The organism is Butyrivibrio sp., from assembly GCF_017433805.1.
Taxonomy (GTDB): domain Bacteria; phylum Bacillota; class Clostridia; order Lachnospirales; family Lachnospiraceae; genus Butyrivibrio.
Map to the genome: position 1 here is coordinate 115343 of NZ_JAFRGN010000011.1, position 57671 is coordinate 173013.

A 57671-nucleotide genomic window follows, 5' to 3' on the forward strand; every position below is an offset into this window, starting at 1 on the left:
TCACTTCCATCTGAGCCCGCCACCAGGCTTCGCTTTACCCCCTCTGTTCCAGCCAGAAAGAGATCAAGGTTTCTGGAAGGCACATTTAATACCTTTTTGTGGAACATTGGATCTATATAGTCAGGTCCGCACTTAAAGGCTGCAACCTTATTACCTCTTTTCTTGAGCAGGTGCATCAGGGCGCAGGTAATAAGTGTCTTGCCACTTCCACTGCAAGGCGCACATATCAGCACTCTTGGAATTTTCTTAGTGTTATTATCCGCCATTACTCACCCGCCAAAAGATACGATGAACACTGGATTTATAGCATCTGCCAAATGGTAGCTGCCCTTTTTGTTATATCTTGTTACAGAAACCTGAGTAACCTCTGCATCTCCAAGTCCCATAGCCTTAACAAGCTCTGTTACTTCAGAAAGTGTCTCAAGTGTTACGCAGTTTAGCACAACCCTCACCTTAGGGTTTATCCTTACCACTGTCTCGATTATCCCCTTTAACTTCCTGCCACTTCCGCCAATAAAGACGTGGCTTGGAATTACACCATCACTCAGAGTATCAGGTGCTTCCCCAGAAATTATGGTCATATTTGAAAGTCCATATTTATCACGGTTTTTTTCAAGAAGCTCGATGGCATCTGCCTCTTTTTCATAGGAATAGACTTCTATTTCAGGATGTAAAAGAGCTGTTTCAAGGGATATAGAACCTGTACCAGCTCCAATATCAAAAAATACCGAGTCCGGTGTAAGCTCAAGTCTCCTGATGGTCAGTGCTCTGATCTCTTCCTTGGTCATAGGGACATTGCCCCTTATGATCTCATCATCCCTAAGGGTTTGAACTGCCTTTGACTTATTCGCCTTAGCATTTTCTATATATAGAAGCACCTTGGCACCGTCTTTTATAGCCTCGTCGCCGCTAATTTCGATCACTTTTTCTGTATCAGAGCCAAGATCACATCCGGCTATTATCCTGATTTCTTTCTCTATTGCACAGATCTCACTGCATATCCTCTTGGCATCCGCAGCATCAGAAGGAAGGACTATAAGCTTCTCGTATCGCCTTACATAACCTGAAACATTGCATTCTCTGCCATGAGCACTGATCACACGAACATCTTCAAGCCTTAGGCCAAGCCTGTTTGCCAAAAGAGCTGCCGAAGATATTCCAGACATCTTAATAACCTTATATCCAGCCTCTTTAAACCTGTCAGCTGCTTTGTTTGCACCACTTGAAAGAGACACATCCCCAGAGTAGACAACTACTGGGCTAACATATTCTCTATGTTCCTTTAGATATTCTATTATCCTTCCGGCATCATAAAATGGATGAAGACTAGCCGTTACCCCTGTCACTCTGTTTACCACGGACTCAGCTCCAAAGATAATATCTGCTGCCTGTAACGCTCTTTCTACTTCCAGTGTTCTATAGTTTTTATTTCCAGGACCAATTCCCGCAAGGACAACCACCGGCTCTTTTTTTGTACCAGCCGCCGTAAATTCGATCACTTCTGCATTATCCTGATTTAGGCAAATATCTGTTTCACTGACAGCATCAGCCTTCAGATGGTAGTCACTGACAAGTTTCTCCAACACCTGCCTCATTCCAAGATGATTTGTTTCATCTACAAGTCTTTCAGGATTTCTTACAACAACCGCCTTTATGTCGCATTCACCTGCTGCCTCAAGCTTCTCGTAGTAACCTCCGTTCCTGCCGCTCTCTTTTGTCAGTATTACTTTTGCACTACACTCATTTATGAGAGCCTTGTTCATTTCTGTAGAAAAAGGTCCCTGCATGGCAATAATATGCTTACCCGTAATACCAGCCTTCTCGCAAAGACTGATGCTCTCTACACTTGGAAGAACTCTTACATAGATTCTCTCAATATCACTTATCTTGGAAACAATCTCCGCAAGGTCCTTACTTCCAGTCATAAGCAGGATATTTCCCTCGATTTTATCCAGCGTTTCTCCTGCCTCAGCCATATTACCAACATATACAATGTCATCAGCACTTTTTTCTGTAACATCACTCCCAGTAGCACCTGCAAATCTGTCATCACCGGTATCTCTGGACAATCTCAGATACTCAACCCCAGCCTCTTTACAGGCCATCTTAATATCCTCTGAAGCTTTGATAGCAAATGGATGTGTGGCATCAACTACCACAAGGTATTCGTCGCTTTTCAAAAGCTTCACAATCTGAGCACTGGAAAGACGGCCCGTGCGGATACTACATTCTCCGCTGCCAGCCTCGATTCTTTTACCATATTCTGTTGCCACACTTACTTCATGAGGAACTCCGGACTCTCGCAGGATATCTGCCAAGACACGCCCTTCTGTAGTCCCTCCAAAGATAAGAACTTTATCTCTCACTCTTGTATCCTCTTGGTGTTACCATATGTCCATCTATTACTGTAGTACTGGAGTTACCTATAAACACAGTACAGAACATGTCAGCCTGCGCGGTAAGTAAATCCTCCAGTGTCATTACTCTGTAGCCTTCACCTTCTCTTGCAATATTGCTGGCAATACCACATATCCTGCTGCCATCTATTGTTTCAAGCAGCACTTCTGCAGCTCTTTTAAGATAACCGCTTCTACTCTTGCTCTCTGGGTTATAGAGAACTATCACCATATCAGCTGCCGCTGCTGCGCGAAGTCTCTTTTCAATAGTCTCTATTGGGGTTAACCTGTCGCTTAAGCTGATAAGACAGAAATCATGAATAAGAGGTGCTCCAAGAAGTGCACCACCACTTATTGCTGCTGTCACTCCTGGAATAACCTCAACTTCTACGCCATTAAATTCCTTCTCAAGCTCAAAAGCAAGTCCTGCAAGGCCGTATACTCCCGCATCTCCGCTGCAGACAAGAGCTACTGTTTCTCCTCCTGCTGACTTTTCAAGAGCCATTCGCACTCTCTTTTCCTCACCCATCATTGGTGTACTAAGGTACTCCTTGTCTGGAAAATGAGGTCTTACAAGATCGCAGTACACAGTGTAACCAGCGATCACAGTGCTCTCTTCCATAGCCTTCACGGCTCTTATTGTCATATTCTCATAGCTTCCAGGGCCGATTCCGACCACATAAAGTTTTCCCATTTTATTTCCTCAAATCTATTATTCCTGCAGAAAAGGTGATTCCATCCTTGGCTTTTTTTCTGGATAGAAAACTCTTAGCACCATAAGCTGCAACTGCTCTCTCACATACGTTATCGCTGCCAGTAACCTTTTTCACATAGTCAGAAGCTGTAAAATCCCCTTCCTGAGCCATAAGCGTGTCACTGCCAAAGGTAGCGAACTCACATCCAAGTTCTTTACACAATTCCACAAGTCCCGCTTCAGCTTTTTTGATATCCGCGGAAGCGATAGCTCTTACTGCCCTTGCATCAATGCCTAACTCATCAAGCTTCTGCAAAAGAACTGTCTTTAACTCACTACAACTCTTTCCCTTTCTGCATCCCATTCCCACTACAATGCATTTGGGAATAAGGTAAAGAGCCGACTCCTCTATGGTCGCAGGCGAAATGATAAGCTTAGCCTCGCCCTTAGAAGTTCTTTTTATATTGCCTGGAATGCCCGAAAGCCCCAGATATTCTTCAAACCTTTCATCGATATAATAGGAACTCTCGCCAGTCCTTAACAGCTCTGCCGTGTAGTTCTTGGCCTTCTTCATATCTGATATAACAAGGTCATTCTGAGCAGCATAAACATCTACTGCAAACTCCCCCTCAACGTCAGTTGCTGTAGTTTGAACACATACAGCCCCTGTCAAAAGAGCTATCTCTTTTCCTGCATCAACAGCACCACCAAGGTGCCCTGACAGGATTGGGATAACGTACTCACCCTTTTCATCCATGACAAGCACAGCTGGATCCGTTGTCTTATCTTTAATAAATGGAGCTATTGTCCTGACAGCAATTCCGCAGGCTCCGATGAACACAAGGACATTTCCCTTTGCAAATTTATCCCTGCACCAGTCACGTAGCGAAGCTACAGATCCACTCTCTGCCACCTCTCCGCTCACAGAAAGAGCAAGGAAAAGCTTTTTCATCAGTTCTTTTCCCTTGTCTGTAAAACATATTATTTTGTATTTACCAATACTTACCTGCTCCATAGGGTTAATGTCCCCTCAATTTTCTGATACATAGCATCATCAAGACCATACAGTTCCTGAATCATTGAATTTTCTATAACTTCCGCGGGAGTCTTCACAAGCACATGGCCGTCATCGTAGACGAGAAGCAGCCTGTCTGCAACTCCAAGTGCCAGCTCTATCTCGTGAAGAGACATGATGACAGTTACTTCTGATGCTGCCATCTGTCTTACAACCTCCATAAGCTCAAGTCTGTGCTTGATATCCATGTATGAGGTTGGTTCATCCATCACCAGAACTCGCGGCGATTGACATATCGCTCTTGCTATAAGTGTCCTCTGCTTCTGGCCATCACTAAGAGACTCATAGGAAGTATCTGCAAGCTTATCCACCTTCATGGTCTCCATGGACCTGTGAGCAATCTCTTCATCTTCCCTGCCATATCTTCCAAAACCGCCTGAAAAAGGGAGCCTTCCTGACATGACAATATCCTTACAGGTCATAAGCTGAGGCCTGATGCGTTCAGTGGTGACTATAGAGAGCTCTTTTGCTATTTCCTTGGCAGATAGCTGTGATAAATCTCTTTTTCCAAGAAAAATATTTCCGCCCTTTATCCCAAGGGTTCCGTTTATGCTCTTTAAAAGAGTGGATTTTCCACCACCGTTTGGTCCTATGAGGCAGATTATCTCGCCTTTTTGTATGTCGATACTGGCGTCTCTTACTACGACTCTTTGGCCATAGCCCGCTGAAACCTTCTCAAGCTTCATTTCTACTATGTCTCCTGATAATCATGTATATAACGATGGGTGCGCCAAATAGCGACGTCACCGCAGATATATTAAGCTCTGTTGGTGCAAACATCTGCCTTGCCAGTAGGTCACTGAACAGGCAGAATACTGATCCTGCAAGAAACGATGCAGGAATCAGCACTATTGGCTTGGAGGTTACAAGAAGCTCTCTCATAAGAAATGGTACTGCAATTCCGATAAAAGAAATCGGGCCGACAAAAGCTGTTACGCATGCGGACAGTACGCTTGATAAGAGTATTACCGCCATTCTCGATGCCTTAACATTTATTCCAACGCTCCTTGCGTAGGTTTCAGATAGTCTCAGCGCATCCAGTGGCTTACTAAGAAGCATCACAAGGATCACTGAAACACCTACTATCACAAAGCCGTATCTTACACTTCCCATATCAATTCCAGAAAAGCTTCCCTGAGACCAGCTATGGAGATTGACGATATCAGAATCATCTGCAAAGGCTATGAGAAAGTCTGTAACAGCACTGCAGATATATCCCACCATAATGCCTGCTGCCAATAGAACCGCCATATTCTGTACTACTCTCGAAATCAGTATTATAAAAAAAGTAGTGATGATCGCTCCAATAAAAGCCGCAAGTACGAGAAGCAGGCTTGAGCTGCGCCCCGTGCTTCCTACAATAAATATGAGTGCCAGTGCAACCATCATCTTGGCTCCTGAGGAAATTCCCAAAATATAAGGGCCAGCTATAGGATTTGAAAAGTATGTCTGTAAAAGAAATCCTGAAACAGCAAGGCCACCGCCTAAAACAAATGCCATCAGCGCTCTTGGAAGTCTTATATCCATGACGATAGTGCTACTCGCCAGATCGCCGCTTCGCCCAAACACAATACCTAGCACCTGAGCTGGGGATATATCAACATTTCCGATGCATACGTTAAGTGTGAAAGCCAGAAGCGACAGTATGACCAGCGCTGTAAATATCACTATTCTTCTAATCTTTCTAGTTTCTTCCATTACTTATCCCCATGGGCTTTTCGGTATTCTGTCTCAAAATCCTTGTCATATAGCTTGGATTTCTCGTAATTTCCAGCCTCGACCACATCTCCAACAATAATAAGAGCTGTTTTACTAATACCCTCTTTTTCAGCCATTTGAGCTGCATCCCTAAGGGTACAGACTATTTTCTTCTCATCAGGCCAGGTTGCCTTATACACGATGGCGCAAGGCGTCTCTGCTGGTCTTCCAGCTTCCATAAGCTTATTTGCAAGTCCCTCTATATTTCCTGCTGACAGGAAGAAAACCATGGTTGAGTCATGGCTTGCCAGCGCCTCAACTGATTCTTTTTCCGGAACCTTGGTTCTTCCTTCCATTCTTGTTATGATCACGCTCTGGCTGACTCCAGGAAGTGTATATTCCAAATTAAGAGCTGCTGCCGCTCCGCAAAAAGAGCTGACTCCAGGCGTGTCATCAAATTCTATGCCAAGACGGTTAAGCTCATCCATCTGCTCCCTGATGGCGCCATAAATACTTGGATCTCCCGTGTGAAGTCTCACAACAGTCTTCCCTTCCGCATCGGCCTTTTTCATAATATCTATAACTTCATCCAGATTAAGATAGGCGCTGTTATGTATCTCGCACCCCTCTTTTGCATACTGTAGTAACTCTGGATTAACCAAAGATCCTGCATATATCAGAACGTCGCACTTTTCTATAAGATCACGCCCTCTGATTGTGATAAGATCAGGAGCCCCCGGCCCCGCTCCAACAAAATGTACCATTTTATATACCTCTCAAAAACTCTTCAGCTCCTGTTGTAGTCACAAGCTTAGTGTAGTCATTGGAAAAGACAACAGTTTCCACTGTCAATTCTCCATCGCCCCACTCTTCCATGTAACTCTTGATCCTGACAGCAAGCTCATCAAAAACCCTATCTTTATAGCCCGCTTCCGTTATCAGCCTTACAGCCTCATCAGTCATTACACATTCCATGAGTTTAGTGCATAACTCACCAACATCGCTTTCACTAGCTGCAGCCCATCTCACAAGTTCGCACAGAATTTCCATTCTGTGATCACCGTAAGCTGAATGAGTATTTTTTATTCCGCCTGCAACCTTAACAAGCTTGCCTAGGTGTCCGCAAAAGAGCATCTTCTTAAAGCCAGCTTTCTTTGCAAGCCTTACAGTTTCATATACAAAATTAGAACACATGATAGCTTTTTTCTCATCAAAGCCATATTCAACCTGAAGGAACTTAAGTCCATAGTTACCTGGAGCTACCAGTAGCACCTCTGCACCTTCTGCCGCTCTGACACTTATCTCAGTCTTAATGGTGGCAACAATTGCTTCATCACTCATAGGCTCAACAATTCCCGTTGTACCAAGAATTGATATACCACCCACGATTCCAAGCTTTGGATTAAAGGTTTTGGTCGCAACCTCTTTTCCTTCCGGCGCACTTATTACTACTCTTACACTCTTATCTTCCATTCCGTGATCACGTAGAACTTCTATAATATTCTCCCTGATCATCTTTCTCGGAACAGAATTGATGGCAGCCTCTCCAACCGGCTGGTCAAGCCCTGGCTTGGTAACCCGTCCGATACCTTCGCCGCCATCTATCTCTACTCCATTCCCATCCTCACTACAAGAAACCTCAGCATATATCCTCATTCCACTGGTCACATCAGGATCATCTCCGCCATCCTTAATAACAGCGCAGCTCACTGATGTATCTGACCTTTTTATATCTATAAGCTCTGCCAGAAAAGTAGGTCCCTTCGGAGTGACTATACTGACAGAGAAGATATCTTTTTTATCAAGGAGCATCACAAGTGCGGCTTTCGCAGCTGCAGCCGCGCAGCTTCCAGTCGTAAATCCGCATCTTAACTTCTGACCACCTTTTTCTATATAAATGTTATTGTCCATAGCTTACATGTTTACCAAAAGAGAATTGCAGATAGCCGCTGCAACGCCGCTTCCGCCCTTTCGTCCCACATTTACTATATAGGGAACATCCATTTCCATAATGAGCTTCTTGGCTTCCACCACATTTACAAAGCCAACAGGAACACCAATGATAAGTTCTGGCTTATAGCCTGTCTCATCATATAACTCACGAAGCCTTATAAGAGCTGTCGGTGCGTTTCCAACAGCAAAGATCAAAGGTTTATCTATTGTCTTTGTAGCGACTTCCATACTCACATAGGCTCTTGTAACCTTCTGCTCGCTAGCAAGTCTTGCCACTTCGCTATCAGCCATAAAGCAGTGAGCTTCTCCTCCAAATTTCTGGAGTATGGCTTTTTTAATGCCTGCCAGTGCCATGTTGGTATCGGTTACTATATGTGCTCCCCTTCTGATGGCATCCTTGGCTTTATCTATAGCTCCATCAGAAAATGCAAGGGTATCAGCATATTCAAAATCCGCCGTGGTGTGAATAACTCTGACAACGGTTGGTTCCACATCCGCTGGCACAACCTTACCCATTTCTGATAGTTCCTGTCTTATGATCCTGAAGCTCTCACCCTCTATTTCTGATGGCAATATGCGCTTAATTTCCATATTTCTCCTATCACAGGCCAATAGCCTTATAAATAAGCTTCCAGTCAAGGTTCTCCCTTAAGGTGTCTGCCAGCTTATTTAATTCTCTTTCCTGAACATCACTCTTACTTTCAAGCTCAAAGCTATGTGCACTTATTCCTTTTCTCTCAGTGATGATCTGCAAAATCCTCTCTGCAAAATCCTTGTTGTCAAAAATTCCATGGACATAGGATCCCAGAATATTGTCTTTTGTAACAACATATCTGCTGCTATGGTCGTCATGGCGTACACTCTTTCCCATGTGAATCTCGTAGCCCTTGATACTACAACCATTTAGAGAAGCATATATTCCATCCGCTCCCTCGATAGTTCCTGCTACCTGCTTAAGAGTCTTCTCACTTCCAAATGAAGTGCTGACATGAAGAAGTCCAAGTCCTTCTTCGCTTCCCTTTTTCTCAGCTCCGACCTCGTCATCAATAGTCATACCCAGCATCTGAAAACCGCCGCAGATTCCTATTACCATGGCTCCGGCACTTCCACGCCCCTGTATTTCCTTATAAAGGCCTGTCTCCTTAAGCCACTTCACATCACCCATTGTATTCTTGGTTCCTGGGATAATGATAAGGTCAGCTTCTCTTAGCGCTTCTCTGGAATCCGTAAAGATAACCTCAACGCCTTCAGCCTTATCAAACACCGTAAAGTCCGTGTAATTACTGATGTACGGAAGACGGATCACTGCTATCTTAACAATACTGCCAGCATCAAAGCCGGACTTTAGCTTAAGCTTATCAGAAACGCTGTCCTCCTCATCAAGCTGAAGTTTCACATATGGTACAACTCCCGCAAAAGGAATGTCACAATATGCCTTGAACATATCAAGACCAGGTTCCAAAAGAGATACGTCACCCCTGAACTTATTGATGATAAGTCCCTTAATCCTGTCTCGCTCATTTTGAGGCATCAGACTTACTGTTCCAAGGAGCTGCGCAAAAACGCCGCCGGGATCTATATTTCCAGCAAGTAATACCGGTGCATCAAGAAGCTCTGCCAGACCCATATTTACTATGTCGTTTTCCCTAAGGTTTATCTCAACAGGACTTCCGGCCCCTTCAATTACTATTACATCAGACTCATCAGCCAGTCGCTCATAAGATCTGAGAATATCAGGTATAAAATCCTTCTTGATCTTAAAGTAATCTGCAGCCCTCATGTTGCTCACAGGCTCCCCGCCTACGATAACCTGAGAAGTAGTATCTCCCATAGGTTTAAGGAGTATCGGGTTCATATCCGCATTTGGCTCAAGGTATGACGCAAAGGCCTGCAACGCCTGGGCTCTTCCTATCTCTTTTCCCTCGATCGTCACGTAGGAATTAAGTGCCATATTCTGAGATTTAAAGGGCGCAACCCTGTATCCATCCTGACTTAAGGCCCTGAGTATTCCCGCCGTCAAAATGCTCTTTCCGGCTCCGGACATGGTGCCCTGTATCATGAGATTTTTAGCCAAATCAAGTCTCCTTGTTTCTATCTGATAAATGCAGTTAATTAAGTCCGTGGAAAAAGAGTGTCTCTTTTTCCTCTCTGCTAATAACTGCGTTTAAGTTCTCTATTATTGTTCCTGTCTTGTTGGCAAACTGATAAAGAGATTTATCTGTATACCAGACTTTCCCATTTTGAACAGCTGATAAACTTCCAAAGAGCTTATCTATAGCCAAGAGCTCATCAAGAGTTTGCGGTGCATCCTGTATAGTTCCGTTGTAGATAAGGATGTCCGCATCAAGAGCGTAGGCATAGAACGCCTCGATGCTTATCGTCATCTGCGTTGATGAACTGTCACTATCAGTTTCTTCTGGTGAAAGATATATTCCGCCTGCCTCAGTTATCATCTTGGCCAGGTAGTCGTTACTTTTCCTTGTTACTATCTGGTGGTTTGAATTAACTGCAAATATGGCAACCTTCTTTTCTTGCAGGTTACCGGTATCTATAGCGTCCACAAGGCTCTTTTGTTGGTCAAAAAAGCTACCGGCCTGCTTCTCTCTATCCGTAAGAATTCCATATATCTTAATCCACTCAAGTCTTCCGAGCGGCTCATTTTCATAACTAGACCTGTCTATAAAAACAGGTATTCCTAAATCTTCAAGCCTCTCAAGCACCTTGGGAGAATGAAGTATCATCATATTTTCTATAGCAAGATGAATGTCTTTATCAACCATCATCTCGTAGTCCGGCGCACTGTACTTGCCGCCATATATAAGTGTTCCCTGATCCATAGCTTCTATTGCAGAATCTATATACCAGTTGTCTCTGTCAGTACCTGACAAAGTTATACTGCCCACCGCATCAAGACTGTCGAAGTGACACATTGCTCCGGATGCAGCCAGATACACATTTAAAACAGGCTTCCTTATCACTGTGATATCTGATGGCAGATTTTCGGGTGTTTCCGTATTCTCCGGCATAACCAGATATGTTCTTCCATCATCCACCGCTATGACTGTTACATCACATTCATATCTATGAACCTTATAGCAGCCTGCGTATGCATTCTCATCTGTAGAAATATAGGTAAGTCCTGGAATAGATGGAGCCGCCATCTCTTTTCCCGCAGATGTCTGACTTGCGTCTTCAATATTCTCTCCAGAATCATTTATTGCTTCCTGACTTCCTGCCTCTTTTTCGCCTTCGCCAGTACTATCCAGCGAGAACACCAATGTATAATCAATCAAATGTGGCGTACTCATAGCTGTAGTGTCAGCCTGAACCGCCATTTCCTTATCGAGTCTGATAGGAATGATAAACTCAGAATTACCCTCTGTATTAACAGGCTTATAGGTCTTACCATCCACAACCATGTAGTCATAGTTGGGACTACTCCATGTAATATCCGCTGTTAATTTGCCGTTTTCTACCATGACCTTGCAGGGGCTTTCAATATATGCCCTGCCACTTCCGCCCGTAAGTGTAACAGATGCGGCATATTCCCCATCTGGAATTCTGCCGCATCCCCACAAGCAAACAAGCATGGTCAAAATCAATATGATCTGCTTAATCTTCTTATTACTTAAGTACACTTCCTGTATGCTCCACATATAACTTCTGAACATCTTCAATTCTGCCAAGTCCGGAAATCTGGCATTCTACGCTGTCAAAAGAACCATCTGCAAGGAATCCACTCTTCCATGAATCCTCGTCATCACCAGCCATATCGTTGTTAGCGTGGTCACCTGCAACAACCATAAGAGGTCTGAGAATTACGTTCTTGTAACCAGCTTCTTTTACCTTATTAATAACTTCTGAAAGCTCTGTCTCTTCAGGCTCACCCTCAACAGTTCCAATAAACACATTCTCATAACCAAGCTCGTCCATCTGAGTCTGCATCTGTGAATATGTAACCTTAGCTGTATGTGATGTTCCATGTCCCATGAAAACAAATGCTGTGCTTGCATCCTTAGCAGCATCAAGACTGTCAAAGCCTGCTTCCTTAACTGCAGCTGCTGTAATAGCCTTAGCTACTGCTTCTTTATCCTCGTTAATAACACTTGCATCTTTTCCTACTTCTCCAAGAAGTGGCTCAGCAATTGCAACGTTCTCAATTTTGTCTTCGTAGTCTTTTAATGTTTCAACAAGTTCGTCATACTCAGCACCATGCATGAGATGTGTTGGCTGAATAACAAGTGTGCTGACACCGTTATCTATTGCTCTCTGAAGGGCCTGATCTACGTTATCGATCTTCTCTCCATCTCTTGCCATTACATGGTTGATGATGATCTGTGCAGTAAAGGCTCTTCTTACAGACCAGTCAGGATAAGCCTTGGCAATTGCCTTCTCAATTCCGCCGATGTCCTCAGCTCTGCTGTCGTTAAAAGAAGTACCAAAGCTTACTACAAGAATCTCCTTATCTCCGATCTCATCTCCATTTAAAGGATCATCCTTGGAAGCATCACCTGTATCTCTGCCAAAGTAATCTGGATCAGCATCATCGCCCTCAACCAGCTCTTTCTGCTCATCTGTAAGAGCATCCCAGCCAGCCTTGGCAGCTGCGCACTGAGCCTCTGTATCTTCTGTCCAATTCTGAACATAGATCTGATCGATCAGCTCAGCTACCTCATCAGCAGCTTCCTTGTCAGTATCTGTCTCATGAGGCTTAACCTCTGAAACCATTACCTTGTGGTTATACCATTTTTCTTTTGTTCCTATAAGAGCAAGGTCAAATTCCTCATCAATAACAGGAACTGGAACATCGAAACCGTGAACCTCTTCTGTTGTACCATCTTCATAAGTAACCTTATCTACTGTTGGCTCAAGAAGTACTGCACCTTCCTTCTGGGCATCTTCTGCTGTTCCTGGGAAAAGATTTACAATGCTCTTGGAAGGCAGCGTAATATGAATTGTCATCTCGCCATTCTCAACTGTAAGAGTTCCCATATCATCCAGCATTTCATTAATATGGAACATATTGCTGTCTGTTGTAAATTTGGCATCATATACGCCGTCCTCAAGTACCTGAGCGTTTGCCTCTTCATTAGCTGTGCTCACATTTTCCTCCGCTGTCACTTCACTGACTTCCTCTGTAGCATTCTCGTTTGTTGCAACAGGCGCTGTCTGACCACAGCCTACACACAGCGCAAAAGCCATGGAGCATGCCAGAACCATTGTTAACAGTTTCTTCTTCATAATATTCCTCCTGTAAAATAAAAAAATGAGAACTCCGATAGAAGCATAAACTTCTGATCACGAGTTCTCATCTGTAGTCAATATCCTTAATAGCACACTATTAATAGCAAAAGACATATATCTTTTGCTAAATGGCTTCGTACAGTCAATTCCTCGTGACCTGGGAGTTATGATAAATTGAATCATACACCTTAGTACAGCGACAGGCAGGTCTCCCGACTGATCGTACAATATCTCAATAAGAGACATTCACCATTCTTCCCTTCCCAGGGCATTCAACACCCCAGTGGTTATGAAGAACAACTGGCACATGGCCTTACGAATTACGGTGACGAGATCGCGCAGGACTTGCACCTGCTTCCCTTTTCACCTGCACAGCAGCGCTAAACTGCCTGCAGACACCTTCCGCTTTATTCAATTATAAAGTCATAATAGCACATTCGCTCTGATAAACATAGTTTGTTAACAAAAATATCACAGAAATCAAGGTAAAATGTAGCATAGTTGCATAAATGACACTCGTTATGATAAAATTAGGCCTTGAGGGTGAAACTATATATCGAGAGGTTAATATGGGAAAAGTAGCAAAGCCTAAAAAGCACAGACATAAAAGGCATTATACTTTTATGATAATCTCGGGGGATTCAGACGGCAGTACAAAACGCCTACACTTAAATCATTTCAAGACTCAATTACTGGCATATACATGCTTTGCAATAGCTCTGGCTATTGTTTGCTACATTATTTATACTGCAATAACGATTGATACTCTGAGAAACATTGAAGTGCAGCAGAAAGAACAGCTTGAGCAGCTCATTACTGACAATGATCAGCTTACAGCTGCCAATGAGAAACTTCAAACAGAAAACGAGCAGCTCTCCGCTGCTATCAATAAGAGAATAGAAGACGAACAGGTAGTTGCTGAAGAAGCAGAAGCTCTTGCAATTCCATCCGGTTTCCCTTTATCTGGAACAGCTTCTATGACTAACGCAGTAGATGATACCAATTCTACTACTGTCACTACTCTCACTGATGATAACAAGGATACAGCTACTGGCAATCCTATTGTGGTATTTACCGCTGGAGAAGGCAGTAATGTCATAGCATCCGGATCCGGAACAGTTACAAGCGTTACAACCGATGCCAAGTTTGGCAATGTTATAACTATAGATCATGGGAACGGCTACGTTTCTATATATAGAAATTCTGGTAATCCACTGGTTTCAGAAGGTGATTCAATCGACAGGGGAGATATCCTCTTTGTAGTCGGTGAGGATAACACTTCCCTTGGATATCAGATTCAACAGGATGAGAACTTTATTAATCCAGAAACACTAATTGAGATTAACGGATAAACGGAGGGAAAGTATATGTTTGGAAGCAAAAAAGATACAACGCTTGATCCGTCTCTGGAACAGGTAGGAACCATCATCGGACCAGGTGCTGTAATCGAAGGACCTCTTACAACTAAAGATTCTGCCAGAATCGACGGAACTGTAAAGGGTAATGTAACCATAAGTGGCGCACTCATCGTTGGTCAGGAAGCCAAGATCGTAGGAACTGTTTCCTGTCTCAATGCTTATATTGCAGGCGAAATAAACGGTAATGTTTCTTCACCTCAGGGCAAGGTTGAGATCAGTGATACTGGTAAGGTTATCGGCGATGTAACCTGTAAGGGTATCATCATTGATGAGAACGCTGTATTCCAGGGCAAATGTGAAATGACTAACCTTGATAAGAATTCAGCCAAGGTAGCCAAGGAAAGAGCTGCAGCAGACAAAGCTGCTGAGGAAAACAAAGCTGCTGAGAACAAGACAGAAGAAAACGCTGATAAAAAGGATTCAGATAAGAAATAAAGATAAGCGCAATAAAGCCGAATGCATTGATGCATTCGGCTTTTATTACAAAGTATTATATTCACAGAAATCAATAATATATCCGTGGGCTATCTGCCCTACCCAAATCAATCCTGCATTCTCTCGAATACAAGCTCATATCCGTCGTCACCATAGTTAAGTGAACGATTAACTCTACTGATAGTAGCAGTAGAAGCGCCAGTCTTCTCAGCAATCTCAAGATAAGTCTTGTGGTCTCTGAGCATAGAAGCAACCTCAAATCTCTGTGAAAGAGAAAGAAGTTCATTTACAGTACAAAGATCTTCGAAAAAGCTATAGCACTCCTCTTTGTTCTGGAGGCAAAGTATCGCATTAAACAGGTGATCAACTGCATCTGTCCTAATCTTTTTGTTCATATTGTAAGTCTCCTTAAATCATATTTTACTCAATTACTATACTATATTTCGTCAATAATACTTTCATGCTTAAATATTTTATCACTCTGAACTAGTAAAGTAAAGAACTCTATTCTGTATTTCGAAATATTACCGAACAATGTTCAATATTTGCGTAAAACTTCCACTTCAAAACAATAAATTGCCTTTACTTTTGTTTTTTTATGTGTTAGCATTAATATGTTGTCGTGGACAACAGAACGATTATTTTTTTATTTTTAGTGGAGGTATTACAATGAACAAAGGTACTGTTAAGTGGTTCAACAACCAGAAGGGTTACGGCTTCATCTCTGACGAGGCTGGAAATGATGTATTCGTACATTATTCAGGACTCAACATGGAAGGTTTCAAGTCTCTCGAAGAGGGCGCTTCTGTAGAGTATGATGTAATCCAGGGCGAAAAGGGACCTCAGGCCGTAAACGTAAACAAGCTTTGATTCACAAGTGAGTTAAAGGCTAATTAATCAGACTACATAGTGCCTTATTCTAATATAGATATATATTTTGAATTCGCAAGATTGTAACAATGATTAATCAACAAAATCCATCTGGTTTTACCAGATGGATTTTTTGAGCTAATCCGCAAATTTTCGAAATCACATAGAATAATCTTTTAGATTCTATACATTCTGTTATTCACAGCATTTTATAACGTCATCCATTCTAAGCTTTCCACCGAATATATCCAGTGCACTTCCTACAGTGACGTCTATCTTACCTTTTCCAAGCTTCCTTAGCTTATCAATATCTTCAAGAGAATGAACACCACCGGCGTAGGTAATTGGCATTTTGCCCCAGTCACCGAGGATTCTCGCGACATTCTCTTCTATTCCATTCTGCTTACCTTCAACGTCAGCAGCATGAACCAGAATCTCATCGCAGTACTCAGATAACTTTTCCAGATTCTCAGCAGAAAGCTCTACATCTGTCATCTGCTGCCATCTGTCAGTAACCACCATATACCTGCCATTCTCATCGGCCTTACAGGACAGATCAAGAACTATCTTTTCCTTGCCTACAGCCTTAACCAGCTTTTTAAGATTCGTCATACTGATCTTACCATTCTTGAATACAAAAGAGGTTACGATCACATGTGAAGCACCTGCATCAAGGAACTCTTTTGCATTATCTGCATTTATGCCACCGCCAATCTGAAGAAGTCCAGGAGTAGCAGAAAGCGCCATCATAGCCTGCTTTTTGGTTATGTCATAATATGGACTCTCTACAGGATTGAGCATTATAACGTGACCACCGTTCAATCCCCTCTCCCTGTACATTCTGGCATAAAAATCAGCACCCTTAGCAGATGCAAAGTTCTCTTTTGCCTGATCACCTGCATCTACAAGGCTGCTGCCTATTATCTGTTTAACTTTTCCGTTGTGAACATCAATACAAGGTCTGAACCTCATGCCAGTACATCTGCCATGTCATACATGCCAGCACCCTTACCTGCCAGGTACTTGGCTGCTTGGATGGCACCCTTTCCAAAGATTGCCCGTGAATAAGCTCTGTGAGAAAGTGTTACAACTTCGTCGTGTCCAGCAAAGATAACGTCATGGTCACCTACGATTGTTCCGCCCCTAACTGCAGAGATTCCGATTTCCTTCTGACGTCTCTTTTCTCTTCTCTGGCTTCTGTCATAAGTATATTCATACTTCTCATCAAAAGCATCGTTTATAGCATCTGCAAGAGCAATAGCTGTTCCGCTTGGTGCATCAAGCTTCTGATTGTGATGTTTTTCTACTATTTCAATATCAAATCCAGCCTCTGCAAAAAGAGGTGCTACTTCCTTAAGAACTTTGAGAAGTGCATTAACACCAACTGACATATTTGCAGATCTAAGAACCGCCACCTTAGTAGATGCCTCTTTTACCTTAGCAAGCTGATCCTCTGAAAGGCCTGTTGAACACAATACAACTGGAGTATTCTTGTTGGCAGCATAGTCAAGAAGTCCCTCAACTGCAGAAGCATTAGAGAAATCAACGATAACATCAGCTTCTACATTACAATCTGAAAGGCTCTTAAAAACTGGAAAATCGTAGTTGTTCTCACCAAAGGCATCAACACCTGCTACTACTTCGATGTCAGCATCCTCTTTAACCAGATCAATAATTACATGTCCCATACGGCCATTGCAGCCGTGCATAATCATTTTTGTCATAGCCATTGTGCTCCTTCCCATTATGTGCAAGTCTATTATTTAATAAGTCCGAACTTCTTCATCTCATCTCTTAAAACTTCCTGGTGAGCTGGCTCCATCTCTGTAAGAGGAAGACGAAGAGGGCCTGCCTGGATACCGATCATCTTGAGTGCGCTCTTAACTGGGATAGGATTAACCTCTGAGAAAAGAGCTTTCACAAGGGGAATCGCCTTGAACTGAAGCTCCCTTGCTGCTGCATAGTCGCCATCAAGGCACTTCTGACAGATCTCGTGAGTCTGCTGTGGAGCAACATTTGAAAGAACTGAGATAACACCAAGTCCGCCAAGTGACATGATTGGAACGATCTCATCGTCATTTCCTGAGTACAGATCAATGCATCCTTCTGCAAGCTGCATCATTCTGGATGTCTGAGCAATATTTCCTGTAGCATCCTTGATACCTACGATATTCTTCTTGTCACGGCAAAGTCTTACTGCTGTCTCTGGAAGGATATTGCAGCCTGTTCTGCTAGGAACATTGTAAAGAATGATAGGAATGTTAATAGCATCTGCAATAGCGCCAAAGTGAGCATAAAGACCTTCCTGTGTTGCCTTATTGTAATATGGAGTTACAGAAAGTACGCCGTCTGCGCCGTATTCTTCAGCAAGCTTGGAGAGTTCAATTGCTGTCTGTGTGCAATTAGAGCCTGTTCCTGCAATTACAGGAATTCTCTTGTTAACCTTGTCGATACAGAACTTAACAACTTCCATGTGCTCTTTCTCTGACATGGTTGCTGCCTCACCTGTAGTACCACACACGATGATAGCGTCTGTTCCATTCTCAATCTGGAACTCTATGAGTCTTGCAAACTCCTCATAATTAACATCACCGTTTTCCTTGAATGGAGTTGCGATTGCTACTCCTGCTCCCTTAAATATTGCCATGATATCCTCCTTAATAATTCAGACCTTCAAATGAAGAGTCGCTTGCGACGCTTCTGCGCACGAGCGGATTGCGTAAGCAATAATATCATTTCCGCGAGTTGCGCAATTCTTTTTTTATTCGACAGAATAAAAAAGGCTCAACAGATTAATCTGATGAGCCGCAAATACTATTCCATTCCCAATTGAATACAAAATAAGAATGAACTTGATAGCGCCCCATCTTGCGATGACAGTCATATAGCTCTTAACTATATGCCCAAGCATCTGGTCTTCAGGAAACCAAACCTTTCGGCATATTCACCTTCCATCCTGCTTCTCCTGTGCCTGACACATCCGCAGAATTACTCATTGAATACGCAACCTCTATCTAAAGTCTTATGTTGTTTTTTAAATAGTACAACCAGTGTCAAGTTTTTGTCAATACAATTGCACGTTTTCCTATGAAGTGAGCAATTTGTGTGTTTAGCTTTACTCAGCACCTGAAATAGTAACATTCTCAAGTCTTACTACTGCAGGAACTACTGCGTTGTTATACTGTCTGAGTTCCTTGGAGAAACCAACATTCTGGAAAAGCTCATTGACATTACCAGAGACAGAGCCTCCACTTACAACTGTAACCTCGTCTCCATCATGAAGATAAGCAAGACGGATTTCGCCAGCAATATCTCCAGTAATAGGATTAACTGAGAAATCAGAGAACTCAACTGGCTCAAGATACTTGCCGCATCTAAGCTCAGCCTCTGTCTTACTGCCACCCTCAGTCACGAAGTTTCCTGCATTATAGGAATCCTTAACACCGAGGTAGTAACGGAACTGTACATCTCCCCAGAAATTCTCGGTAATGTTGTCTTTGATAATGTACATATCGCGTGCTATAGCACCTTCTGAGTCCACAGCTCTGTTGTTAGCTGAATTAGGAAGCTCTTTTACCGCCTTGATTGTGAGCTTATCGCCTTTAACATCCTTAATAGCAGGCTGACCAGCCTCCCAATCTGAGTAACCCATGTACTTGTAGGCAGCGTGCATGTGAGTAGCCGCCCATGTGAAGAGCTGCTTAGAATCCTCTGTCGATAAAAGAACTGTAGCCTTGCCGAGATTAGGAGTAGGAACAGTATGAAGTCTGTCCTTACCAAACTTAAGAGTATCCGAAATATCTTTTACCAAAGAAGCCTTGTCACAGGTTCCAGCCTTGTACATTCTATAGAGCTCGATCTCGTGCTCATCATTTCTGGCATTGACTACTACCTCTACCATGGAATTAGGATAAGTAATAGTCACATCGATACCCTCAGAGTTAACAAATCTTCTCTTGCATCTCTCTGCAAATATTTCGTAGGAGTTGATGTCTTCTCCTGAAGTCTCAGGGACCTCCTGCATAGCTTCGATGAACTCCTGAGCCATCTTCTGAACATCGTATTCCTTGTTCTCAACCTGAGCCTGTTCCTTGTTCAGTTCGTAATATGGGTTAGGTGCAAAGGTAGCTCTTTCACAGAGAGCATCGATGATCTTCTTAGCTTCCTCTACAGATGCTGTTGGAGCAATCTCCTCTGAAGCTCTTCCAACTAATTTGCCGTCCTCAAGCTTACGATATACCTCAACTGTAATGTGCTCTACGTCACGGACTCTGTTCTGATCGAGCTGGTGCTTAATAAAGTAGAACTCCCAGCCCTCTGTTACTATATCTTCTACACTCCAGAAATCTGCACTGGACTGTTTTAATAATTCTATTATTTTATCTGTCATATTAACCCCCAGTATCAACCAAGTCTTGCCACACACTTAAGGTATGGACCGCCATCAACAGTCTTAACCCATTCCTTGTGGCCCTTACCACACTGTCCGGCACCAAATGGTACATAGTCTGTACTAGCCATTGAAATTGAGTTCAAAAGATCTGGCACATAACCTGTAAGAACTACAGGTGCTACTACCTTTCCAGTCAGTTTGCCATCAATGATCTCATAGCCTCTTGCAATGATGCACTGAATACCCCAATGCTTGGGATCTTCCATTCCTGAGAAGAATCCGGACAAAAGATATCCCTTCTTGATAGAAGCAATCATCTCTTCCTTAGTGCTATTGCCGCTGTCGAACATAGTGTTTGTCATTCTGGTGTAAACCTTATGCTCGAAGTTCTGTCTTTTACCATTTCCTGTAGCTACTGTGCCAAGTCTGAGCGCTGCAAGAGCATCGCATACGCCAGTCTTAAGAATTCCCTTGTCGATCTCAATTACATCTCCTGCAAGAGTTCCCTCATCATCAAAGGCATAGCTTGATGTGTTCTTGCATACCTTAGCTCCCTCGTGCATTGTAACAAGGTCAGAGCCTACGCGTTTGCCAATATATTCCTGTCCGAGAGCTCTCTTTTTAACAAACATATCCATCTCAACGCCATGGCCAAATGCCTCGTGAGCGATAAGTCCCGAAACCTCTGGAGTTGTGATAACCTCGTACTCACCTGGAATAATTCTCTCAGCTCCAAGATTAGCCTGGACACTCTCAAGTCCCTTCTCAAGAAGCTCCTCAAGTCCATCGAATATAGCTGGACCTTCTCTGTCAGAGAGAGACTCGTAGGCATACTCTGTCTTGTCACCTCTTGCAGTAAGCATGAGAACTGAACCAGTTGACTGTACATAGCTCTGTCTGAGGTCTCTGTTTGCTGTAAGGAACATCTTGCAGACATGAGTTGACTCTCCTGAAACTGTGCAGTCGATGATTTCCTCTGAAAGAGACTTGCCCTTATCGCTAAAGCTCTTAAGCTTATTCATAAGTGCATCAAGATCAGTCTCCTCCGGAAGATCTGTTGTATCCATCTCTACAAAGAGCTGTTCTGGCTCATCTGAAAGCTTGCCAGTGTCATAAACCTTAGTGTTTGTAGCCTTGAGAACAGCAAGCTGCTTATCAAGAACCTCCTTGATCTTAGTTGCCTTCTCTCCCACATTGTCAGTGTCAAACAGGTTAAAAGCATATTCGCTGTAAAGCCCATCCTTGTATACTCTGACAACATTTCCTCTTTCTACCATGAGGGTATCACCGTAGATGCTCTTAACTCTCTGAGATGCACTAATGCTAAATCCCACTGAATCTGTAGAAAGAACGCTTACATAGTCGTAGCTCTTTCCCAGCTCAGCAATCAGCTCCTTAAGGCCTGGAGCTATAGATGTTAAGTATTCTGAAAACTTCGCCTTCATATTTTCCCCTTTCCAACATAACTTTTCATTCGTTTACCGATTTAAACCACCAAAGTAATCGAACTTCTACATTATATAATGCGCCAGCATGCTAAACAAGGGAAAACGCTCTCAGAATCTACATATTTTCTGTGATTTTTTATCTTAATTTAATTTTCCCATTATAAAAAGATATTGAATAACAAAATATCGCGTGCTATAATGCCATAGTTTGAAAAGTAATGGTGTTTTTTCTATATTAAGGAGACAAAAGATTTATGAAGCAGACTAGAAATGATGTAAGAAACGTAGCTATTATTGCGCACGTTGACCATGGTAAAACAACTCTTGTAGATGGCCTTCTGAGACAGAGCGGTGTTTTCCGTGCAGGCCAGGAAGTTGTTGAGCGTGTAATGGATTCCGGCGATATCGAAAAAGAGCGTGGAATCACCATCATGTCTAAGAATACAGCTATCACATATAAGGATATCAAGATCAACGTCATCGATACTCCAGGCCACGCTGATTTCGGTGGTGAGGTTGAGCGAGTTCTCAAGATGGTTAATGGCGTTATTCTTGTAGTTGACGCATTCGAAGGCCCTATGCCACAGACCAAGTTCGTTCTTGGTAAGGCAATGGATCTTGGACTTCCAGTTATCGTTTGTGTTAACAAGATTGACAGACCAGAGGCCAGACCTAAGGAAGTTATTGATGAAGTTCTCGAGCTTCTCATGGATCTTGGAGCAGATGACAATCAGCTTGATTGCCCATTCGTATTTGCCTCAGCCAAGGCTGGAACATCATCTCTTTCTATCGAAGAGCAGGGCACAGATATGAAGCCTCTTCTCGATACAATCATCAACTACATTCCAGCTCCTGTTGGAGATCCTGAGTCAAGCACACAGGTACTCATCAGCACAATCGACTACAACGAGTACGTTGGACGTATCGGTGTAGGTAAGGTTGATAACGGTGTTGTTAAGGTTAACCAGGAGGTTGTTGTTGTTAACCACCACGAGCCTGAGAGACGTATTAAGACCAAGATCAGCAAACTCTATGAGTATGATGGACTTGGAAGAGTTGAAGTTCAGGAAGCCAAGATTGGTTCTATCGTTGCTATTTCTGGTATCGAAGATCTCAAGATCGGTGACACACTTTGCTCAGTTGATAATCAGGTTGCTATTCCTTTCCAGAAGATTTCTGAGCCTACAATATCAATGAACTTCATTGTTAACGACTCTCCTCTTGCTGGTCAGGAAGGTAAGTATGTAACAAGCCGTCACCTTCGTGACAGATTATATAGAGAGCTCAACACAGACGTATCACTTCGTGTTGAGGATACAGATACAACAGAGACCTTCAAGGTATCAGGACGTGGTGAGCTTCACCTCTCAGTTCTTATTGAGACAATGCGTCGTGAAGGCTTTGAGTTCGCAGTCAGCAAGGCTGAGGTTATCTACCACACAGATGAAGCTGGCCACAAGCTTGAGCCTATGGAGAAGTGCTACATCGATGTTCCTGATGAGTTCTCAGGTTCAGTTATCCAGAAGCTCGGTGAGAGAAAAGGTGAGCTTGTAAACATGGGTGCTGGTAACGGCGGTTATACTCGTCTTGAGTTCAACATCCCATCACGTGGACTTATCGGTTACAGAGGTGAGTTCATGACAGATACAAAGGGTAACGGTATCATCAATACTATTTTTGACGGATATGCTCCATACAAGGGAGATATGAACTACCGTAAGACTGGTTCTGTTATCGCATTCGAGACTGGTGAAGCTACAGCTTATGGTCTTTTCAATGCTCAGGACCGTGGTACACTCTTCATTAAGACTGGCGACAAGGTTTACTCAGGAATGGTAATCGGAACCAGTGGTAAGAGTGAGGACGTTGAGGTTAACGTATGTAAGACCAAGCACCTCACAAACACAAGAACATCATCATCAGATGAAGCTCTTAGACTTGTTCCACCTAGAGTAATGTCACTTGAGCAGTGTATCGAATTCATCGACACAGACGAGCTCCTTGAGGTAACACCTACAAGCCTTCGTATTCGTAAGAGAATTCTTGATCCTACACTTAGAAAGCGCGCAAGCTTTAAGAAATAATATAGTAAAAGAGAGCCTTGGCTCTCTTTTTTCATTTAGTAATTTCAGCGCTCAACTATTACTATTATCATACGCATATTAAGTATTAGGCCATTCTCGGCTAAAAATCAATTCTCACAATATATAATACCCCTTGTCGCCCTCGGCGATTTCAATCTGGCCCTCACATTTCTGGATGAGGCCATCGCAGATGCGCTGTTTGTCGGCGTCGCGAACACAGATATCAAACTGAACATCTGCTTCGTAGCGGGAGTCGGCAATAGTGATCTCATTCTGAGACAAATAATATTGAACATTGTTGATCATGTTGTAGCCAACCTTGAGCGTCAACTTCTGAGATAAAACCTTCTCTCCTATCTGGCAGTTGGCTAGACCTGCCTGAGCTGACTGGGTATATGCTCTCACAAGTCCGCCAGTTCCCAACAGCACTCCGCCAAAATATCTTGTTACGATGATCAGCGTATTGGTAAGACCTGCGCCATTAATAACTTCAAGGATAGGCTTCCCAGCTGTGCCTGAAGGTTCTCCATTATCACTGCACTTGGATATCTCGCTGTTAACTCCTATCACATAAGCATAGCAGTTGTGCCTTGCATCCCAATATTTCTTGGAAATCTCAGCAATCCTCGCTTCTGCTTCCTGCTGATTCTCAACAGCATATACATTGGCAATGAATCTGGATTTCTTTTCCACAATCTCGCCAGTTCCATTTGAAATTAATACTTTATAAGATTCTCTTTCACTCATAGAAGCTATTATAGCACAATCCCAAGTTGCCATTCACAACAAAAGCGCCCGCCCACATAACAGAACAAAGCGAAGTTCAATGAAGATTTTTTCGTCTGTGTAAGTGAGGTATATTCATGAGACTTCGGAAAGCGGCAATAAGAATTCTGCCACGGGTCAACATGTTTGAGCACCTATGGCAGCCTTTTACCTCCCGCCATTTTCCCTTGCTCGTCACTGACAAATGCAGATTTTCTCAGATGTTTCCGCAGCTTTTCTTTTAATACGCATGCTCAACTGCAACTCGCAGGACGGAAACAAGATAGATAACCGAAAATGCCATTACGGTGCGTAGCACCTAATAAAAAAGGAGAAATCAATCTTTCATGCTAGCATGAAGAAGTTGATTTCTCCTTTTTATTAACGCTCGCTTTGCGAGCAATGGCATTTTCTTGAATATACGGCTACAACCGTCCTGCTTCAGACAACGTTTCGCATGCGCGGGAAAAGCTGCTATGGAAACATTAGAAAATCGCATTTGCCATCTCAGACTCGCCTTGGAAAATTGGCTGGGGCGGCAGCGGCTGCTGTGGGTGCGAGTTTTGACCCGTAGAATTCTTAGCCGCTTTACGAAGACCATGAATATCCGAAACTGGAGGCGACGAAAAAATCTTTATGAACGAGCTGAAGTTCTGTTATGTGGGCGGGCGCAACGATATGAATGGCAGCCATATTTTCCATTTCCTTCTAGGCGTGCTATAATAAGATGTTATATCATGCAAAGATGGGTTACTAGGGCATGAACCAGGTGATCCATTTCGACAGCACATTATTACAGCGAGGGATACATATGAATTATGGAAAAAGAGGTATCGTTGAACAGGCAAGAGCCCTGAACTCCGGTACTAATAAGTGGGGCAAAAAGATAAGTCTTTTTGGCTTCTATATTATATTAGCGATGATCATCGGAGGAGTGATCATCGGAGCCAGCGCCGGAATCGGTGTTTTCAATGGAATCCGTGATACAGCTCCAGATATTGGTAACATCAGCGTTACACCAAAAGGATTTTCAACCTTTGTATATGATACAGACGGCAATCAGATAGCCAAGCTGGTTTCAACTGATTCCAACCGTATTCCTGTAACCTGGGATATGATCCCTGATCATCTTGCCAAGGCCTTCGTAGCTATCGAGGACGAGAGATTCTACGAGCACAACGGAATTGATATTCAGGGTATCATCAGAGCTGGTGTTGTAGGTATTACATCCGGTAATTTCTCACAGGGTGCCAGTACCATTACACAGCAGCTTCTTAAGAACAACGTATTCTCAGGATGGACAGACGAGAGTAAGATTCAGCAGGTTAAACGTAAGATTCAGGAGCAGTACCTTGCAGTTCAGCTCGAAAAGAGCATGAGTAAAGAGGACATCCTCCTCAACTACCTCAACACCATCAACCTCGGTCAGAGTACGCTTGGTGTACAGGCAGCTTCTCTTCGTTACTTTAACAAGTCCTGTAGTGAGCTCAACATTTCAGAGGCAGCTGTTATTGCTGCTATTACTCAGAACCCAAGCCGTTTCAATCCTATTACTCATCCAGACAAAAACGCTGAGAGACGTATGAAGGTTCTCAAGAACATGCTTAAGCACGAGTTCATCACTCAGATTGAGTATGATGCAGCCATGACTGATGATGTTTATTCCAGAATCCAGAACGTCAACCAGGAAACAGGCGGTGATACAACCATCAACTCCTACTTTGTTGACGCCCTTACCAATGATATTCTTGATGACCTCATCGAGGCTGGCTACAACGAGACTCAGGCTTACACACTTCTTTATAGTGGTGGTCTTAAGATTTATTCAACACAGGATCCTGATATTCAGGCAATCTGTGATGATGTTTTCCAGAACGAGGAGAACTATCCATCTGGAACAAAGTGGCTCCTTACTTATGAGCTTTCAGTTCAGTCAGCAGATGGAACTGTAACAAATCACAGTAGTGAGATGTTCCAGGCATACTACAAACAGAGTATTACAGGCTTCAACATGCTCTATTCCTCACAGGAAGCCGCAGAAGAAGCTATTGAGAATTATAAGGCAGCTGTTATGAAAGAGGGCGATACTGTCCTTGGTGAGAAATATAACCTTGTTCCACAGCCTCAGGTATCAATTACCGTCGAGGAGCAGAGTACAGGTTATGTTGTTGCCATGGTCGGTGGCCGTGGTCAGAAGACAGCCAGCAGAACCCTTAACAGAGCAACAGACTCTTATCGTCAGCCTGGTTCAACCTTCAAGGTTCTTTCAACCTACGCTCCTGGCATCGACAGCGCAGGCCTTACACTTGCTACAGTATTTAATGATGCTCCATTTGCTTACGACAACGGAACACTTGTTAAGAACTGGTGGGGATCTGAATACAGAGGACTCAACACCGTTAGAACTGCTATCAAGGATTCCATGAACGTAATCGCTGTTGAGGCATTTACACTCATTACACCTCAGCTCGGCTATGATTACCTCAAGAACTTTGGATTTACGACTATCACTGACGGAACAACAATCAATGGCAAGGTATATTCTGACATTCAGCAGTCAACCGCTCTAGGTGGTCTGACCTATGGTGTCAAGAACATTGAGCTTAACGCAGCTTATGCATCAATTGCTAACGGCGGTGTATATGTAGAGCCTAAGCTCTATACCAAGGTTGTTGATCATGATGGAAATGTTATTTTGGACAACACAGAAGCCAAGTCCAAGAGAGTATTAAAAGAAACTACTGCATTCCTTCTCACAAGCGCAATGCAGGATGTTGTAACAGCTGGTACTGCTACTTCCGTTAACTTCGGAACAACAGCAATCGCTGGTAAAACAGGTACTACAACAGATTATAAGGATGTATGGTTTGCCGGATACACCAACTACTATACAGCTACAACATGGACAGGTTATGACAATAATGTCAGCATGAAGGACTCAGCAGAAAAGAACCTCTCCAAGACCATGTGGAAAAAGGTTATGGCAAGAATTCACGAGAATCTTCCTGCTTCTAACTTCTCAATGCCTTCAGGAATAGTTGTTGCTACTGTCTGCTCAAGATCAGGCAAACAGCCTATTGAAGGTTTGTGTAACGGAACTCTTATGCAAGAGTATTTTGAAGAGGGAACTGTTCCTTCTGAAAGTTGTGATGTTCACTATTCAGGCACAATGTGCGCTATCGATGGATGCCCTGCAACAGAACTTTGTCCATTTAAAGCTGCCGGCGTATTTGAACTCACTCCAGAGGTTCCAGCTGCTCTTCAGTCAGGCTTTGTCAACTACACACCTACTAACTCAGCATACACAACAGTTACTGACGAAGAAGGTAACCAGACACGAGTTCTGAATACTTGTCACCATACAGTTGAGTTCATGACTCAGCCTGGAATAGAGGGAATCATCGCTGCTGAACAGGCCGCTGCTGTTGCCGCAGCACAGGCTGCTCAGGCCGCTGCAGAAGCTGCTGCCGCTGAAGCCGCTGCCGCAGCAGGTGGAGATGCAGCTGCACAAGCTGCTCCAGCTCAGTCAACAGAATCAGTAGTAAACGAAGTTCCTGCCGATGTTTCTGCCGGCAACTAAGGAATCATAGATAAAAGCAATAATATAGGGCTTAGAGAAATGGAAATATCCCAGTCTCTAAGCCCTTTTTAATTCTATGATCAGCTACACTCTCTATATAATATGCTTCTGTCTTAAACTCCAAAACAATCAAATTCCGGAATAAAACTTTCCTTGGCTGTCTCTCCAACCTGCATAAAGCCATTTACGACTCCAATTTGGGCCGCATAATCTATCAGGCTGACATAGTCCCTATCAGATACTCTCCGGTCAATTTCGGGGTATTCTGACAGTTCTCCGTTGGGGGTGTACTGATTCATCAAACTGATAAAAATTCCATCCCCATATCTCTCATAGAGATAACGAACAATCATCTTGGCCTGAATCAGCATTCCAGGCATCAAAAGATGCCTTACAACTACGCCCTTCTTCATAATATCAAGCCCATCAGCCGTATCCTTCTTAGTCCCTTTATCCGTAGATAATTCCAAACATTTCTCTGGCTCGAACTCGCACACAGGGCACTGCCTTACCATCTCATCTATAGCTCTTTTGGCAGCATCCACATATCCATGTGCCTTACTGAATCTAACCGCATCCTCTTCCCTGATATATTTGAAATCAGGAAGATAAATGTCAATGAGCCCATCCAGACTCTTTACTGTCTCCAGCTCCAGATACGATGATGTATTAAAAAGAAATGGGATCTTAATTCCCCTGTTTCTGGCCTTTTCTATGGCAACTCTGATAGTAGGGACGAACATATCTCCCGTCACCAGATTTATGTTATTAGCTCCCTTATCCTCCAGTTCAAAAAAGATATCCACAAGCCTGTCTACAGTAATATACTTGCCCACCTGGCCTCTACTGATGGCCCTGTTCTGGCAAAAGACACAGCCCATGTTGCAACCAGAAAAAAAGACTGTCCCAGAACCATTAGTTCCAGAAATACATGGTTCTTCCCATTGATGAAGCGCAGCCCTGCTCACATGCAGATCACTCTTTTCCCTACAAAAGCCCATGGTGGTAGTCCGGTCAACTCCGCATTTCCTGGGGCACAGCTGGCAATTCCTATATTCCAGTAAATAATCTTCACCTTGCTTCACAATAAAACTTTACTCCAAATCTCTGATATCATTCACTGTCTGCATTAACAGTTCCTTTAATGTTATGCCTTCTCACATAGTACAGATAATAGATCAGGAAAAGAACTGTCGTAGTTCCCCAGGTAATTGGATAGCTCATTTCCACCGTCTCTATAGTCCTGTGAAGTGGGAACACTGTCAAAATCCACGTCACTCTCAAAAGGCAAATACCACTTAATGTGATAAGCATAGGAAGAAGCGCTGAGCCCATTCCTCTGAGCACTCCAGAGAACACTTCTACTCCGATATAAAGACAGTAGAAAGGCGCCAGGAATTTGATCATCTGGATTCCAATCTGAATAACATTACTGTCATTTACAAAGATGTATAAGAATCCCTCTCCCCAGAAGTAGAGCACAGTGCTGAGAGGAATAGTTATTGAAGCCGCTATTATAAACGCCTGCCTTGCACTGCTGCGAACGCGGTCATATTTTCCGGCGCCATAATTCTGGCCAGCAAAGGTAGTTACTGCTGTTCCCAGCGATCCTATAGTCATCCAGAAAAGAACGTCTATCTTACCGTAAGCAGCCCAGGCGGCCGTAGCATCTTTACCGAACTCGTTTATCGAAGCCTGGATCAGGATGTTGGACAGGGTATACATTGTAGTCTGTACGCCTGCAGGAAAGCCTATTCTGATAATCCTGGAGAGCATTCCAGTATCCATTCTGATTTCTCTAAGGATCAGTTTATAGGAATCATCACTTCGCATCAGAATAATCACAACTATAACCGCACTTATAACCTGGCAGATAACAGTAGCTATAGCAACGCCCATAACGCCCTGGTTGATGCCCATTTTGCCTAGTCCCATCCAGATTACAAAAAAGATATCCAAAAAGATATTTACAAAGCAACTGACTATAAGAACATAGAGCGGTCTCTTGGAGTCGCCTATAGCTCTTAATATACCTGCTCCCATGTTGTAGACCAGATTGGCTATCATCCCTATGAAATATATCCTCAAATAGATCGTAGAGGCCTCTATTACCTCGGTAGGTGTCTTCATGGCATGGATGATCCAGCTCGACATCCAAATGCCAATAATGGTTATCAGAGCGCCACCAGCGATGGACATGGCTATAGCAGTGTGAACAGCCTTATTGACCTCATCTTTCCTTCCAGCGCCATAGAACTGCGCTATAACAACGGTAGCACCTGATGAAAGCCCCATAAAAAAGCCCACAAAAAGATTGACTACCATCGCTGCAGATCCACCAACAGCTGCAAGAGCATCACTGCCCACAGCTTTACCTACGATAATAGCATCTACTGTATTATAGAACTGCTGAAAAAAAGCACCCAAAAGAAGCGCCCAGAAATATCCCAGCATATTCTTCCATATAGATCCTTCTATTATCTTATTGTTTTGCATTTGAACTTCATTTCCCATTCTTTAATTAGTTTTCTCTTCTCTCTATGTACCTTATCATTTACTATTAGTTTTGCGATTCTCATAGCTTGGTGGATAGCCCCATATTTTTTTATATACATGAGACAAATGATCACTTCCGGCAAACCCAACTCTTGCCGCAATCTCTTCATTAGAATAATATCCTGTCTGTAGTAGTTTTTGGGCTTCTTCACACCTGACCTGAACAAGATAACGATATATGGTACTTCCCGTTTCCTTTTTGAAGAGCCTGTTCAAATGATCATAATTATATCCAAACTTATCCCCTAACCCCTCCGAATCAAAATCATCCATGTAATGCCTTTTAATATACCTTTCAAGCTCCTTTGCTGTAAGAAGGTAACCCTTAGAATTATATTTTTGGCCATGCTCCTGATTCCTGGCATCCTCTGAAATTTCCAGCATTATCATATGCAAAAGAGCTGATGCCTTCTGCCTTTTTAGAAAACCTCCTTCAACGCTGATATCATGAACTCTATCACAAAGCTCTCGGCAGATCTTTATAGTTTCATCATTTGAAATCCTATGTATCTTGGGAAAAAGCACTTCTCCCTGATTTAACAGGTAATTTTTGTCCACTTCCATATACCTGTTGCCTGCATACCCAGGAAGAAAGTGAAAATAGCAAAAAGTATACGATGACGTCCTGATGCCCACATGAGTTCTGGTAGGATCGAGTAAAATACAGTCATTTTCCTCTAAATGATACTCTATTCCCTCCTCATCCAAAAAAAGCTCCCCTGAAGTAATCACGTAGAGAATATATTCATGATACTTTCTTTTGAAATGAACATAGGGAGGACGCTGACCACAGCTATCAAGCGCCGATACCTGAGGCAAGGCGTTAGTGTTTAGTACATAATAAATCTCTCCCATTCCATGTCCCTCATTTTTATCACTATCAATCATTTTCTCTCACGTAAAATAAGATGTTTTCCAAAATATAAATCGCTTATAGACATAATTATATCACTATGCATCATCTTAAATATTCAAAATTTTATACGATATATGTGTTAAAAAACTTGAATACGTCAACCAAGGAGCATAAAAAAATGAGAGATATGACTAAGGGTAATATTACTCAAAATATCATTTTTTTCGCAATACCATTATTTATAGCCAGTATTTTTCAGCAGTTATATTCAATAGTGGATACAATAATTGTCTCAAGAACTCTCGGTTCAGACGCTCTGGCCGGAGTTGGCGCAACAGGTCAACCTACTTTTTTATTACTCTGCATAGCCCTTGGAATGGGAAATGGCGGAGGGCTTATTATTTCGCAATGCTTTGGCAGCAAAAACTTCGAGAAATTAAAGCGCGTCATAATCTCTATGGCTTACAGCATGCTTGCACTTGCGCTTACGATGTCAGCATTAGGCTTAGTTTTTTTAGAAAAAATGCTTCTTTTCTTAAATGTACCAAATGATATACTACCATATTCTATATCCTATATCAGAATCATTTTTGTTTTTTCAACTGGCACCGTATTGTTTAATTATGCATCATCTATCTTACGTAGCACAGGAGATTCCAAGACTCCTTTATATGCCCTGATTGCTGCATCTTTTATAAATACTGGGCTTGATCTTTTCTTTATTATTGTGCTCCATTTAGGGGTCTCCGGTGCCGCCTTTGCTACAGTTATCTCGCAGTACGTTTCAGGATTAATATGTCTTTTTGTATTATATAAAAACAGAAAGCTTCTTGGGTTTACCCAAAAAGCAAAGCTCCTTCCAGAATTAGAAATCTGCATACTTATAGCAAAGACTTCACTCCCTTCTGTATTACAGTCGTGCATGATAACCCTCGGAGGAATCAGCGTCCAAAGACTCATCAACTCCTTTGGCGCAGATACCATGGCAGGATATGTTGCTGCATCTAAGGTCGATTCCCTTGCTATACAGGTAATTCTTTCTGTTGGAAATGCCCTATGCGTATTTACCGGACAGAACATGGGAAAACCAGATTATGAACGGATAAAGAAAGCATTGCTTAGGTCGATGTTCATCATGGTGACAAGTGCAGCCATTATTGCTATCTGCGCATATTATTACAGATTCTCAATAATAAACATATTCATCGATACAAACGCAAATAAAAACGCAGCCAAGACAGGTGCAGAGTATCTTTCAATTGTCTGCATAGCCTATCTTATCTGCGCTATAATGCAAAGCTATCAAAATGTAATACGCGGAGCCGGCGATGTTAATACTTGTATGATTGCAGGTATTGCTGAGCTTAGTGGGAAAATTCTCTTTGCCTACATAACCGTTCCATTCCTTGGTCCCACAGGCATATGGATATCAACTCCATTTTCCTGGGCCTGTGGCTGCCTTGTTCCCACAATCAGATACTACTCCGGCAAGTGGAAACATAGTCTTTTAACTTAATACTAGTTTTTCATTCCTGTTAAAACAATTCCTTCTACAAAGCTCTTTTGCCCGAATATATATATAACTATACCCGGCAAAATTGTCATAAAGGTAGCAGCCATTGCCATTGGCCAGTTGGTTCCAAAAGATCCGGTAAAATTCGTAAGAGCGATTGCAAAAGTAAACTTACTCATGCTGTTAATGTATATAATCTGTTGAAGCATATCATTCCAGATCTGAATAAAAAGCATCATTCCAACCACTACAACCGCTGGTTTTATGGCCGGAACAAGTATGGTCCATAAAATGCGCATACGGCTTGCTCCATCAATTGAAGCCGCTTCATCAAGATCTCTTGGAATAGTCATAAGAAACTGTCTTATCAAAAAGATATTAAAGAAACCGCCACCAGTTAAATATGGTAAAATTAGTGGCCAATAGGTGTCCCCAAGGCCAAATATCTTAGTCCACATTATATAAAGCGGAATAAGCGTTACCATTCCTGGCAAAAGAATTGTGCTTACACATATTTTGAATATTAAATTTTTCCCCCTGAATCTGAGTCTTGCAAAGGCATATCCGCAAAAAATAGCTGTTACCACGCCAAATGTAACTGCAGGAATAATTATGAGAAATGTATTATAAAAGTACGTCCAGTATTTAAACGTTTCCAAAGTTTTTTCGTAATTAGACCACAGCCATTCAGAAGGAATAAATGCCGGTGGATATGCATTAACCTGTGCTACACTCATAAGCGATGATCTAAAGATCCACCAGATTGGAAGCAGCGTGAGAAATGCAAAAAACATAGCAATTATCGTAACTATTGCTTTTTGAAATAGTTGTCTTTTTTCTTTTCCAGTCATAATCATCTCTCCAGGAAACCTTAGTTTTCATCGCTAAAAATACTATCTTTTTGTGTAATAAATAAAATCGCTGTAAAAATTCCCACTAGCACAAAGAATATTACTGAATATGCAGCGGCATAGCCAAGCTTGGTTTTTTCAAATCCATACATATAAATTACATAAGACAAAAACATAGACTTCTTGGCAGGGCCACCATTTGTAAGAGCTAGCGCCGGATTTACAACCTGCAAGTGCGTTATCAGCGCAGTCAGAACATTATAAAATATAATAGGTTTGATACATGGAATCGTAATATTCCAAAATCTCTGCCATGAGTTTGCTCCATCAATCTGCGCAGCCTCCATATAAACTGTCGGCACATTTTGAAGCCCCGCAAGAAAAATAACTATCAGGTTTCCGCTTGCCCAAACTGCTATCAGAACAAGTGACGGGATTACCTGGCTAGGACTATCGAGAAATCTCTGAGGCGGGATTCCTAGCATTCTAAAGATAAAATTAAAGAGTCCATAATTCTGCTCATATAGTCACTGCCATCCCTTGAAAACACCTATAGCTGGGAGCAGATATGGTATAAAGAAAATAGAACGGAAAATGGTTCTTCCAAATATTTTCGAGTTAAGTAAAAGGGCAATTATAAGAGAATAAACGACTGCGCTTATAACGGCATAAAATGCATATTGCAGCGTTGCTTTTACCGCGCTGACAAAATACACATCCTTGGTAAATATACGCGCATAATTATCTATTCCTACAAATTCAGGAGTTGATAGACCATTGTAATTAAAAAGACTCAGAGCAAAAACCGCTATAGTAGGAAGATAGCTTATAAATGTAATTCCCATAAACGCAGGAATAAGGCAAAGATATGCGCATCTTTCTTCACTTTTGTTGTAAGCAGATCTGGTATTCTTTCTCTTTACCTTTTCGCTGTTCTTAGCCATCTTTCTCTTTTCCCCAATCTCATATAAGCTTGCAGCGTCCATCGTGATCCCCCCTTGGATAATCCTGCGGGGATTCCCCCCGCAGGACTCCATAATTAGTTATTGCTTGAGAATATATCATTCAACTCTTCATAATACTCATCAATAGCTTCCTGCATTGTCTGATCCCCTGACCAAACAGCTGAAAAAGCAGAATCAAGTGTCGCATTGAATTCATCTGTTGCATTTACATAATACCATGCTGTTGACTGTGAATTATTCTTGGCATATTCAACTACAGCATTCTTGTACATTTCATACTCAGGATAGTTAGGATTCTTGATCCATTTATCAGTATACTCAGCATCTGTATACCACTTATCCAGAATAGGCATCCATGTTCCAGCCTCTATAAGTGACCAGCTGTTTTCTTCCTGATAATACCACTTAAGCCATGTCATAGCTTCTTCAGGATGCTCGGTTGTTGCAAACACAACATTTGGGCCTCCTGTGCAGATTGTTACTTTCTCTTTCATGTATGGAAGAACTCCTACACCATATCTAAAGTCAGCAGATGGGCCAAGGAAGGTACCAACATTCCAGGTACCATCTGTTGCCATAACAACCTTCTTGGATCCAAGTGATGATTCAAGTGCATTTGCTGCGCTTGTTACTGGAGGTGCACAGTGATAAACCTCTGACAGGTCAGCTATTTTCTGAAGTGCTTCAACTGTAGCTGCATCATTGATCGTACATGCAGAACCATCGGCACTAAAGTATCCACCGCCATTACTCTTTGCCCACACTTCAAGCTGCCATGGGAGAGTGTTAACAGTACATCCATAAATATCAACATTTGATGGATCAAAATCGGGACTAAGCGCATTATTTCCGTTGATATCAACTGTAAGTGTCTGTGCGACCTTTACAAATGTATCCCAATCCCATGCATCATCAGCACTTGCAGGAGGTGTAAATTCAGAAATATCAAGTCCCTGAGCTGTACATACCTCTTCAAGAAGATCTATATTGTACCAAAGGTTCAGTACTTCATTGGCTGCAGAATATGCTACAGGTGTTCCCTGATACTTAAATGTAATAGAATCAAGTGGCTTAGAATCGCCTTCCCCGTACATCGAACTGATATCTGCAAGAAGACCATTCTCTGCAAATTTAAGAACTCCTGCTTCACTCATGATAGCTGTATCAGGAAGCTCTCCTGCAGTTGCCATAGCATTAAGCTTGGTAACATAGATATCATGATCAATTTTGATAACTTCAACTTCAATCTCATCCTGTGACTGGTTAAACTTATCTGCTACTGCCTGTGTAGCTGCTGTTTCTGTCTCATTTCCCCACTGTGCGTAGGTAATATGAACTTTCTCTGATTTTGCCTCCTCAGTTGACGAAGCAGTTGGTGTAGAAGCGGACTCAATAGTAGATGTAGTACTCTGTCCTTCTTCCATCACACTAGTTTCGCTAGTCGCGCCGCATCCTGACAATAGTATAACTGTCGTAGTAACCATTGTTAACGCTGCGCTGAACAATCTTTTCTTTTGCATCCCCTTAAATCCTCCTTTTTATGCTTACATTTTTAGTTACACTAAAACATTTTGCCAAACCTTCATTTCGCCTATGCCCCTGTTGTTCCAAAATGCATATGGGACCGCTTTTATCTTTACCGGTTTCTTCTCAAAAAGAGCCTCTCCATATAGCACATCATCTTTTACCTTTGGTGTGTCGACTCTTGCTCCTTCATAGCAGAAAATCGGCACTTCTCCCGGAAAACGATCAAGCGGCTTCATTTCTTCAAATACAGTATCAGCATTTACATATAATTCAGTCAGATTTTTCCCATTGTCTATTTCCTCAAGGCAGTAGACCATCGGACCATTTACCATTGCAACCTTCCCTACATCAGCCCGTACTCTCGAATTTGCCGCTAACAGCTTGGGATGGTTATTCAAGTAAAGAGTAATTTCATGCATCCCACTTGGGATATCTAATACCGCATAATTATTAAGCTCTTCCAAGGATACTTTTTTTCCATCAAGCTTAAGCTCTGGATTATTAGCATAACCTGGAATTCTTATCTTAAGCTTTATTCCCTCCTTTCCTTCACTCCTAATGTATACCTCTCCTTTTTGTAAAAGAGCTGACGAAAGCTCCAATTTCATATCTGACCCATTTATCGCTAGCTCTATGTTTGACGATATAAATTGATTTATTATAATCTCTTCATCATCCATCGCATATATGTACTGTCCCAATGAGGCCAATGTTCTTGCCAGGTTCGGAGGACAGCAGGCTACGCTAAACCATTTTTGTCTCTCTGGCTTTACATGATTCATGTATGTATCTTTGGTACAAAACTCAGGAATCATTTCCAGCGGATTTACATAAAAGTATCTATCCCCATCCAGATTCATAGCTGCAAGTATTGTGTTATACAGCGCCCTCTCCACAGTGTCATAATATAAAGCATTGCCCTTAAGAGCTGCCATTCTTTGACCAAACATCATCACCCCAACGGATGCACAAGTTTCACAATAATTTGTAGCATTTGGCAGGTCATAATCAGTCGTAAAACACTCCAAAAATCCACTGCTTCCAATTCCGCCTGTTATATACATTCTACGATTAACCATGCTATTCCAAAGTGCATCACAGGCTTTTTCCATTTCCATATCTTCTTCAATCATCGCCAGATCTGCCATGGCACTATACAGGTAAGTTGCTCTAACTGCGTGTCCCTCAGCATCGGACTGCTCGACCGGAGGCTTATCCGCCTGAGCATAAATCATCGAGTAATTACTAAACTCAGGAAAAAACTGCGGTTTTTTTCTGGAAGCAATTTCTCCTTGCAGATAATTGGGCTCCTGCCCTCTTTGTCTTACAAAATAATCTGCCTGCTTTTTATATTTATCATCACCTGTTAAATAATACAGTTTAACTAGGGCTAGTTCTATTTCCTCATGCCCAGGAACTCCGTGAATTTGACCATTTTCATTACCAAAAATTCTGCATATGAGATTCGCATTTTTAATTACCACATTAAGGAATCTGTCCTTTCCAGTTGCCTGATAATAAGCAACTGCCGCTTCTATCATATGTCCAGAGGTATATAATTCGTGTCCTTCAACAAGATTTGTCCATTTTCCTTCAGGATTGTTGATCTGAAAAAAGGTGTTAAGGTACCCATCATCATCCTGGGCTTTTTCAAGTATTTCTACCACCTCATCAATATTCTTTTCAAATTCTTTTCTAACGCCACTAGCAATACAATATGAAGCTGATTCAATCCATTTGTAGAGATCAGTGTCCTGAAATACAACCCCTATTCTTTCACCATTTTCTAGACCGGCAGCAATCTTAAAATTCCGCAAACATCCTGTAGGCTCCATATCCTCCACTTCATCGTTGAGGATTTTCCATTGATGTTCCAACATCACATCTCCAACTTTCTTGATGTAATGGCCAAACAAGGGGTCAGTAATTGTAATATGCTGAAGCTTAATTGGTCGAATATCTCTTCCCATGTAAATCCCCTTTACCTTTTTTCATGAACCACATTCATGGGTTAACGTTTTCCTTTCTCTTATAACATCCAAATATCCCCAATAATATACGAGCATCGTTTATTTTTCTTAAGGTAAACGTTTACCTTAAATAAATTCTATAGCTCGACTATTTTTCTGTAAATAGCTATTTTTAATAATAATTCAGCAATATTTTTGGTTGTTTTTTTAGAAGAAAACGTTTACCATCAATATGTAATTATTTATGTTGTCTCAAAGAAATGAGGAAATACCTTGGCAAATATGAAAGAAATCGCCACTAGAGCTAATGTTTCTGTGGCCACAGTTTCAAAAGTTCTAAACGGGACTGGCAACATCAGCGAAGAAACCGCCAAAAGGATTTTGGACATAGCATCAGATCTTAATTATCATCCAAATCTTTATGCCCGAACACTCAAAAAAGGGAATAGCAGAACAATTGGCATTTTGGCTGAAGACCTTACTGTTTTTAATACCCCTCCTGTAGTCGATGGCATAGGTGCTTTCTGCGAAGAGCATGATTATAGGTATATTTTTGAAAACCTTCGAATCAACCAGTTGAAAATCGATCCCGACGTAGATCAGGACACCTATAATAAAATCAAAAATAACGCCATCTCACACATGGAATCCATGCAGGTTGACGGTATTATATATGTAGGTTGTCATTCTCATCGTATTATTCCTAGCGTCTATGACAACGACCTGCCATTTGTATGTGCATACTGCATATCATCTTCGCTTGCTATACCATCCATTCTGTATGATGATGAACACTCAGCTTATGATGCAGTAACTCTACTGATCAAAAAAGGTCACAAAAAAATAGGCACTGTAACCGGTAAAACAGGCAGCGCTCACGCGAGATGGCGTCTTACCGGATACCAGGAAGCCCTCTACGATAATAATATTCCATATAATCCAAAGTTATGTATGAAAGGGGATTGGTCCAGAGACAGCGGCTATAACGCAGCCAAGGAGCTTTTAAAGCTTAACGTGACCGCCATATTCTCTCAAAACGACGAGATGGCAATGGGAATAATGGATGCCTGTTCTGAGGCAAATATCATAGTAGGAAAAGATCTATCTCTTATCGGCTTCGATAACAGAGAGCTTTCTACTGTATGCCGGCCACAGCTTTCTACAATAGAGCCACCACTCTATGACATCGGTTACACTGCTGCAGAAAGCTTAATCGCGCGTATTGAAAATAAACCCAATGTTCTACGCGGTGAAATCAGACTTCCATGTAGAATAATAGAAAGAGCATCTACTTAAGATCAAAAAAGGCTTTCCATGGAACCATGGAAAGCCTTCTTTATCCTGCGGGTGACAGGACTTGAACCTGCACGGTCGCCCACCAGAACCTAAATCTGGCGCGTCTGCCAATTCCGCCACACCCGCTTAAAATAATAAAATCCCTAACCTCTCATGAAGCTAAGGATTATTACTGAGACACGGGGGATTCGAACCCCCGACAACTTGATTAAAAGTCAAGTGCTCTACCACCTGAGCTAGTATCCCATATTTCATTGTAAAATAGCGACGTAGTAAATCCATCGCTTAGCTGGGCTAGCCGGATTCGAACCGTCGTATGCAGCAGTCAAAGTGCTGTGCCTTACCGCTTGGCGATAGCCCAAGATCGTAAGAGCTTAAGCCACATTTAGCTGGAGCTTCTACAATTATAATTCTATGCTATTTAAATAGCATATTCAAGAAAAAACGCCGATTCTCATCGGCACTAATTTCTGAAGGGTGGCTAGAGGGACTCGAACCCTCGATCTCCAGAACCACAATCTGGCGCGTTAACCAACTACGCTATAGCCACCATATTACGGTTTGATTTCAAAAAAATAAGTGTGCCCGAAGGGATTCGAACCCCCGACCCACGGCTTAGAAGGCCGTTGCTCTATCCAGCTGAGCTACGGACACACGTCAAAACGAGTTATAAAAAACTCGAAGCGGGTGATGGGAATCGAACCCACGTATCCAGCTTGGAAGGCTGGTGTTCTACCATTGAACTACACCCGCAAGTGTTACGTTACGACTTAGTCGGGGTGACAGGATTCGAACCTGCGACCCCCTGCTCCCAAAGCAGGTGCTCTAGCCAAACTGAGCCACACCCCGATTCGTTGTGTTGCCTTTTGCCGTAACGCAAGAAGTATTATATAACGATTTGAAAGGAAATGTCAACACTATTTTTACAAGTTTTTTTTCGTAATTATAAGTACTTTATTTCATGATTTATTTGACCGTCATCATCGATAAAAAGCACTAAATAACTAGGTCTTCGACCTTCTTGTCTCGGATAGGATAAGCTGCCAGGATTAAACAAATATACATCATCTATTTTTTTGGCAACAGGTTTATGACTGTGTCCAAAAATAATAACATCTGCCCCTCTGGCAATTCCTTCGCTTCTGATACTCTCATAATCCATGCTCACATAATAATGATGACCATGAGTTACAAAAAAAGTATGTCCATCAAGTTCAAATTCAAGTTCTCTGTTCAGATCAGAAAAAAAGTCGTTATTACCTGCCACAAAATAAACAGGGCAATTGGCTGCAAGGGCAAATTTGCCCTCAGAGCCCTCAAAATCGCCGCAATGGATAATTCCATTCAATGGTTCTTCTATATCCAGCACATCATAGAAATTCTGATCTCTCCCATGTGTATCGCTTACCACAAGATACTTATGCATACAACCAAACAAAACCTTTCAAATATTTCCAAATCTGATATCATCAGACACCAAGCCAACAATGCTCTATTAAGCAAGCTCAGCGCGAAGCACCTCTTCCATCTCTCTAAGTGCCTTACCCCTGTGGCTGATGGCATTCTTCTCATCTTCTGTAAGCTCAGCGCTTGTCTTACCGTATTCAGGTAAAAAGAAAATAGGATCATAGCCAAAACCATTGCTGCCGGCTATTTCATGAGCTATATGGCCTTCCATCTTGCCAAGGAAGCTAAACTTTCTTCCGTCAGGAAAAACGGCTGAAATAGCACAAACAAACCTTGCTGTTCTCTCTTCTTCTGGAACGCCGTCCAATTTATCGATAATAGCCTGATTCTTGATGTCATAGGATGTATCTTTTCCCATATATCTAGCAGAGTAAATACCTGGTTCTCCGCCAAGATAATCCACTTCAAGTCCTGAATCATCAGCAAGAACGATACTATCATCTTCCGGGTTCATCTTCTTGAGACTCTCAGAAACTGATACAGCCTTGATCATAGAATTCTCAGCAAAAGTAGTGCCTGTCTCATCAATATCATCCTGAACACCAGCTTCTGCCATAGACAGAATATCCATCCCTAAATCGCCCAGAATTCTGTGTATTTCTTTAAGCTTACCCTTATTTCCCGTAGCAAAAACTATTCTCATTTCATCTCCTCAAATGCATCCGTTATTCCCTGATATATTCCAGATGCCATTTTTCCTATATATAATTTATCTTTAAGTCTGTTCTGATCTTCCTCTACGTTCAATTCCCCAACTGATATCTTGGCAGATGGAGCCTTAGAAGCTGCAAGCACTGCATCATCCTCATATTCAGGATATACCCCGATGACATTAGTGCCTGATTTACCAGCGCATCCATTTACAAGCGCGCCAGCAAACTGGGCATTATTCATCTTACGCAAAAAGAATTCATCGTTATAATATGCTCTGATGCCATCCTGACCATCCTGGCTTATATCAGCACCAATTCTGACAACGAGATCCGCCTGGGAATCCTCTATAAGCTGAAGTCTCTTGGCATCATCAACGTCAGTATCAGAAAGCCTCGTATAATAGAATTTGATCGTGTTGTTCTCAGTTTTTTCTACTTCCGTTCTGAGAGCAAGAGCTACATCCAGCGCTATATCTTTTTCCGAATATACATCAAAAGAAGCACCTGCATCGCTTCCACCGCAGGCAGGATCCACTACAACAATCTGATCATACTCTTCGTATGGTTTAAAAAATCTGACTTCTATGGTGCTGGATTCGGTTAAAGAGCTCTCATTGGCATATAGGCCGTCAAGCTTAAAATCAAGGCACACACTTCCCGTATCGTTTTCAGTAATGCAAATTGCTTCATCAATGATATCAAGGTCAGAAATAACAGCATTATCCAGGTAAAAGCCTTCTTCTCTACAGTCAATGTAGATTCGAAGCTCGTGGTCCACATATCTGTCTTCCATAACAATATCATCCGAACTGACGCTCTTGGATAGCGGAATAGTAAGCTTACCTACCTGTCTGCCTGAAGTATTCTTATCCACAAGAAGGTTATAGGACTCACTACTGTATTCTCTATCCAGGTTCTGGCCTGCAGCGTCGGTAATGAGAATATGCTTGGTAGCAGATCTGTGCAGCATTACAGCAATACTTACGACAGTAAAAACAGATGCCCTGATCAACATCTTTTTCATTTCTGCGTTATTCATCTATTCTCATCCATTTCTCTTAGGTGGCTTAGGTCCCATGAACTGGTAAAAATATGTCTTGATCATACCGTTATAGATCTTACGGTTCTTGTCAGCTTTTTTACCGATATATTTCTCAGCCTGTTCAAAGCCTGTTATCAGATACATTGACCAGGCATCAAGCTCCTTGTACCTTGCACCAATTGTCTTATAAAGAGCAGGAAGTTCATTCTGCTCACCAATTCTTTCTCCATAAGGAGGATTTGTAATGATAAAGCCATATTTCTTTCTATGGCTAAGGTCAGCTATATCTCTTGCCTGGAAGTGGATCATATTCTCTACGCCTGCTTTCTTGGCGTTGATACGCGCAATATCCACCATCTCAGGATCAAGGTCATAGCCCTGAATATCCGTCTCAACACTTAAATCAATATCATCTCTGGCCTCATCACGTACATCCTGCCAGTTCTGCGGAGTAATGATGTGAGTCCAGCTCTCAGCTGTGAAATGTCTGTTCATTCCTGGCGCTATATTAGCAGCCATCATAGCCGCTTCAATGGGAATAGTTCCACTACCGCAGAAAGGATCCACAAGAATTCTGTCCGCATGCCATGGAGTCAACATAATAAGAGCAGCAGCAAGGTTCTCTGCAATAGGAGCCTTGGATTCAAGCTTACGATAGCCTCTCTTATGAAGAGAATCACCTGTAGTATCAAGGGCTACAGTAACTTCATCTTTCATAATGAACACTCTGATAGGAAAGCTCTCTGCATCCTCTTTAAACCAATCTGTATGATAGCTCTGCTTCATACGCTCAACGATAGCCTTTTTAACAATAGACTGTATATCTGACGGGCTAAAGAGCTTACTCTTAACACTAGATGCCTTTTTAACCCAGAATTTGCCTCTCTCAGGGATATATTCTTCCCAAGGAAGATTCTTGACTCCCTGGAAGAGCTCTTCAAAGGATTCCGCATGAAAGCTTCCAACCTTTATTAGAATTCTCTCAGCTGTTCGAAGGCAAATATTAGCCCTGCATACAGCATCAGCATCTCCGGCAAAAGTAATCCTTCCGTCAACTGATTCAGTGATATCATATCCCAAATCGATAATTTCTTTTTTCAAAACCGCTTCCAGGCCAAAATGACATGGAGCTATCAATTCCATTTTTTTCATAAAATACTAATATAACCTCTTTATCTAAGCCACAATAACAGCAGATTTATTATATCAATGGTATTGGTGTATTGTAAACTCGTCCGCGAACCGCCGCAATAAATAAGGGCCTGCCAGTTTAGTGGCAAGCCCTCATTCATGGAAATACTTATATGATTATTTTTTTACTTTTACCTTACCGGATGCATTTGCAGAATATGTAACACCATCTACTGTGAATACAACACTCTTATACATAGCGCCATCTTCGCCCATGTAGTATGTTGATCCATACTGGCTGACGAATGTGTTTGTTACCATCGCTCCATCAGCTCCAAAGAAGAATCTGTCATTACCAACTGTAGCAAACTTCTTACTGATAACCTGGCCCTTAGCATTGGAGTAATAGTACTTACCATTAGCTTCGTACTTGCACTCCTTGAGCATAGCACCATCTTCGCCAAGATAATATGTTGATCCATACTGGCTGACAAATGTATTTGTTACCATCTTGCCATCAGTGCCAAAATAGTATCTGTTATCATCTACAGTAGAGAAGTTTCCGCGAAGGATCTGTCCCTTTTCATTAGCACGATACTTATCTCCATTTGCTTCGAAGATTCTATCAGTTACCTTATGGCATTCATCATCAAAGAAATAGATTGAACCATACTTTTCAAGGAAGCCCTTGATAGCCTTACCTTCTCCGTTCATGTAGTAAGTATAGCCATCTACAGTAGTATATGCATTTGTGATCATTACACCATCTTCCTTGAAGAAGTAGTAATTTCCGCCAATCTTCTGGAGGCCTTTAAGCTTTTCGCCTTCCTCTGTAACGAAGTATACTCTGTGATACTTAGTAACAAATTCGCCCTTGATTTCTTCCTCAGGCTCTTCTGTCTCTTCATCTTCCTTGGCTGCATCTGCAGAACCAGAGATTTCTCTCTCATCCTTAACTGCTTCATATGAACCGTCAAGGCCTGCTGCAACTTCTGATGACTCAAGGCCTGCTGCTGCAAGAGCTGCAACACCTGTATCGCTAAGCTTTAAGAAGTTTCCAAGGTCAATAGAACCATCTGCTGCACGAAGAGAAGCTGCTACTGCATAAGGATCAGAAGCATTTGCATAAGGAGCGTCAAGAGATACGAACCAGTTATCTGCAACCTTAACGCCTTCGCTGTTTGCAGAAGCTCCATCGTTCCAGAAGAAGTTCTTCTTACCATAGATGTTGTTCTTGTCCTGTGTTCCCTTAGCCTTAATGTTCTCGTTTGTGCCTGTTCCTGTTGTACGATATGAGATAACACCATCTACATAGTAGTTAGTATTAGCTGTGTCATTTGTATAAAGAGCTACGTTGTTAGCACCATTATTGAATGACATTGAGTTGTAAACCTGGATATCAGGACCAGAGTTAGAATCAATACCCTTAGCCTTGTTACCCCATGCTACAGAATTGATAAGCTTGTGAGGGCCAGCCATGCTGGATCCACCCATCTTAAAGCCGTTACCATTTCCTTCGTTAGTTCCATCTACTCCGTAACCATTTGCAAATGCTACTGAGTTCTGGATTGTAACCTGACCGATAGAACCAGTCTCAACCTTAGCAAAGAGATCCCATCCATCATCTGCATTGTTGTATGCGATACATCCATCAAATACAACGCCATCGCCAACTGTAAGCTTAGCAGCAAATCCGTCTGCATCCTCATAACCAGCATCAGCGTTGCTGTATGATGTACAGTTGAGGATCAGATCATAGCTTGGCCACTCACTTCTAGCATCAGAGCCAAGGTATCTGCTAACCTGAAGACCTGTGTTACCGTTCTCGTATGTACGAACATCTTCTATTGTGATATGACTTCCTGATACCTGAATACCCTTGAGTGAGTTTCCAGAATGTGTACAGTCAATACCATTTACATACCAGTAGTTACCAGCAAAGATGAATCCAGCGCACTTCTTATTGAAATCAAAGATTGCTCTGCCACCATCTGTTACAAGCTTGATTGGCTTAGAAGGTGTTCCGTCGATGCCTCTTTCGATAGTTACTGTCTTATTCAAGCTGTATGTACCAGCCTTAACAACGATTGTCTGGCCTGGCTGAACATACTTAACAGCTGTGTAGATATCTACAGGGTCATTTTCTGTTCCTGCAGCATCAAACTTACCGTCTACACTTACATAAATCTTCTCATCATCGCTGATTGTGTCATATCTTACTGTATGAACAAATTCAGCTGCATCATAAGATGAAAGTCTCTGATACTGGTCTCCGTCTGGGCAGAAGTCCTCATTTGGCTTGAAGCTTACATTAAATGTGTTATCACCCTTAGCAAGCTTAACAACCGCGCTTACAACCTCATTAGCGGCTACTGACTGATTATCAACTACTGCCTTACCCTTAGCATCTGTAATTGTAAGAACACCATCAGCGTTACCTGCATACTGAAGAGTATACTTGGCAGTATTTGAATATGTTGCTGAAATTACCTTATAGCTTGGAGCTACGTATGTTACAGGTCTCTCCTCTGCAGGAGCATCCTCAGAAGGATCGATCACTGTAAGTTCGATATTACTAAATGTTGCCTTAAATGTTCTTGATGCAAAGAATCCAACATATACATTGCCTGAATCAAGCTTGTTAAGAGCCTCTGTATCATAGAACTTCTTAACTGAAAGAACATTGTCATTCTCATCAAGATAGCTTACAAAGTATCCTGTATTGTTCTTCTGGATACGAAGTCTTATCTGAGTAAGAGGATTAGCTACTGTACCAACAACTGTTCCTGAACTCTCCTTACCAAACAGATTATATGTGCCTGTTCCGTTAGGGCCACAGCTTGTCTCAAGAGAATACATGTGAGTTGAGAACTCGCCTGTAACAGTTGCTGTATCATTAGCCTCGAGACGAGCAAGGTTCTCTGGTGTAACACCAACCTTCTCCTGAGCACCAAGGCCAAGCTTCATTGTGATCTTGTTAGGTGTCTCGTCAAGAGTAGCAATCTGCTTATCAGCATCGTAGTAGTACTCAACCTTAGTGCCTGATGCCATGTAAGAGTTGTTCCAGAATACAGCGCTGTTTCCGTTTACACCAACTCTGTCGGCAGCCATAAGGCCAAAGCCTTCCTGACCGTTTGTAAATGCCCATGTATCAATTGTTGCTGTTGCTGTAAGAGTAAAGTTCTTATCAGCAGGTATTGCTGTGTAATAGAATGAAAGTCCATCTGTAGAAGCAGGAACGATCTTACCCTTGTTACCTGTATTCCATACAGTTACAGAACCATCATCATTAGCCTTGTAGCCAGTATTTGAACCCTTAGCTACGCCCTGACCAAATGCTGAGAATACCCACTCACGCTCGCCTTCATCTGTAACTTCAATCTCCATAGTGCTCTTTTTGGAAGAATCCTCACCACGTGTTGCCACAAGTGAAAGCTCGTATTTATGTCCAACATTAAGTCCAACAAATGTGTATGAATACTCTGTCTCTGAGTTATCAACTGCTTCTGTCTCAATAGTAGTCTTAGCCATGGATGAAGCATCTGTCTTATCAGTAGCTACAAGCACATAAGCAGTTGCTTCTGGTACTGAATAGAACTTAACTGTTACAGTTCCTTCTCCCTTATTTGTAGCATTCTTAAATCCAGGTGCTTCAAGTGGAAGAACAAATGAAAATGCACTTGATGCATCGCTTGTCTTAACCGCTTCCTCGTCATCACGACTAAGTTCAGCAACAAAGTGGTAATCACCACTCTTTGTAGGAGCAAATGAGAATGTAAACTCATCTTTTTCAGCAAGTGACTTAGCTGAAGATATTTCCTTGTCATCAGCATCGAGCATCTTAACTACAAGAGAATCTCCACCATTAAGTCCGATAACCGCATCTACAGTCACATCAATCTTACCTGCATCAGAAGAATTAAGTGCTACGTTCTTGATAACTGGAGCCTTAACCTCTGCCCAATCAGCTCTCTTAACTTCTACAGGAGCGCCATCTGTAACTTCTACCTTGAAGATGTAGTTGTTACCTGTAGCACCGCCAAGATAATATGTTCCAGCTGCGCCGGCCTTAAGAGTTGATATATATGTTGCATTCTTAACTGCAGCTTCTTCTGAAACTGCAACCTGACTTCCCTTAGAATCAAGAATTGCCATCTGGCGACCTGTGTCTCCACATGCCCACCATACCTTAACTGTTGCTTCATCAGCAGATGTAGTGAACTTAACTGCGTTCTTTTCTGTTGATGCTGCTCCACCAAAGTTGATTCTCTGGCTTGATGTGTATCCATCGTCCCATGTCATAGTAGAAGAATCTACCTTAGACTTAGCACTGTATACAATTGTAAAGTACTCATCTGTACCAGCCTTCTCTGTCTCTCCGTCTGCCTTAGCTCCTGCAGCAAATGCTGTAAGATCTGCAGATTCAAGAGTAGAAACAACTGGCTCAGCTACTTCATCCTCAGTTACAACAACCTTGAAGATATAGTTATTGTTAACAGCATTTCCAAGATAATAAGTGCCAGCTGCATCAAGCTTAAGTGTTGAAAGATAAGGTGTATTCTTGGTTGAAGCCTCTTCTGTTGTAACTACTGCCTCTCCAGCTCCGTTGAGGATTGTAATCTGACGGCCTGCATCTCCACATGCCCACCATACCTTAACTGTTGATGAATTGGATGTTGTAAACTTAATTGAATTCTTCTCAGTTGATGCTACACCACCAAAGTTTACTCTCTGGCTTGATGTGTATTCATCTTCCCATGTCTTGGTAGAGCTATCTACCTTAGTCTTAGCACTGTAAATAAGTGTGAAGTAGTCTTCTGTTCCAACCTTCTGTGTATCACCATCAGCCTTAGCCCCTGCAGCAAATGCTTCAAGGTCTGAAGACTCGAATGTAAATTCTGTTGTCTGGCTAGATGTCTCGCCTGACTCTGGTGTTGGTGCTACTGGCTGATCCTGACTTGTTCCATTAGGGAATACAATTGTCATATCCTTGCCATTAGCTGTAAATGGATCAAAATCTCCAAGGAAAGCGCCTACAGAAATAGCTGTTCCATCTGAAAGAACTGCTGTCTCTGGCTGCTGTGCCCATGTAGCACGATTCTTGCTGTTGTTTTCTCCAGAAACTTCGAATGTACCATACTCAACGCATCTTGCTGACTGTCCACCAAGACTTGTGTTCCAGCCTGCTGGCTGAATGAGTGATGTATTAACAGTTGCGTCATATGCTCCGTTAGCCCAATGTGTTGCCTCAATTACTGTGTTATAGAAAGCAACCTCTGCAGTATTAGCCTGCCATGGTCTTCCCAACAATCCTGGCTTAGAAACATATTTAGAAGCTGTATCAACACCTGGTGTTGTGCTCTTAACTGTACAGTTGTACATAAGATATCCACGTGCTGAAGTTGTCTTCTGCTGTGCAGCTGTGATGTACCCTACATCATTCTTGTCTTCGCTTGTATTAAATACAAGATCACACTTAGCAAATACTGCTGCCATTCCGCCGAAGATATAGTCTGTTCCACCATATACTGCGCAGTTATAGAATGCAGCCTTGATTCCCTCGTGTCCGTAAAGTGTATCCTGACGTCCAATGAAACGGCAGTTCTCGAAATATGACTCCTTAGCTGATCCTGTAAGTGCAAGAGCAGCAGCTCTTTCTACATACTTCTTATCCTGAACTGTTGTATCACCAACGGTCATAGTGTTTCTGGCTACGCTGCCTTCCTTGACAACTGACTGAGGAACGATAACATCTTCTGTAGCCTTCTGTGACATATACTGGTTAAAAGAGTTCTCGAAAATAATATCCTTAGCTTCAAATCCTGTTGCGCTAACTACTACTGTAGCATTCCAGAAAGTACCTGTTCCTGAACCAGGATTGATAACTGATGGATATCCATTAGTCTTATTTGTTGCAAGTACATCTGCATCGTACTTGTAATCGCTACCCATACTGTAGTATGTATAGCCGTGGCCATAGTACCATGTTACACGAACTGCATTGTCATCAATATCAACGCCGCTGTTCTTAAGTGTATTTGTAGGTGTGCTGCTTGCGTTAGCAAGTGTTACATCAGCAACATCAACAACGAGCATTTCTTCATAGTTGCCTGGCTCGATGTTAATTGTTACTCTCTGGCCCTCTGCTCTGTCCATAAGACGAACTGCCTCAAGAGCCTCACCTATTGTTGCAAAATCTGCCTTATCAGATGAACCTACAAGAAGCTCTGACTTGTATTCTGTCTGATAAACAAGTGCTATCTTTGTAAGATATGATGTGCCAAGAACAGTTATATCAACCATTCCAGCGCCACCCTTATAGTTATAAGTAAATGTATCATTTACAGAAGTTGAACCAGTCTTAACATTTACTGATGGCTCATTCTCATCCTCAAAATAGTAAGAATACTGATAATTACCAGTTACCTGAATCTGGCATGCGCCCTTAACTGGAACAGAAATAATTCCTGCACCGCTATAAAGGTATGTACCCTGGTGTGATCTACCATTTGTCCATGAAAGGCCATTGTATGTGCCTTCTACTACGTTTGAAAACTTAACTGCAAATGCTGGATCGCTGAAATCCCACTCTGTAATATCAGATGAGAAGCTGATCTCTTTTGTTACATCAGCGCCATTAACAACAAGATCAGTTGTGCGCTTCTGAACAAATGCGCCTGAATTTGTAACCTCTACAACGTACTGGCCATCTCTGAGCACGATATTGTCAGCACCAGTAAACTCGTATACATATCCATCTGCTACAAAGCCGTTTTCTACATCAAGTCTTGTGAACTTGAACACAGCCTCTGCGAGATCTGAAAGTGTAGCTCCATTTGGTGCAATTGTTACCTTATATACAGGCTTAGCCTCAAACTCGATAGCTACATCAGCATCATCATTAGCAACTGTAAGTTCTGTAGTAAGAAGAATGTAATCTTCTACAGCTGCATAACTGTCAGTAGCAGTATCTTCCTTATCTACTACAGAAACATCATATGTAACATCCTTCTGAAGTTTAACATCATACTCAATGCCATCCTCTGTAGGATAAAGAGAAATCTTAGGAACATAAACAGAGTTCTCATCCTGTGGAGCAAAAGTAAAGTCAGCAGCATCGACGAAAGCTTTTACATGCTCATCAGCAATTCCTGTTACCTTACCAGAAACCTCAACAAGAGTAACTCCTGATACTGTCATGTCCATCTCTGTATCATCAGAGATATTAACCTTCTTGTCAGAAGTAATTACGTACTCATCAGTTCCCTCAAGAGTGATAGTATAATCAAAGCCTTCTGCAAGCTGAGCTGTATACTTGCCATCAGCTACAGTAGCCTTAACTACGTTACCATTCTGAACATTAGTAAATACAAGGTCAAAAGAGCCTGTTCCTGTAAAGCCCTCTACCGAACCTGTAAGGTATCCATATTTGGCATGCTCACGAAAAACTCTTGCTACAACAAGCTTCTCAGTAGCAGAGAAGAATTTATACTTAGCTGTCTGTGATGGATAGAAAACCATCTTGGATACATTGCTACCTTCTGTGAAAAGAACTACAGAATCATCTGTAGCATCGCTTGTGTTCTGGAAGTGAACCTGTGAATCTGCTCCGTTACTTCCTATATAAGCAGTAATTGTATCATCTGCCTGACACTCAAGAGCTACATAAACTGCGTCTGTGCTGCCCTTATTAGAATAAATGAATCCGTTGTATACGTTTCCATCGGAATCCTTCTTGCTCTTCTCGTCATAACGAGTAAGAGCTGTATTCATAGTTCTAAGTCTATGTGTAGCAGGAAATCCACCATCCTCAAATACAAAATCCCCATTATCTACTGAGAATGATGCGATGTTCACGCCTGTAGAACCTGCTGCAACAGAGTAGAAACCATTGATAGTTTCTTCATCAAGTCTGTTGTTGTAAGCATCCCCAAGGTTCTCGGCGCCGAAATCCCAAACGTCTGTCTTGGATTCATCAAAATTTCTGTCGGATGTTTCTTCCTCTACAGGCAATGTAACAGTATCGCCCAAAGAAGCTTCATCTGACACTTCTTCTTTATCCTGACTAACATCTACTGTGCTTTCCTCTGATGCAACATCAGAAGTATCTGCTGTAGACGCTTCGTCAACAACTTCTGACCCCCGTGAATCTTCTGCAGTTGCATTATCTACTGAAGCAGCGCTTGAAGCTTCTGAAGCCTCAACGGTACTGCTCTCAGAAGATGCCTCTGCACTGGCCTCGGTAGCAGTCACAACAGGATCACCATTTTCTGCATATACTACGCCTCCTGGCAGAGCTGCAGAAAAAGATGAAAATCCCATAGCAACAGACATAACCAAAGCGCTTGCCTTGTGCCATTTCATCTTTCTGATCATACTTATCCTCCCAAACAACACATGTAAGTTTATACATTTTTAAGAATGTAAACGCTTACATTACCTATTGAAATGTGCCTTTATCTTAGCATAATCAGTTTGACGAAAACAATATAAAAACGTAAGAATATTTCATTAATTTAGCTCAAAACTAAACAAAATTTCATGGGGTAATTTTGTGCACTTTGCATCAATTATCATTATTTCGATTAATATATTAGGAAGTAAAAATTCGCCCCAAATTTATGTATGCGGTTTCATGGATAAATCAAATAATACAAAATGGAATAATTGCTCCAGAATCAGAAAAGAAAAAGTACAAAGAATAAAAAAAATAGCATCCAGATAAAATCTGAATGCTATCTAAGTGTGCGTGACAGGATTCGAACCCACGACCTTCTGGTCCGTAGCCAGACGCTCTATCCAGCTGAGCTACACGCACAAGTCGCTTTCGCAACAAAATATATTATATGCACGAGAGCCACTCTTGTCAATAAATATTTTTTATTATTTTGCTCCTGCCGAATAACCTTTTTCAGCTTCTTCAGCAGCCTTGGTCTGCGCAACCAGTTTCTCCATATCTGGTCTTGCAAATTCAAAACAGGCAAGGATCTTGGGTGAGAATACACCGCACTCACCATTCTTGATCATCTCATAAGCTTTATCCACAGGATATGCAGATTTATATACTCTGTCACATACTAGGGCATCATATACATCTGCCAGTGCTGTGAGCTGTGCGGCAATGGAGTTCTCCTCGCCTTTTAATCCGTCAGGATAACCACCGCCATCATATCTCTCATGATGATGTCTGCAGATATCAAGACATACATCATAATACTCTTTATCCTGTACATCCTTGATCATCTCAATAACTTCACTGCCTCTGGTAGTATGAGATTTCATAACCTCAAACTCTTCATTAGTCAGTCTGCCTGGCTTGAGAAGAACAGAGTCAGGCACAGATATCTTTCCTATATCATGCATAGCCGAAGCCTGGGTAATGACATCTATAAGATGCGGATTCAGCCCAAGCTCAGGATAGTTATTCATGGCTGTAAGCGCCAGGATTCTCACGAAGCCTTTTATTCTCTTAAGGTGATAGCTTGACTCCATACTTCTGAACTCAACTATCGTTGCTATGGTATCGATTACCCTTTCATTACTATTCTTAAGGCGTTCTTCCTGTTTTTTGAGATACAGGAACTGCTTCTTAAGTACTCTGGTCTGATCATCAACCTGAATCTCCAGATTATTCTTGGAATCAAAAAGTTCTACAGTTCTGGAAACTCTTTTATCAACAATAACTGGGTCAAAAGGCTTGTGTATTACGTCCGCTGCGCCCTTCTGATAACTGGTACGCTCTGCTTCAGTCGAAGTATCAGCCGTGATCATGAGGACAGGGATGGAATCGTTGAGGTTATCTTTCCTTTGCATAGCCTCAAGAACAGCGTATCCATCCATTTCAGGCATGACAATGTCAAGAAGAATCGCAGCAAGCTCATCTTCATGGGCTTCTATCATACTTATAGCTTCCTTACCATCGCCAGCTTCAAGTATCTCGTACTTGTCCTTGAAGATCTCACCAAGAATTCCTCTGTTGATTTCATTATCATCAACTACTAGAATTGATCGATCTGCCATCTGTTCCTCCTGTAATCAGTACAGCACAGAATTTATCTTTCTACTATAGCTGCGCATCCCATTCCACCGCCTACACACAGCGTTGCAAGTCCTTTATGTACATCTCTTCTCTGCATTTCATATAAAAGAGATACCAGGATTCTATTTCCAGAGCATCCTACCGGATGTCCAAGTGCAATAGCACCACCGTTTACGTTAAGTACATCATTGCTAAAGCCAAGGTCATGCTGAACAGCCACTGACTGAGCTGCAAAAGCTTCGTTTGCCTCGATGAGATCGAAATCACCAATTGAGTATCCAGCCTTCTTCATTACCTTCTGAGTTGCAGCAACAGGTCCGATTCCCATGATGCTAGGCTCTACGCCAGCAAGCTCACCTGCGATCCATGTTCCAAGAGGCTTAACGCCGAGCTCTTTTGCCTTCTCTTCACTCATTACAATGATTGCTGATGCAGCGTCATTGATACCTGAAGAGTTAGCAGCTGTAACAACACCGCCGTCCTTCTTAAACGCTGGCTTAAGTCCTGATATACCCTCAACAGTAACGCCCTTTCTTGGGCCTTCATCTGTATCAAAAATGATTGTCTCTTTCTTTTTCTTTATCTCAACAGGAACGATTTCTTCCTTGAACTTGCCCTCAGCAATAGCCTTTTCAGCCTTATTCTGTGACCATGCAGCAAACTCATCGAGCTGCTGTCTTGTAAGGTGCCACTGCTCTGCAATATTCTCAGCTGTGATACCCATGTGATATCCACCAAATGCATCTGTAAGAGCATCCTTGATCATGGCATCCTGAAGCTCTCCAGAACCCATTCTATAACCGTAACGGCCCTGCTGCATAAGATAAGGAGCCATTGACATGTTCTCCATACCACCAGCAACAATAATATCTGCATCTCCCATACCAATAAGCTTGGCTGCGAGGTTAACGCAGTGAAGGCCTGATCCACAGAGTACATTTATAGTAGTTGCAGGAACTTCCACAGGAATTCCCGCATTGATAGCTGACTGTCTTGCTGGGTTCTGTCCCAATCCTGCCTGAATAACGCAGCCCATATAAACTTCATCAACCTGCTCAGGCTTAACACCAGCTCTTTTCAGAGCTTCCTTAATAACAATTGCACCAAGTGCTGGTGCTGGAGTTGTGGAAAGTGTTCCACCCATTGTTCCAATCGCTGTTCTACATGCTCCCGCCAAAACTACTTTTCTTGCCATAACGCCCTCCATCTATATCTTTTTTACTAACAAACCATCATTCCCATATCCGCAAAAATCCCCACGGATACTCATATATTATTTTATCACTATATTGATTTATACTCAACGAAACATTGTATAAATACTTTTCCTCCCCTCCGCAGAAATAAATCTCACCCCCGCCTTCCGCATCTGGGGCCGCCAAGGGTGCCTCACGTTTTATTTTTGGAGGCGAAGCGGAAGCTCGAGGCCGTGCCGGGTTAAAAGAGCTTCGTTGGAGAGGATGTCGGTGCTGGGGCCATCAGCTATGATGTGTCCATCGTCGAGAAGAACTGTTCTCTCGCAGGTGTCCATGATGAAATCAAGGTCGTGAGAGGTGATGAGTTTGAGAGACTTGATTTCATTAAGGATCTTGATGAGGTTCTTTCTGTTGCGTGGGTCCAGGGCGATTGATGGCTCATCCATTATGATGATGTCTGGTTCCATTGCCAGGATTGTGGCGATGGATGCAAGCTTCTTTTCGCCGCCAGAGAGCTTGTAGGTATGTTTCTTGCGAAGCTCTGTGATGTGAACCTTCTCAAGCGCTTCTGCTACTCTTTTCTCAACTTCTTCGTCTGAAAGCCCGTAGTTCTGTGGTCCAAAAGCCACGTCGTCCTCTATAGTTGATAAGAACAGCTGGCTGTCAGAATCCTGGAATACATAGCCAATATGCTCTCTCACATGATTTAAGTTCTTTTTATTCACAGAATGGCCTGCCACCTCGAGTGTTCCCTTGTAATTGAGGTTAAGCCCCACAAGGAGCTTCATAAGCGTGGACTTCCCAATCCCGTTGGCGCCTATTATTCCTATGCTCTCGCCATCATGTGCCACAAAATTTATATCATTAAGAACCTGCTCATCCTTCTCATAAGCAAAGCTCAAATGTTCAATTTTCAGTAGTTCTCCACTAACACCTGTATGCATATCATCCTCTTTTATTTATCAAAAACTCATTACAACAATCTGTCAGATCATCCAAAGAACCCGGAATACCTGACAAAGGCAAAAGCAAGTAGCCATATTATCGGATACAGAATATCCGCAATGCGCACTTTCTTTTTCCTGATCCTGAAATCTCCGGTAAAGCCTCTAAGGAGCATACTCTCATAGACATTCTCAGCCCTGTCCATGCTGCGAAGAAGCCATTGACCGACCAGTGTGCCCCAGGCCTTGTAATGAATTCCGTTCTGGTGAGGGGCTCTTAGCTTATAAGCCGTCATGATTCTGTCAGCCTCTATCGCCATGATTCCAAAGTATCTGTAGATCAGCAAAATTACTATTGCCAGCACCTTAGGCAGATGCAAAATCCTTAAGGCGTAGCAGATATCGTCTATTGATGTAGTCGCTATCAGAATGTACACCGCCAGCACACTGTAAAAGCCCTTAAGCATCACAGTGAACATTGACAGCACTCCGCCCGTCACTGGGACACTACCTATCATCCCCACAATCTGTTTGTCGAAAAATGGATTGAAAATGCCAACAAATAAAACCAGTGGCAGTATGAGCCTCATTCTGTAAATGCCTTCTTTAAAAGATAATTCGCCAGCAATGAAGCCAAAGAATGGATAAACTGACATCACGATAAGTGGAACCACTTTGTACTTGTCAAAAGATACTACGATAAAAATGTATAAAACACTAAGCAGCAGCTTCCCTAGAGGATGAAGTTCATTCATCCAGTGGGAACGCTGCTGCAGATTTTGTAATTTATTTAATTCGTTTATATTTTTCTCAATTGAATTCATATAGACAGCTTAGCATATTTTAGACTTTTATGTTGCGCTCTTATCTTTTTTCCTAAAGAATCTGAATGCATAGGAAGCACCAACGCAAACGCCAACAACCACAAGTGCTCCAACAATACCTGAGAAGCTTGTTCCTACAGCTGATTCGCTGTCCTTGAATGCATAGTCAGGTAAAAGAGATGTTGTCTCCTGGATACCTGCTGCTGTCTCGTAAGCACCGCCCTCAGCCTCAAGCTCTGATGTTCCAGCAACCTGCTCCATAGACCACTCAAGTCCATCTGGGAAAGATGATGCGAAAAGAGAAATAGCGCCGCCGCAGATAGCTGCTGCCACTGCAAGAGCAACGATTGTTCCCTTGAAGGAAAGCTTTCCTTCCTTAGCTTTGCCTTCTCCAATACCCCAAAGAAGTTCAGGTCTTGCTTCGTGAACAAATACAAGAACTGCTGCTGTAATAAGGCCTTCAACAAGACCGATTGCAAGGTGAATAGGCTGCATTGTTGCTACGAATACTGAGAATGGAAGCTCTGTTACACCTGAAAGAAGTGTCTCAAGAGTAACTGAGAATGCGCCCATCTGAAGTGTAAGCACACATCCCAAAATTGACGCAAGAATAATCTTAGCTCTGGTTGCTCCCTTTTTCATAATTGGCTTCCAAATAAGCAGGGCACCCACAAAACACCCGTAAAAGGCCATATTCCATATATTACATCCAAGTGCAAGAAGTCCTCCGTCAGCAAATAACAGGCACTGAACCAGAAGCACTCCTATCATAGTAAGGAATCCTGCGC

At 42.2% G+C, this 57671-nt stretch carries 43 protein-coding genes, 8 tRNA genes, 1 pseudogene and 2 riboswitches (2 of these 54 running past the window's edge); of the genes and pseudogenes, 7 read left to right on the forward strand and 45 right to left on the reverse strand.

What is annotated here, in order from left to right:
• From IJI01_RS02940 to IJI01_RS02995, 12 genes and pseudogenes are all read right to left on the reverse strand, one after another.
• On the reverse strand, positions 1-266 hold the start of the coding sequence (locus tag IJI01_RS02940; RefSeq protein ID WP_292185621.1) for a cobyrinate a,c-diamide synthase. The gene continues 1114 nt to the left of window position 1, outside the view; 266 of the gene's 1380 nt are visible here — the first part of the coding sequence; it begins with the start codon at positions 264-266; its stop codon lies off the left edge, out of view.
• Positions 267-269: 3 nt separating this feature from the next.
• The gene (cobK, locus tag IJI01_RS02945; protein ID WP_292185624.1) at positions 270-2366 is read right to left on the reverse strand and encodes a precorrin-6A reductase; all 2097 of its coding nucleotides are present in this window, start codon (positions 2364-2366) and stop codon (positions 270-272) included.
• The gene (gene cobJ / locus IJI01_RS02950; protein ID WP_292185627.1) at positions 2356-3090 is read right to left on the reverse strand and encodes a precorrin-3B C(17)-methyltransferase; all 735 of its coding nucleotides are present in this window, start codon (positions 3088-3090) and stop codon (positions 2356-2358) included. The genes cobK and cobJ overlap by 11 nt, the downstream gene beginning before the upstream one ends.
• A 1-nt stretch (position 3091) precedes the next feature.
• Positions 3092-4105, reverse strand: a complete 1014-nt coding sequence (locus IJI01_RS02955) for a cobalt-precorrin 5A hydrolase (RefSeq protein WP_292185630.1) — start codon at positions 4103-4105, stop codon at positions 3092-3094.
• Positions 4093-4851 carry an ABC transporter ATP-binding protein gene (locus IJI01_RS02960; protein ID WP_292185633.1) on the reverse strand — a complete coding sequence of 253 codons (759 nt, stop codon included), beginning with the start codon at positions 4849-4851 and terminating at the stop codon, positions 4093-4095. The genes IJI01_RS02955 and IJI01_RS02960 overlap by 13 nt, the downstream gene beginning before the upstream one ends.
• A complete protein-coding gene (locus IJI01_RS02965) occupies positions 4841-5863 on the reverse strand; it encodes a FecCD family ABC transporter permease (protein ID WP_292185636.1) in 1023 nt (340 codons plus the stop codon). Before IJI01_RS02965 ends, IJI01_RS02960 begins: the two co-directional genes overlap by 11 nt.
• A complete protein-coding gene (gene cobM, locus IJI01_RS02970; RefSeq protein ID WP_292185639.1) occupies positions 5863-6627 on the reverse strand; it encodes a precorrin-4 C(11)-methyltransferase in 765 nt (254 codons plus the stop codon). The genes IJI01_RS02965 and cobM overlap by 1 nt, the downstream gene beginning before the upstream one ends.
• 1 nt (position 6628) lies before the next feature.
• The gene (cbiD, locus tag IJI01_RS02975; protein WP_292185641.1) at positions 6629-7774 is read right to left on the reverse strand and encodes a cobalt-precorrin-5B (C(1))-methyltransferase CbiD; all 1146 of its coding nucleotides are present in this window, start codon (positions 7772-7774) and stop codon (positions 6629-6631) included.
• Between the two features lie 3 nt (positions 7775-7777).
• Positions 7778-8407 (reverse strand): precorrin-8X methylmutase, encoded by a 630-nt coding sequence (locus tag IJI01_RS02980; protein ID WP_292185643.1) that lies wholly within the window; start codon positions 8405-8407, stop codon positions 7778-7780.
• Positions 8408-8417: 10 nt separating this feature from the next.
• On the reverse strand, positions 8418-9890 hold the full coding sequence (locus IJI01_RS02985; RefSeq protein ID WP_292185645.1) for a cobyric acid synthase: 1473 nt from the start codon (positions 9888-9890) through the stop codon (positions 8418-8420).
• Positions 9891-9924: 34 nt separating this feature from the next.
• Complete coding sequence (locus IJI01_RS02990; RefSeq protein ID WP_292185648.1) at positions 9925-11454, reverse strand: ABC transporter substrate-binding protein; 1530 nt, start codon at positions 11452-11454, stop codon at positions 9925-9927.
• Positions 11441-12508: pseudogene (locus IJI01_RS02995) on the reverse strand (sirohydrochlorin cobaltochelatase); the annotation flags it as partial. The pseudogene IJI01_RS02995 and the gene IJI01_RS02990, both read right to left, overlap by 14 nt.
• 737 nt (positions 12509-13245) lie before the next feature.
• Positions 13246-13478: riboswitch (cobalamin riboswitch) on the reverse strand.
• A 151-nt stretch (positions 13479-13629) separates the two neighbouring features.
• On the opposite strand from IJI01_RS02995, the gene IJI01_RS03000 reads away from it, so the two are divergent.
• The gene (locus tag IJI01_RS03000) at positions 13630-14412 is read left to right on the forward strand and encodes a murein hydrolase activator EnvC family protein (protein ID WP_292185651.1); all 783 of its coding nucleotides are present in this window, start codon (positions 13630-13632) and stop codon (positions 14410-14412) included.
• Positions 14413-14427: 15 nt separating this feature from the next.
• Positions 14428-14913, forward strand: a complete 486-nt coding sequence (locus tag IJI01_RS03005; RefSeq protein ID WP_292185654.1) for a bactofilin family protein — start codon at positions 14428-14430, stop codon at positions 14911-14913.
• Between the two features lie 107 nt (positions 14914-15020).
• On the opposite strand, the gene IJI01_RS03010 is transcribed toward IJI01_RS03005, so the two are convergent.
• Positions 15021-15308: a YerC/YecD family TrpR-related protein gene (locus tag IJI01_RS03010; protein WP_029231989.1), complete on the reverse strand. Its 288-nt coding sequence runs from the start codon at positions 15306-15308 to the stop codon at positions 15021-15023.
• Between the two features lie 274 nt (positions 15309-15582).
• Between IJI01_RS03010 and IJI01_RS03015 the strand changes: the two genes are divergently transcribed.
• Entirely contained in the window at positions 15583-15783 is a 201-nt protein-coding gene (locus IJI01_RS03015; RefSeq protein WP_013281837.1) for a cold-shock protein, read from the forward strand.
• Between the two features lie 195 nt (positions 15784-15978).
• Here the strand turns inward: IJI01_RS03015 and hisA are convergent, their stop codons facing one another.
• From hisA to IJI01_RS03040, 5 genes are all read right to left on the reverse strand, one after another.
• Positions 15979-16755 (reverse strand): phosphoribosylformimino-5-aminoimidazole carboxamide ribotide isomerase, encoded by a 777-nt coding sequence (gene hisA, locus IJI01_RS03020; RefSeq protein ID WP_292185658.1) that lies wholly within the window; start codon positions 16753-16755, stop codon positions 15979-15981.
• A complete protein-coding gene (gene dapB, locus IJI01_RS03025) occupies positions 16752-17507 on the reverse strand; it encodes a 4-hydroxy-tetrahydrodipicolinate reductase (RefSeq protein ID WP_292185661.1) in 756 nt (251 codons plus the stop codon). The genes hisA and dapB overlap by 4 nt, the downstream gene beginning before the upstream one ends.
• A 35-nt stretch (positions 17508-17542) precedes the next feature.
• Entirely contained in the window at positions 17543-18430 is an 888-nt protein-coding gene (dapA, locus tag IJI01_RS03030) for a 4-hydroxy-tetrahydrodipicolinate synthase (protein WP_292185665.1), read from the reverse strand.
• Positions 18431-18631: 201 nt separating this feature from the next.
• Positions 18632-18804: riboswitch (Lysine riboswitch) on the reverse strand.
• 94 nt (positions 18805-18898) lie between these two features.
• The gene (locus IJI01_RS03035; protein WP_292185668.1) at positions 18899-20173 is read right to left on the reverse strand and encodes a metallopeptidase TldD-related protein; all 1275 of its coding nucleotides are present in this window, start codon (positions 20171-20173) and stop codon (positions 18899-18901) included.
• Between the two features lie 14 nt (positions 20174-20187).
• A complete protein-coding gene (locus tag IJI01_RS03040; RefSeq protein ID WP_292185671.1) occupies positions 20188-21621 on the reverse strand; it encodes a TldD/PmbA family protein in 1434 nt (477 codons plus the stop codon).
• A gap of 257 nt (positions 21622-21878) precedes the next feature.
• Here IJI01_RS03040 and typA point away from each other — a divergent pair, with 257 nt between their 5' ends.
• Positions 21879-23708 (forward strand): translational GTPase TypA, encoded by a 1830-nt coding sequence (gene typA / locus IJI01_RS03045; protein ID WP_292185673.1) that lies wholly within the window; start codon positions 21879-21881, stop codon positions 23706-23708.
• Positions 23709-23822: 114 nt separating this feature from the next.
• Here the strand turns inward: typA and IJI01_RS03050 are convergent, their stop codons facing one another.
• Positions 23823-24488 carry a YigZ family protein gene (locus IJI01_RS03050; protein ID WP_292185676.1) on the reverse strand — a complete coding sequence of 222 codons (666 nt, stop codon included), beginning with the start codon at positions 24486-24488 and terminating at the stop codon, positions 23823-23825.
• 796 nt (positions 24489-25284) lie between these two features.
• On the opposite strand from IJI01_RS03050, the gene IJI01_RS03055 reads away from it, so the two are divergent.
• Entirely contained in the window at positions 25285-28053 is a 2769-nt protein-coding gene (locus IJI01_RS03055) for a transglycosylase domain-containing protein (RefSeq protein ID WP_292185680.1), read from the forward strand.
• Positions 28054-28166: 113 nt separating this feature from the next.
• On the opposite strand, the gene IJI01_RS03060 is transcribed toward IJI01_RS03055, so the two are convergent.
• Genes IJI01_RS03060 through IJI01_RS03070 form a run of 3 tightly spaced genes read right to left on the reverse strand, consistent with a single transcriptional unit; the run spans position 28167 to position 31497 of the window.
• The gene (locus tag IJI01_RS03060; protein WP_292185683.1) at positions 28167-29138 is read right to left on the reverse strand and encodes a radical SAM protein; all 972 of its coding nucleotides are present in this window, start codon (positions 29136-29138) and stop codon (positions 28167-28169) included.
• A gap of 28 nt (positions 29139-29166) precedes the next feature.
• A complete protein-coding gene (locus IJI01_RS03065) occupies positions 29167-30549 on the reverse strand; it encodes an MATE family efflux transporter (RefSeq protein WP_330623033.1) in 1383 nt (460 codons plus the stop codon).
• A 54-nt stretch (positions 30550-30603) separates the two neighbouring features.
• A complete protein-coding gene (locus IJI01_RS03070) occupies positions 30604-31497 on the reverse strand; it encodes a helix-turn-helix domain-containing protein (RefSeq protein ID WP_292185689.1) in 894 nt (297 codons plus the stop codon).
• Positions 31498-31643: 146 nt separating this feature from the next.
• Here IJI01_RS03070 and IJI01_RS03075 point away from each other — a divergent pair, with 146 nt between their 5' ends.
• The gene (locus tag IJI01_RS03075; protein WP_292185692.1) at positions 31644-32981 is read left to right on the forward strand and encodes an MATE family efflux transporter; all 1338 of its coding nucleotides are present in this window, start codon (positions 31644-31646) and stop codon (positions 32979-32981) included.
• Positions 32982-32983: 2 nt separating this feature from the next.
• Here the strand turns inward: IJI01_RS03075 and IJI01_RS03080 are convergent, their stop codons facing one another.
• The 5 genes from IJI01_RS03080 to IJI01_RS03100 are packed head-to-tail and all read right to left on the reverse strand — an operon-like array spanning position 32984 to position 38291.
• Positions 32984-33829, reverse strand: coding sequence for a carbohydrate ABC transporter permease (locus IJI01_RS03080; RefSeq protein ID WP_292185696.1), 846 nt, complete (start codon positions 33827-33829; stop codon positions 32984-32986).
• Positions 33830-33849: 20 nt separating this feature from the next.
• Positions 33850-34314 (reverse strand): carbohydrate ABC transporter permease, encoded by a 465-nt coding sequence (locus tag IJI01_RS03085; protein ID WP_292185700.1) that lies wholly within the window; start codon positions 34312-34314, stop codon positions 33850-33852.
• Between the two features lie 42 nt (positions 34315-34356).
• Positions 34357-34815: a carbohydrate ABC transporter permease gene (locus IJI01_RS03090; protein WP_292185703.1), complete on the reverse strand. Its 459-nt coding sequence runs from the start codon at positions 34813-34815 to the stop codon at positions 34357-34359.
• Positions 34816-34868: 53 nt separating this feature from the next.
• Positions 34869-36314 (reverse strand): ABC transporter substrate-binding protein, encoded by a 1446-nt coding sequence (locus tag IJI01_RS03095; RefSeq protein ID WP_292185706.1) that lies wholly within the window; start codon positions 36312-36314, stop codon positions 34869-34871.
• Positions 36315-36350: 36 nt separating this feature from the next.
• Positions 36351-38291: a glycoside hydrolase family 127 protein gene (locus tag IJI01_RS03100; protein WP_292185709.1), complete on the reverse strand. Its 1941-nt coding sequence runs from the start codon at positions 38289-38291 to the stop codon at positions 36351-36353.
• 282 nt (positions 38292-38573) lie between these two features.
• On the opposite strand from IJI01_RS03100, the gene IJI01_RS03105 reads away from it, so the two are divergent.
• Positions 38574-39587 (forward strand): LacI family DNA-binding transcriptional regulator, encoded by a 1014-nt coding sequence (locus IJI01_RS03105; RefSeq protein ID WP_292185793.1) that lies wholly within the window; start codon positions 38574-38576, stop codon positions 39585-39587.
• A 46-nt stretch (positions 39588-39633) separates the two neighbouring features.
• On the opposite strand, the gene IJI01_RS03110 is transcribed toward IJI01_RS03105, so the two are convergent.
• From IJI01_RS03110 to IJI01_RS03195, 18 genes are all read right to left on the reverse strand, one after another.
• Positions 39634-39713 (reverse strand) — tRNA-Leu (locus IJI01_RS03110).
• 47 nt (positions 39714-39760) lie between these two features.
• A tRNA-Lys gene (locus tag IJI01_RS03115) sits at positions 39761-39833 on the reverse strand.
• A 43-nt stretch (positions 39834-39876) separates the two neighbouring features.
• Positions 39877-39948, reverse strand: a tRNA-Gln gene (locus IJI01_RS03120).
• A gap of 115 nt (positions 39949-40063) precedes the next feature.
• A tRNA-His gene (locus IJI01_RS03125) sits at positions 40064-40137 on the reverse strand.
• 30 nt (positions 40138-40167) lie between these two features.
• A tRNA-Arg gene (locus IJI01_RS03130) sits at positions 40168-40241 on the reverse strand.
• 28 nt (positions 40242-40269) lie between these two features.
• Positions 40270-40340 (reverse strand) — tRNA-Gly (locus tag IJI01_RS03135).
• 21 nt (positions 40341-40361) lie between these two features.
• A tRNA-Pro gene (locus IJI01_RS03140) sits at positions 40362-40436 on the reverse strand.
• Positions 40437-40530: 94 nt separating this feature from the next.
• On the reverse strand, positions 40531-41013 hold the full coding sequence (locus IJI01_RS03145; RefSeq protein ID WP_292185711.1) for a metallophosphoesterase: 483 nt from the start codon (positions 41011-41013) through the stop codon (positions 40531-40533).
• Positions 41014-41082: 69 nt separating this feature from the next.
• On the reverse strand, positions 41083-41697 hold the full coding sequence (gene rdgB, locus IJI01_RS03150) for an RdgB/HAM1 family non-canonical purine NTP pyrophosphatase (RefSeq protein WP_292185714.1): 615 nt from the start codon (positions 41695-41697) through the stop codon (positions 41083-41085).
• Positions 41694-42746, reverse strand: a complete 1053-nt coding sequence (locus IJI01_RS03155) for an N-acetylmuramoyl-L-alanine amidase (RefSeq protein ID WP_292185717.1) — start codon at positions 42744-42746, stop codon at positions 41694-41696. The genes rdgB and IJI01_RS03155 overlap by 4 nt, the downstream gene beginning before the upstream one ends.
• A gap of 6 nt (positions 42747-42752) precedes the next feature.
• A complete protein-coding gene (locus IJI01_RS03160; RefSeq protein ID WP_292185720.1) occupies positions 42753-43901 on the reverse strand; it encodes a THUMP domain-containing class I SAM-dependent RNA methyltransferase in 1149 nt (382 codons plus the stop codon).
• 156 nt (positions 43902-44057) lie between these two features.
• On the reverse strand, positions 44058-52256 hold the full coding sequence (locus tag IJI01_RS03165) for a pectinesterase family protein (protein ID WP_292185723.1): 8199 nt from the start codon (positions 52254-52256) through the stop codon (positions 44058-44060).
• A gap of 368 nt (positions 52257-52624) precedes the next feature.
• Positions 52625-52698: transfer RNA gene (locus IJI01_RS03170), tRNA-Arg, on the reverse strand.
• 65 nt (positions 52699-52763) lie between these two features.
• The gene (locus tag IJI01_RS03175) at positions 52764-53900 is read right to left on the reverse strand and encodes an HD domain-containing phosphohydrolase (RefSeq protein ID WP_292185726.1); all 1137 of its coding nucleotides are present in this window, start codon (positions 53898-53900) and stop codon (positions 52764-52766) included.
• 32 nt (positions 53901-53932) lie between these two features.
• The gene (locus tag IJI01_RS03180) at positions 53933-55114 is read right to left on the reverse strand and encodes an acetyl-CoA C-acetyltransferase (RefSeq protein WP_292185729.1); all 1182 of its coding nucleotides are present in this window, start codon (positions 55112-55114) and stop codon (positions 53933-53935) included.
• Positions 55115-55315: 201 nt separating this feature from the next.
• A complete protein-coding gene (locus IJI01_RS03185) occupies positions 55316-56059 on the reverse strand; it encodes an energy-coupling factor ABC transporter ATP-binding protein (RefSeq protein WP_292185731.1) in 744 nt (247 codons plus the stop codon).
• A 47-nt stretch (positions 56060-56106) separates the two neighbouring features.
• A complete protein-coding gene (gene cbiQ, locus IJI01_RS03190; RefSeq protein WP_292185734.1) occupies positions 56107-56814 on the reverse strand; it encodes a cobalt ECF transporter T component CbiQ in 708 nt (235 codons plus the stop codon).
• Between the two features lie 96 nt (positions 56815-56910).
• Positions 56911-57671, reverse strand: partial view of an energy-coupling factor ABC transporter permease gene (locus tag IJI01_RS03195; RefSeq protein WP_292185737.1) — the 3' portion only. It continues 244 nt past the right edge of the window; the window shows 761 of its 1005 coding nt (coding positions 245-1005); its start codon lies off the right edge, out of view — the gene reads right to left on this strand; the stop codon is at positions 56911-56913.

What these genes read in the sequence shown, in the direction of transcription:
- IJI01_RS03175 (WP_292185726.1), bottom strand. Translation starts at nt 53,900, where the DNA reads ATGGCAGATCGATCAATTCTAGTAGTTGATGATAATGAAATCAACAGA.
- IJI01_RS03090 (WP_292185703.1), bottom strand. Translation starts at nt 34,815, where the DNA reads ATGGACGCTGCAAGCTTATATGAGATTGGGGAAAAGAGAAAGATGGCT.
- IJI01_RS03080 (WP_292185696.1), bottom strand. Translation starts at nt 33,829, where the DNA reads ATGACTGGAAAAGAAAAAAGACAACTATTTCAAAAAGCAATAGTTACG.
- hisA (WP_292185658.1), bottom strand. Translation starts at nt 16,755, where the DNA reads ATGAGGTTCAGACCTTGTATTGATGTTCACAACGGAAAAGTTAAACAG.
- cbiQ (WP_292185734.1), bottom strand. Translation starts at nt 56,814, where the DNA reads ATGAATGAACTTCATCCTCTAGGGAAGCTGCTGCTTAGTGTTTTATAC.
- cobM (WP_292185639.1), bottom strand. Translation starts at nt 6,627, where the DNA reads ATGGTACATTTTGTTGGAGCGGGGCCGGGGGCTCCTGATCTTATCACA.
- IJI01_RS03040 (WP_292185671.1), bottom strand. Translation starts at nt 21,621, where the DNA reads ATGAAGGCGAAGTTTTCAGAATACTTAACATCTATAGCTCCAGGCCTT.
- cbiD (WP_292185641.1), bottom strand. Translation starts at nt 7,774, where the DNA reads ATGGACAATAACATTTATATAGAAAAAGGTGGTCAGAAGTTAAGATGC.
- IJI01_RS03185 (WP_292185731.1), bottom strand. Translation starts at nt 56,059, where the DNA reads ATGCATACAGGTGTTAGTGGAGAACTACTGAAAATTGAACATTTGAGC.
- cobJ (WP_292185627.1), bottom strand. Translation starts at nt 3,090, where the DNA reads ATGGGAAAACTTTATGTGGTCGGAATCGGCCCTGGAAGCTATGAGAAT.
- IJI01_RS03165 (WP_292185723.1), bottom strand. Translation starts at nt 52,256, where the DNA reads ATGATCAGAAAGATGAAATGGCACAAGGCAAGCGCTTTGGTTATGTCT.
- dapB (WP_292185661.1), bottom strand. Translation starts at nt 17,507, where the DNA reads ATGACAAAAATGATTATGCACGGCTGCAATGGCCGTATGGGACATGTA.
- IJI01_RS02965 (WP_292185636.1), bottom strand. Translation starts at nt 5,863, where the DNA reads ATGGAAGAAACTAGAAAGATTAGAAGAATAGTGATATTTACAGCGCTG.
- IJI01_RS03005 (WP_292185654.1), top strand. Translation starts at nt 14,428, where the DNA reads ATGTTTGGAAGCAAAAAAGATACAACGCTTGATCCGTCTCTGGAACAG.
- dapA (WP_292185665.1), bottom strand. Translation starts at nt 18,430, where the DNA reads ATGGCAATATTTAAGGGAGCAGGAGTAGCAATCGCAACTCCATTCAAG.
- IJI01_RS03145 (WP_292185711.1), bottom strand. Translation starts at nt 41,013, where the DNA reads ATGCATAAGTATCTTGTGGTAAGCGATACACATGGGAGAGATCAGAAT.
- IJI01_RS03085 (WP_292185700.1), bottom strand. Translation starts at nt 34,314, where the DNA reads ATGCTAGGAATCCCGCCTCAGAGATTTCTCGATAGTCCTAGCCAGGTA.
- IJI01_RS03105 (WP_292185793.1), top strand. Translation starts at nt 38,574, where the DNA reads ATGAAAGAAATCGCCACTAGAGCTAATGTTTCTGTGGCCACAGTTTCA.
- IJI01_RS03095 (WP_292185706.1), bottom strand. Translation starts at nt 36,314, where the DNA reads ATGCAAAAGAAAAGATTGTTCAGCGCAGCGTTAACAATGGTTACTACG.
- IJI01_RS02955 (WP_292185630.1), bottom strand. Translation starts at nt 4,105, where the DNA reads ATGGAGCAGGTAAGTATTGGTAAATACAAAATAATATGTTTTACAGAC.
- IJI01_RS03160 (WP_292185720.1), bottom strand. Translation starts at nt 43,901, where the DNA reads ATGAAAAAAATGGAATTGATAGCTCCATGTCATTTTGGCCTGGAAGCG.
- IJI01_RS03155 (WP_292185717.1), bottom strand. Translation starts at nt 42,746, where the DNA reads ATGAATAACGCAGAAATGAAAAAGATGTTGATCAGGGCATCTGTTTTT.
- IJI01_RS03075 (WP_292185692.1), top strand. Translation starts at nt 31,644, where the DNA reads ATGAGAGATATGACTAAGGGTAATATTACTCAAAATATCATTTTTTTC.
- IJI01_RS03065 (WP_330623033.1), bottom strand. Translation starts at nt 30,549, where the DNA reads ATGCAAAACAATAAGATAATAGAAGGATCTATATGGAAGAATATGCTG.
- IJI01_RS03100 (WP_292185709.1), bottom strand. Translation starts at nt 38,291, where the DNA reads ATGGGAAGAGATATTCGACCAATTAAGCTTCAGCATATTACAATTACT.
- IJI01_RS03015 (WP_013281837.1), top strand. Translation starts at nt 15,583, where the DNA reads ATGAACAAAGGTACTGTTAAGTGGTTCAACAACCAGAAGGGTTACGGC.
- IJI01_RS03180 (WP_292185729.1), bottom strand. Translation starts at nt 55,114, where the DNA reads ATGGCAAGAAAAGTAGTTTTGGCGGGAGCATGTAGAACAGCGATTGGA.
- IJI01_RS03000 (WP_292185651.1), top strand. Translation starts at nt 13,630, where the DNA reads ATGGGAAAAGTAGCAAAGCCTAAAAAGCACAGACATAAAAGGCATTAT.
- IJI01_RS03010 (WP_029231989.1), bottom strand. Translation starts at nt 15,308, where the DNA reads ATGAACAAAAAGATTAGGACAGATGCAGTTGATCACCTGTTTAATGCG.
- typA (WP_292185673.1), top strand. Translation starts at nt 21,879, where the DNA reads ATGAAGCAGACTAGAAATGATGTAAGAAACGTAGCTATTATTGCGCAC.
- IJI01_RS02960 (WP_292185633.1), bottom strand. Translation starts at nt 4,851, where the DNA reads ATGAAGCTTGAGAAGGTTTCAGCGGGCTATGGCCAAAGAGTCGTAGTA.
- IJI01_RS03050 (WP_292185676.1), bottom strand. Translation starts at nt 24,488, where the DNA reads ATGGCAACTTGGGATTGTGCTATAATAGCTTCTATGAGTGAAAGAGAA.
- rdgB (WP_292185714.1), bottom strand. Translation starts at nt 41,697, where the DNA reads ATGAGAATAGTTTTTGCTACGGGAAATAAGGGTAAGCTTAAAGAAATA.
- IJI01_RS03070 (WP_292185689.1), bottom strand. Translation starts at nt 31,497, where the DNA reads ATGATTGATAGTGATAAAAATGAGGGACATGGAATGGGAGAGATTTAT.
- IJI01_RS03035 (WP_292185668.1), bottom strand. Translation starts at nt 20,173, where the DNA reads ATGACAGATAAAATAATAGAATTATTAAAACAGTCCAGTGCAGATTTC.
- IJI01_RS03055 (WP_292185680.1), top strand. Translation starts at nt 25,285, where the DNA reads ATGAATTATGGAAAAAGAGGTATCGTTGAACAGGCAAGAGCCCTGAAC.
- IJI01_RS02980 (WP_292185643.1), bottom strand. Translation starts at nt 8,407, where the DNA reads ATGGAAATTAAGCGCATATTGCCATCAGAAATAGAGGGTGAGAGCTTC.